The sequence below is a fragment of the Arthrobacter sp. LAPM80 genome (genome assembly GCF_046736435.1).
Taxonomy (GTDB): Bacteria; Actinomycetota; Actinomycetes; order Actinomycetales; family Micrococcaceae; genus Specibacter.
In genome coordinates, this window is sequence record NZ_JBCHVD010000003.1 from 225249 (window position 1) to 282919 (window position 57671).

The following is a 57671-nucleotide window of genomic DNA, read 5'->3' on the forward strand; positions in this document are numbered from 1 at the left end:
CGTCCGGGCGGGCCGCCGCTGGGCGCTGAGCACGGGCTTTGCCTTGGGTGCCGTGGGTGCAGCGCTGGTGCTGCTGGCTGCGATGCTTGGCCAATTCTGGCTCATGGCCGCCGGCATGCTGTTCTTCGGTTCAGCAACGGCGGCGGGCCTGCAGGCACGCTATGCAGCCGTCGACGGCGCCCCGCCGGAGAAGGCCGGGCGGGCCATGGCGATTGTCATTTGGGCCACCACCGTGGGCTCGGTGGCTGGCCCCAATCTGTCGGCACCCGGGCGCCTGATCGGCATCAGGCTCGGCCTGGTGCCGCTGTCGGGGCCGTTCGTGTTCTCGCTGATCGCCTTCGTCACGGCAGCGCTCGTCATCGCGGTGTTCTTCCTGACTCCGCCGCGGGCGCCCGCCGCACCGGCCAAGCTCACCAAGCAGCACGGCGCGTGGCGTGCGCTGCGCCTTGCCAGCCACAACCCGCGGGCCTTGTTCGCCCTGGCCGCCGTGACTGGCGGGCACGCCATCATGGTCGGCGTCATGGTCATGACGCCGGTGGCGATGAACGCGCACGGGCACGCCCTTGAGATCATTGGCATTGTCATCAGCCTGCACATCCTTGGCATGTACGCGGCAAGCCCGGTGTTCGGCTGGCTCGTGGACAAGCTGGGCGCCATGCCGGTCGTGTTCATCGGTTGCGGCGTTTTCCTGGCTGCCATCACCCTCGGCGCCGTGACATCGGACAGCAGCAACCCGGTGATGATGTCCCTGGCCCTGACCATGTTGGGCCTTGGGTGGTCGGCCTGCCTGATCGGCGGCTCATCACTGCTGAACCAGTCGGCACCGGAGGAATTGCGCGTGCCGCTGCAGGGCGCCAACGACATGATGATGAACTTCGGCGCCGCCGCCATGGCAGCACTTGCCGGTCCGGTCCTGACCTTGGGCGGCTTCTTCTGGGTCAACATGATGGCCCTAGCCGTGCTGGTTCCCATGGTGCTCCTTGGCCTGCGGGCCCTGCGCACGGCGCCGAAACCTGCCGGTGAACTCCGCTCCCTCGTTGAGGTTGGAGATAATGACGCCTCGGACGGAGTCTGAGGCGTCATTATCTCCAACCTCAACGAGCGCGTGTGACTGCTGCGCAGGCTACCGGCCCAGGATGTGGCGCAGCGCCGACCCCAGGTCCGCGTTCCTAAAATCGTACCCCGAGCCCTGCACCTTCGCGGCGGAAACCCGCTGGCTCGCCAACGCCAATTCTGCCGCTCCTTGTTCGCCCAGCAGCAGTCGCGGGCCGGCGTCAGGCACCTTCAACCCTGAGGGGCGGTGCAGCACGGCACCCAGGGTGTGGGCGAACTCCGCGGCTGTCACTGGTTCCGGGGCCACGCCGTTGAGCGGGCCGGCAACTCCCGGTGTCAGCGCCGCATGGACAAAAATTCCTGCAATGTCCTCGATGCCAACCCAGCTCTGCCACTGCCCGCTCCCCACCGGACCCCCTGCACCTGCCAAATAGAGGGGAAGCAGCCGCTGCAAGACCCCGCCGGCGGCCGACAAAACAAGGCCCGTCCGAACATTGACCACCCGGACGCCTGCCTCAGCCGCGGGTGCGCAGGAGGCCTCCCACTCCCTGCAGACACTGGCCAGGAAATCTGTGCCTGCCGGATCCGTCTCAACCAACGCTCGTGGATCACCCCCGGCACCACTCGCCGCGGCCCCGTAGTAGCCCACGGCGGAGCCTGAAACCAGGGTGCGCGCCACGCCGTCGTGCGTCAATTCCGCCAAGGTCCGGGCCAGCAGCCCGGTGCCGCGAACCCGGCTTTGGTAAATCGCGTCCTTGACTGAGTCCGTGAACCGGCCGCCAATGGGGTGGCCGGCCAGGTGGATGACAACTGTGCACTGCGCCAGTGCTGCCGAATCGAGGACTCCGGCGTCGGGGTCCCAAAAGATCTCCCCAGCATTTCGCGGCGCACGACGGACAAGCTTCAGCACAGTGTGCCCGCCCCCTGCCAGCAGTGCGCAGACCTGCCGGCCCACCAACCCCGACGCCCCTGTCACGGCAATCACTAGCGGCGGTCCGGAATGGGCCGCATGGAACGCCAAATCAGCCAGCAGCTGCCGTTCCCTGAAGGCAAACATGCGCACCAGTTCGGCCTCGAAACGCCTGCGCGCCCACTCGCCGCGGGCCAGCGCCGGCAGCTCGTAGTGCACCTCGTCGACCATCACCGTTGTGCCCGGTTCCGCGCCGTCGCTGAATGAATGCCTGTGTGTCCATGACGCCAGCGGCCCCTTGTCCATGACGTCGGTGAAACTCACGCCGGGCACCAGTTCTGTGTGCAGCGCGTCCCACCGCAGCTCCGGCCGGGTCCATTTGCTGCCGGCGATGGAGGCTGGCAGCAGGCCGCGCACACTGCCTGCCGCCGTCCCCAGCCACATCCCCATCCCGCCCGGGGCACCCACGCCCATGGCCGCCGTCGACCCCGGGTTGATGCCGTCGCTTGGCTCGGCCAGGACCGTGCCAAAGAACGACGGCGTGAGCCGCACCAGGGCGCCTGGCCGGGTAAACCACGTGAACACCCGCCCGCGCGGATGGTCGATGGTTGTGACGTGGCGGAACGTTGGCATGTTTACTCCCGGGGATCTGGCTCGCATGAATCTCAGGCTTCCTCCCATCATGCCCCCATCCCCGCCCTTTGCCTCGATGACGGGGCCAACCCGCCAGAACGACGTATCTCGACGGGTGTCTGGCGGGTTGGGCCAGTTCAGGCGAAATGGCGCACCGGCTCCGCGGCGCCGGCAGGTCCAGGCCAGCCCGCCGGGAAAGCCATTGTCGGTGCCACTTGCTAGATTCAAGGTGCTGGACCCATCCCGCACGGAAGGCACTGACATGTTTTTGCTTGACTCCCCCGAAGGAGAGGCACGGCTGATTTTTTCGGCATCCGACCTCGTGACGGCCAGCGAGTGCCAGTACAAAACGCTGCGGATCCTGGATGAGAAGCTGGGCCGGACCGGCAAGCCGGGCTTTGGCAGGGACGCCATGCTGGAGCGGGCGGCAGGGTTGGGCGACGCCTTCGAGCACAAAATCCTGCACGAATACACAGCCGAATTTGGCGAGTGGGACAGGTCCACCGGCAAGGGCGTCAAGCACGTTGAGCGCGGGCAGCTGACGTGGGCGGGCCTTGAGGCCAAGCGCGAGGAAACCCTTCAGGCGCTGCGGATCGGGGCCGACGTCGTTTTTCAGGCGACCTTCTTCGACGGGTCCCTGGTGGGTTTCGCCGACTTCCTCGTGCGCCAGGAAGATGGTTCCTACGCCGTCCACGACACCAAGCTGGCCCGCCACGCAAAGGTCAGCGCACTGCTGCAACTTGCGGCTTACGGGGACCAGCTGCACAAATACAATATTCCCGTGGCACCCACAACCACACTGAAGTTAGGTGATCGCAAGGAAAGCGAGCACCCCATGGCGGACCTGCTGCCCGTGTTCGCCGAACGCCGGGACAACTTCCTTGCGCTGACGGGCGCGCACAGGGCGCAGCCGCTGCCCGTCACGTGGCTGCAGGAAGGCGTCGGCTACTGCGGGCGCTGTGACTACTGTGCAGGGCAGGTCCAAGAACATCGGGACCTGCTGCTGGTGAACGGCATGACGAGTTCGCAGCGGCGAAAGCTCATGGCCGACGGCGTCGCCACCATTGACGGTCTGGCGAACCTGCCGGCAGGGCGGGCCAAGGGTCCGTTGGAGCGCCTGCGGGACCAGGCCCGGATGCAGCTGGGCCTGGAGACTGCCGACGGCACGGCCGTCGTGGGCGAGGGTGCCGACGCGCACCAGGTCAGCTACAAGGTCCTTGGCACGGTCAGCACACTGCCGTCGCCAAGTCCCGGTGACATCTTCTTTGACTTTGAGGGCGACCCCCTCTGGCAGGACCCCGACGATGACACTAAGTGGGGTCTCGAGTACCTGTTCGGCTCAATCGAGGCTCCCGTGCCGGGGGGGCCCGCGGATGCAGCTGAGGTGTTCGTGCCGTTTTGGGCCCATTCCCGGGCCGGGGAACGCCACGCGTTCCTTGGCTTCCTCGCCTACGTTCAGGCCCGGCGCGCCGAACACCCCGACATGCATGTCTACCACTACGCCCCCTATGAGAAGTCGGCCCTGCGCAACCTGGCCATCCTGCACGGCGACAAGGCTGCCGAGGAAACCGTTGACGACTGGCTGCGCAGCGGCCTGCTCGTTGACCTGCTGGACACGGTGCGCCAGTCAGTGCGCATATCCGAGGCGTCGTACTCCATCAAGAAGCTTGAGCCGTTCTACATGCCCTCCGCCCGGGTGGGTGATGTGACGAATGCAGGCGCCTCCGTGATTGCCTATGCGGACTACTGCGCCGCGCGCGACGCCGGACTGGCCGGGGACACTGCCAAGGCCGCCACGGCGGAGGAAATCCTGGCGTCCATCTCCGCCTACAACGAATACGACTGCCTCTCCACCCTGCGCCTGCGCGACTGGCTGCTGGAAATCAAGGCGGCAAGGGTGGTCAATGGATGGACTGAAGGCAGCGGGAAGCTACTCACAACAGAGGACGCCAAGCAGAGGGCAAGCAGCTATGAACCCACCCCCGGAGAGGCGAAACTGGATGCGTTCATAGGCGGCCTGTACGCCGACAGGGACCACCGGATCACCCCCGATGAGAACGCCATCGCCATGGTGTCTGCCGCGGCCAGCTACCACCGCCGCGAGGACAAGCAGTTCTGGTGGGGCCACTTTGACAGGCTGGAGAAGGGACCGCAGTCATGGGCCGAGGAGCGGAACATGCTCGTCATCCACCATTCGGAAGTGCTCGAGGACTGGGCGAAGGCGACACCCCGGGCCAGGACCGAAACCCGGACCCTGAAAATCACGGGGACAGCCACCGAGGGCTCGGATTTCCGCCCCGGCACGTCGTGGTTTGGCATGTTTGACGGCCCGCTGCCCGAGGGCATGGACGAAGGCGCCGACGGTTCAGGGACCCCCGCACAGCGCGGTGGCCTGTTCAACATCACAGTCGCCGAGGACATCTCGGACCCAACTACCCCGGAGCTGACGACGCTGGTGGTGACCGAGAAGTCCACCACGAAGGTCCCTGCCTACAGCCAGCACCCCATGGCCCTGACTCCCGACAAGCCAATCGCCACAAAGAGCATCCGCGAGGCGCTTGCCGCCCTGGCCGACACCGTGGGCGGCAATCTGGAGCACCTTCCGCGGCACCCCGGCATCGACATCCTGCGCAAAGCCAACCCGCGATTGGCAAGCGGCGGATCCCTGCCGTCCGCCGTCGTGCACAGCGACGGGCACAGCACCCAGGAGCACGACTACATTGGCGCCATCACGGCCGCCGTGCAGGACTTGGACCAGTCCTACCTCGCCGTCCAGGGCCCGCCCGGCACAGGCAAGACCCATGTGGGCTCCCACGTCATTGCGAACCTGGTGGACCTGGGCTGGAAAATTGGCGTGGTGGGACAGTCGCACGCTGTGGTGGAGAACATGCTGCGCGCCGCCGTTGAAAAGGCCGGCGTGGATCCGCAGCGGGTGGGCAAGAAGCTCGCCGCGCCGCACGATGTCCCGTGGGAAATCACCGACGACAAGCAATTCGGCAAGCTCCTCGGCGGGGAGGGGGGCGCGCTGATCGGCGGCACCGCGTGGACCATGACGGGCGCCAATGTGCCTGCCGGATCCCTTGACGTGCTGGTCATTGACGAGGCCGGGCAGTATTCGCTGGCCAACACCCTGGCCGTGGCACAGTCAGCCAAGCGCCTGCTGCTGCTGGGCGATCCGCAGCAGTTGCCCCAGGTGACGCAGGGCTCCCACCCGGTGCCTGTCGATGGATCCGCGCTGGGCTGGCTGTCCGCCGGGCATGCAACCCTGCCGAAGGACATGGGCTACTTTCTTGCCGATTCATGGCGCATGCATCCTAAGTTGTGTGCTGCCGTTTCAAGCTTGAGCTACGACGGCGAGCTGCAGTCGGCACCGGCCGCGGCCCAACGCCACCTTGCGGGCAGGGCGCCGGGTGTGGAGGCCGTCCTCGTGGCCCAGGAACCGGGCAGCGGGAAGGACAACAAGCAGTCCTCTCCCGAGGAAGCAGCCGAGGTCATCAGCCAGGCTCGGGCGCACCTCGGGCTGCTCTGGACGCCGGGGGAAGGCAAGGCTCCGCGCCCCTTGGAACAGGACGATATTTTGGTGGTTGCCGCCTACAACGCCCAGGTGCACCTGGTGCGGACGGCCCTTGAAGCCGCCGGTCTGTCAGGGGTCAGGGTGGGCACCGTGGATAAGTTCCAGGGCCAGGAAGCCCCCGTCGTCCTGGTGACAATGGCCTGCGCCGACCCCACGGGGGCGCCCCGCGGCATGGAGTTCTTGCTGAACAGGAACCGCATCAACGTCGCCGTTTCCCGCGGGCAGTGGCGGGCGGTCATCATCCGCTCCCCGAGGCTGACTGACTTCATGCCCGGCCGGCCGGAAGGCATGGCAGAGCTGGGCGCCTTCATCGGGCTGTGCAACCCATACCGGGACGTGACCGCTGGCGCGGCTGCCGCCAGTGAAGGCGCCGGCGTGGCATGATCGCAACATGATGAACACCGTGGGATCTACCCGGATGCAGCACAGGCGATTGCGCATGATTGGAATGGTTTTGTACGGCGCCATTGCGGCCGTGCTGACCGGGCTGCTGGGCGCGTGGGTATATTCCCCGGCCGTGGGCTGGACAGTCGCGGCGCTACTGTACAACGCCTCAGTGTGGTTCCAGATCGCCCCCATGGACGCCGACCGCACGGCCACCCACGCGGTGGAGGAGGATCCCGGCCGGAGAATTTCGGACCTGCTGATCCTGCTGGCCGCGCTGGGTTCCCTGGCCGCCGTCGTGCTCGTGATGGTGGGCAGCAAGGACGTCCACGGGCTGGCAAGGTTCCTGCTGGCACTGCTGGCCCTGACGTGTTCGGCCATGTCCTGGCTCCTGGTCCACACCCTGTACACGCTGCGGTACACGCAGACCTACTATGCGGGCGAGCCGGGCGGCATCTCCTTCAACCAAAAAGAGCCGCCCCAGTACACGGACATTGCCTACATGGCCTTCAGCGTCGGCATGACCTACCAAGTCTCCGACACGAGCATCACTACCCGAGCCATGCGGTCGGTGGCGCTGCGGCACAGCCTGCTCGCCTTTGTTTTCGGCACAGGAATCCTCGCCACAACCATCAACCTGGTGGTCAGCCTCGCGTCTTAACTGAAGCTCTTGATGGGCTCGGCGAAGAACGTCCGGGCAATGCGTGCAAGGTGAAACGGATCGGCAGTGCCGCACAGCTCCCTCGCCGAATGCATTGACAGCAGCGGCGTGCCCACGTCCAGGGTCCTGATGCCCAGCCGTGTTGCCGTCAGCGGGCCGATCGTGGACCCGCACGGGACGTTGTTATTGGAGACGAACTCCTGGTACGGCGAGCCGGCGGTGGCGCAGAGCCCTGCCCAGATGGCCGCACCCACACCGTCGGTGGCGTAGCGCTGATTGGCATTGATCTTCAGCAACGGGCCGCCGTTGAGCACGGGAAGGTTCGCCGGGTCATGCCGTTCGGAGTAGTTGGGGTGGACGGCGTGCCCGGCATCCGCCGAGATGCACAGGGACGCGGCGAACGCACGACGGCGTTCACTCTGCGTTGCGCCCAACCCGTCAGACACCCGGGTCAGGACGTCTTCCAGGATGGGCCCGCACGCACCCGAGCGTGAACCCGAGCCGATTTCCTCGTGGTCGAAGGCGGCCAGGACGGGAATCACGGCGCCGGATCCGGCCTCCAACGCTCCTTCGGCGGCCGCAATGAGCGCCACGACGCCAGCGTGGACCGAGGTCAGATTGTCCATACGGCCAGCGGCAAAGAACTCACCGTTGGCGCCGAAGACCTGGCCCGGCTGGGTGTCGGCAACCACGATGTCGTATCCGCCGATGGTCGCTGCGTCCACGCCGGCACGGTCCGCAAGCAGACCCAGCAGGTCCTCGTCGGAGGGATTACCCTGTCCCCAGATGGGGTTCATGTGCTGTTGCTTGTCCAGCTTGAGGCCGTCATTGCTTGACCGGTCAAGGTGGATGGCAAGTTGCGGGAAGCGCAGCAGCGCCCCTGTCGCCACGAGCGTCTCGGTGCCGTCCAGGTCCACCAGGCGGCCGGCGAACTGCAGTTCACGGTCCAGCCAGGAATTGATCAGGGGCCCGCCGTAAATCTCGACACCTGCCTGCAGCCAGCCAAACCGGCCGGTGGTGGGCTTCGGCTTGAGCTTGAACGACGGCGAATCGGTGTGCGCGCCAAGAATGTTGTAGCCCGTGGTGGCCGTCGCATTTTCGGGCACGATCCAGGCGATGATGGCGCCGTCGCGGATCACGAAGAACTTGCCGTGCGTGGGCCACTGCGCCTTTTCCCCAAGCTGGGTGAACCCTGCGGCCGCAAGCCGCTTCCCGGTTTCCCGGGCCGCATGAAAGCTCGACGGCGATGCCTCGATGAAGTCGCGAAGGTCAAGGATGTGCTCAACGAAAGTCATAACTAGATTCAACCACGAAGCGTTTAGTAGTCGGGATTGCTGGAGATGACCATGCCGGTTTCGTAGGCGTACACCACGTGCAGCTCGTCCTCGCCCTCAAGGATCAGCCGGAAGCCCATGCGCAGCAGCGGCTGGCCGTCCACGAGCAAAACATTGATTCGCGACGCCTCCACCAATGCCTCTTCCACAGCTTCCTCTTTTGCCGAGGGGCCTTCATCCGGATGCAGGACCGCCTTGGACCACCGGGCCGCCGTGGGGGCGTCGGCAACCAGGAATTGGGACGGAAATTGGCAAATGAACAGCGTGTACACGCTCAGCGGGAGGGCGGCAATCACGGCAAGTGAGAAACCCAGCAGGGGCCGGTATGCGGCCGCCACTGCACAGAGGGCGAACCAAATGCGGATGCCGATGTTTCCCGTGTCGGGCACCCGGGCAGCATTGAGCAGTTCAAGAACCGACAGGATCGCCAGCACTGCCAGGGGCTTCTCGCGACGGAACATTAGCACCACCGCGGCGGGCCGAGAACTCTTCGGCCTGCCGCTCCGCGGGTGGGGGTCGGCGGGGTCCCCGGATGAATTTCAGGGACCGGGGAAGTCTTAGACGTCACGGGTCTTGAGGGCAACGATGGCGGGAACCATCAGCACAATAATCCAGCCCAGGAAGATCATGCCGCCAGCAAACGGTGTGATGAAGGCTGCCTTCTCGCCAATTTCCAGCATGCGGCCGCCGGCAACGCTCGGGGTGTACTGGCCCACGTACTTCCAGAAGTCTCCCGGGACCAGGCCAAGGAGCTGCGTGGCGATTTGCAGCAGGAAGAACAGCGCCACCAGGACGATGATGCCGCCGGCCGAGCTGCGGATAAGCGTGCCCAGGGAAAGCCCGGCCAGGGAGACACCTGCAACATAGACGCCGCCCATGAAGATGCTGTACAGAACGCCGTCCATGCCAAGGGACATGTTGATCCCGTAGGAGTGCATGATGGGCATCGAGATCAGGAACGTGACAAATGCCGCCACGAGCGTCACAACGTAGGAAACAACCACAAGGACAATGGCCTTGGCGAAGAACATCGGCAGCCGCTTGGGCACCGCCGTCAACGTGGAGCGGATCATGCCTGTGCCGTATTCCGAGGAGATCAGCAGCACGGCCATGGCGCCAAGCACCAGGATGCCCAGCTGGAGCCCGGCGATGGGGGTCCCGTAAATGTTCAGGTCCTGGGCATTTGCTGCCGCAACTGCCTGGTCAACCGTCATCTTCGGGGCGCCCGGAACCTGTCCCCGCGAGGTGGGGCCAGTGGTGCCGAAGTCCATGATCTGCTGGACGATGATGCTGCGCAGCCAGGAGGCGAGGACACCAACGCCCACCACGGCCACGAAGGTAAAGCCGAGCAGCAACTGGGTGGAGCGCAGGGAGCGGAACTTGATCCATTCGCTGCGCAGCACGCCTGCGAAGGACAGGCCGGTGCCGCCCGAAGCGGAAGGGGAGGAAATCGTCGTCGTACTCATCTTTAGAGTCCCTTCACAGCGGCCGGTGCAGGCTCGTTGCCGTCAAATTCTTGCGAGTGGTACTCCACTGCGTCCTTGGTGAGGTTGAAGTATGCCTCCTCCAAGGAGGTTGTCAGCGGGGTCAGCTCGTACACGAGCACGCGGCCTTCCATGGCTGCGGTTGCAATCTGGCGGGCATTGAGGCCCGTCACCTCAAGGGTCTCGCTCTCGGGGCTTTCAACCGTGACACCCTGGCCGGCCAGCAGCAGGCTCAGCCTGGTGACCTCGGAGGTGCGCACCCGGACCTTGGCCTGCTGCGTGCCGGCAAGGATTTCGGCGATGGGCGCGTCGGCAAGGATCCGGCCGCGGCCGATGACAATCAGGTGATCGGCTGTAAGTGCCATCTCGCTCATGAGGTGCGATGACAGGAAAACCGTCTTGCCCTGGCCGGCGAGGTGCTTGGCCAGGTTGCGCACCCACAACACGCCTTCGGGATCCAGGCCGTTGACGGGCTCATCCAGGATCAGTGTCTGGGGGTCCCCCAGCAGTGCAGAGGCGATGCCGAGCCGCTGCCCCATGCCGAGGGAGAAACCGCCGGCCTTCTTCTTGGCGACGGCAGCCAGCCCCGTCATGTCGATGACCTCATTGACACGGCTGGTGGGGATGCTGTGCGTGGCGGCCATGGACAGCAGGTGGTTGTAGGCGCTGCGCGAGGTGTGCACGGCCTTGGCATCGAGCAGGGCGCCCACCTGGTGCAGCGGGTCGTGGTGTTTGACGTACGGCTTGCCGTTGACGCTCACGGTTCCGGCGCTTGGCTTGTCCAGGCCCACAATCATGCGCATGGTGGTGGATTTGCCGGCACCGTTCGGGCCGAGGAATCCGGTCACCATTCCGGGTTTGACGGTGAATGTGACACCGCCGACCGCGGTCTTGGCACCGTAGTGCTTGGCCAAGTTTACTGCCTCGATCATGTGGACACCCCTTTGGACTTTTGCCGGGCGAATACGGCCCAGCTTGCGAATCTATCACCACCGTACTTAACGATCGCGGCAAAAACGTCTCCCTCATGGATGATTCAGGGTTTCCCCAGGGTAGTCCTAAGGGATGATGGCGCAACGGCGCCCGCCCGCCCGGCACGCAATAGACTGGTCTGATGCCTTCTCGTACCCCAATTCCTCGCACAGCCGCTGCCGCCCTGCGCCCGTTGGACTGGTCCCGCGCAGCCCTGGTGTGGGCCTCCGTGCCTGCCCTTGCCCTGCTCGTGGCCGGCGCCCTCATGGTTTTCCTGTCGGACAACAACCCGTTGTTCCAAAAGTACGACGACGGCTGGAACCAACTCATGCTCGGCTCACGGACGCCGTGGCTCACCGATGTCAACCGTGTGCTGGACTTTGCCGGCAACGACGGCATGATCATCTACAGCGTGGCGCTGTTCCTGGTGCTGCTGCGCAGGCACCGGCGGCTGGCATTCTTTACCGCGGGGGCAAACGTTGGCGTACTCGTGCTGACCCAGTTGATCAAGATTTTGGTGGCACGGCCCAGGCCAGAAAACCGGCTGGTGCACGTGGATTCGGGTGCATACCCGTCAGGGCATGTTAGTGCCACCGTCGCGGCGGCCGTGGTGACCGCCGTCGTGATTGGCAGGCTGTGGATGTGGATCAGCGCCGTCATCCTCGGCATAGCCATGATGTACAGCCGCATGTACCTGGGCGCGCATTGGCTCTCCGACACGATTGCGGGGGCACTGCTTGGCGCCGGATTCACGCTCCTGTTGTGGGCTGCAGTGAAAAATAAGTGCCTTAACAAGAATATGCCAACAGATTAGCTGGCGGCTTGTTCAAACTCCGCCGCGGGCAGGGGCCTGGCAGCCGGTGCAGTGAGAATCGAGGCCACGATGGCAACGCCGATCGCGAGCAGCGCCCACCGGATGGTGACGTGGTCACCGAGGAAGCCAAGCAGCGGCGGGCCGGCAAGAAACGCCACGTAGCCGATCGTTGAGACGACAGAAACACGGGCCGCAGCCCGGACCGGATCGTCGGCGGCTGCCGACATTCCCATCGGGAAGCCCATGGCGGCCCCGGCGCCCCAGAATACAGCACCCACGCCGGCCAGCAGCATGGTCGGTGCCAGGACGAACACGACCAGGCCCACGAGGGCCGACGCCAGGCTGCCGTACAGCACGGGCACGCGGCCGAAATTGTCGACGAAGCTCCCGCCAAAGAACCTGAACAAGGTCATGGAGGCCACGAAGACGGCAAACATGATGGCGCCGCCCGATTCAGTGGCGCCCAGCCCGTCGACGCTTGCCTTGGCGATCCAGTCGTTGGCGGCACCCTCGGTCAAGGCGGCGCCGAGGACCACAAGACCCACCAGCAGGGTGCGGCTTTCGGTCCAGGCACTGCGGCCCGTGGCGGCCCTGGCTTCCCGCGGCGCCCTGCTTCCGCTGGTTGGTGTTTCAGGCAGGAAGAAGCGCGGCACTAACACCATGGCTGCGCAGACGGCCACCACGATGGCTGCAAGGTGCAGCGACATGCTGACGTCAATGGCCGACAGGCCTGCGCCGATCAAGGCGCCAACGAGCGCCCCGCCGCTGAAACCGGCGTGGAACTGGGGCATGACCGTCCTGCCCAAATGCCGTTCAACGTCCGCGCCCTCAATGTTCTGCGACACGTCCCACAGGCCAATGCCCACACCGAAGAAGAACAGGCCCATTGCGGTTAGTGGGACTGCGTGCTGCGCCAACGCGATGGATATGACCAGGCCGCCCAAGGCCGCGGTGAAACCGCCAACGCGAAGGGTATTAGCCGTGCCGATCCGGGCCACGACCGATCCTGCAAGGGGCAGTGCAATGACCGATCCGGCGGCGATGGTCAGCAACAGCAGTCCCATCTCACCTGACGTCAGGTCCAGAATGCGGGTCACTGCGGGGATTCGCGCCGCCCAGCTGGCAAAGATGAAGCCGTTGATGGCGAAGACCGAAAAGGTGGCAATGGCCGCACGGCGGACCGTTTGCTGGTTCATGGTGGGTTTTCTCTTTACGAAAGGGGGCCGGGGCAGGCGCTGCAATACGAGGATGCTGCATCAACTCTAGCTCCGCCCCAACGCCCCACCCCAGCAGGTCAAGGATTTGGTGGGCGACACCGTCGTCAAAGCCGGTGGTAAGCGCCACCTGGAGGCTGGCGGCGGTCACGGGCGCCTGTTTCCTCAACGCATTCCTGCAGCGCCACATAGAGAATGCCGTGGTCATCGACAGTTGTTCCGGCCATGTCAAGGACGGCACGTTCAATCATGGTGCATTCCTTAATTCCGAATTTATGTGTTGGGTAGATAGACGGAAAACCGTGCGAAAACATGTCTCCACACGGACGTCCTGATCGTTGGCGCCTCGATCCGCAACTTCGGACACTGCTGCGTCAGCGCGCAATTGAGGTGAACCGCTGCGCTTTGCAGATGGCCCTTGTCCCTCCGCCGGCTTCGATGGTGATCAACCGGGCCGTCCTGGCGCGAACCTCATGCTGACGCAGCGGCCCGACGGGACCTTGCTCGTGGGAGACGGCGAAACTCCTGGGGACCGAGAATTTTCGTGTCCGTCCGCCGGCATAGGCATGACGACCTCCTTTGGCCTTGCCCAAAAGACGTTCGCCCAGTTCCAGCCCCGAAGAAACAACTACCGGGCGCGCTCGACCCGCTTTTCATCCCAGACGGGCTCTTCGGACTCGTACACCTTGCCGTCGGAACCGAAAACAAGGAAGCGATCGAAGGAACGGGCAAACCAACGGTCGTGGGTCACGGCCAAAACGGTTCCCTCGAAGGCATCGATGGCCTTCTCCAACGCCTCGGCGGAGTGCAGGTCGAGGTTGTCGGTGGGCTCGTCGAGCAGCAGCAACGTGGCGCCTGAGAGCTCGAGCAGCAGAATCTGGAAACGTGCCTGCTGGCCACCGGAAAGGGAGTCGTACTTCTGCTCGGAGCTTGCGGCCAGGCCGTAGCGGTCCAGGGCGCCGGCGGCGGCCTCACGACCCAGCCCTGAGCGGTGTTCGTCGCCGCGGTGCAAAATATCCAGCAGGGTGCGCGTTAGCAGGTCAGGGCGGGCGTGGGTTTGGGCGAAGAAGCCGGGCCGGATGCGGGCACCCAACTTCACGGATCCCTCGTGCGGCACATGGGCAATGTCGACGTCGGACACTGGCTCGTGTTCCTTGTCCGGATCCGAGCCACCGGCAGCCAAAAGCCGCAGGAAGTGCGACTTTCCTGAGCCGTTGGAGCCCAGCACGCCCACACGGTCGCCGAACCAGATCTCGGTGCTGAACGGCTTCATCAAGCCAGTGAGTTCCAGCTTGGTCGCCACAATGGCGCGCTTGGCCGTCCGCCCGCCCTTGAGCCGCATCTTCACGTTCTGCTCAATGGGCAGGGCCTCTGGCGGACCCTTTTCAAGGAACTGCGCCAGCCGGCTCTGGGCCGCCTGGTACCTGTTGGCCATGTCGGATCGGAACGCGGCCTTGGTCTTGTACATATTGACGAGTTCCTTGAGCTTGATGTGCTCCTCGTCCCAGCGCTTGCGCAGTTCCTCAAAGCGGGCGTTGCGGTCCTCGCGGGCCTTGACGTACGACTCGAAGCCGCCGCCGTGGGTCCAGCTCGAGGCGCCGTTGATGCCGGGTTCAAGCGTGACGATCCTGTCGGCGGCGTTGGCCAGCAGCTCGCGGTCGTGGCTGACGAACAGCACTGACTTGTCTGAGGCAGCCATCTTCGCTTCGAGCCAGCGCTTGCCGGGCACATCCAGGTAGTTGTCGGGCTCATCGAGCAGCAGGAGCTCATCGGGTCCGGAGAACAGGGCTTCCAGGACCAGGCGCTTTTGCTCACCTCCGCTGAGGGTCGAGGCCTTGCGGTACTGGGCAGTGTAGAAGTCCATGCCCATCGCGGCCATGGTGACCTCATCCCAGGTGGTTTCCATCTCGTAGCCGCCAACGTCGCCCCAGTCGGCGATGGCCTGCGCGTACGCCATTTGACTTGGCTCGTCGTCGCGCTCCAACATGGCCACTTCGGCTTCGTCGACTGCCTTTCCGGCGGCGGCGATGTTCTCCGCTGCGACGGAGAGCAGCAGGTCACGGACTGTGCTGTTGTCGCGGACCTGGCCCACGAACTGGCGCATGACACCCATGCTGCCCGAGCGTGAGACCACGCCTTCGTCGGGCTTGATGTCCTGACAGATGATGCGCAGCAAGGTGGTTTTTCCCGTGCCGTTGGGGCCGATCAATGCGGTCTTGGTGCCGTCGGAGACGCGGAAGTTCACCCCGTTCAGCAGCTGCCGGCCGTCGGAGAGAAAGTAGTCAATGTTTGCAACGTCAATATGTCCCACGCCCTAATTCTCCCATCTAGTTCCCGCACCCGGCACCGCGGGCATGGCGGGACAGGCGGAGCAGGTCCCCCGGGCGCCTTTTGGTACTCGTTGCCGGACTCGCCGGGCGGGTCCAGGGTGAAACACGGGGAGAATGACATGTTCCGGAGGGTATTGTTTGTTCCTAATAGTCCGCACCGTGGTTGTAGCCGGCGTGGTTGCGGAAATCGAGCACTTCGTGCCCCTGGTCGGTGGTTCGCCGACTCACTGTCCACCCGGATTTGCCGGACCGGCTGATCCTTGACCCTCTCGAAATAGGCCGGGACGTCGGCACCGTATGGGCCTAGAGGACACAGGGCGCCGGTCCACGGGGCAGTAATCCTGCTCCGGTAAACCGGCACCCTGTACGGCGAGTGTTTACCTCTTCTTATGTTCGACGGCGGCGGGTGATGATGACCGCGCCGGCACCTCCGAGCACAAGCAGCAGGGCAATACCAGCAGGCAGCATCACCTTGGCACCGGTGCTGGCCAAACCGTCACCGGAGTTGCTGTTGCTGCCGGCGTTGTTGGTGCTGCCGGCCGGGGTTGTCGGCTTAGGTGACGCAGTGTTCCCCGGGTTGGGTGTTTCCGTCACCGGAGGCTCAACCGTTGCCGCGGTGACCATGATCGCGGTGCGTGCGGCAACCGCGCCATCGGTCTCAAGTGTCAGATCGTGGGCACCTGCCGCAAATCCTGCAGGAATCGTTGCAGTGACCGAGAACGAACCGTCGTCGCCAGCCTTCACCGTTGCAATCTTTGCCGGCGCCGATCGGATCCACAGTTCGTAGGACGTGCCTGCGACCAGGTTCTTGCCCGTCACGGTGACCTTCGCGCCGGCGGCTGCCGAGGCAGGTGCCGAGATGGACGCAGCCGCCGGTTCCGGGGATTTAACCGGGGCCACCACAGCGTCAACCGTTGAGCTGGCAACCAGACCAGCCTTGTCCGTGGCACGGTACGCCACCGACACGCCACCGTCCCCTGCCTTGATGGGGTCGGTGTAGGCCTTCCACGTGGACCCTCCATCAGTGGAGAACTCCACCGAAGCAACACCGGAACCAGCATCAGCAGCCTTCACCGTGATGGTGCGGGCATCAGCGTCAACCGTGGCAGAAACAACAGGCACCTGCGTATCAACCTTGACAGTCGCCGTTTTGGCTTGCTCGCGATTGCCTGTGGCATCGGTGGAGCGGAAGCCCACGGTGTTTTCACCTTCGGGCAGTGCCACCGGGGCCGCGTAAGGCGCCCATTGGCCGCCGTTGAGGCGGTACTCGCTCGAGGCCACCTTGTCATTGTCGCTTGCCTTCAGCGTCAACGATGTGGCGCTGGTGTACCAGCCGGAGGCCGACGGCGTGCCAGAGAACGTTGCCGTGGTCACCGGAAGTTCGGTGTCTGCCTCGGCACAGACTATCTGCGCGTTACCCCAGTCACCGTGGGCGCCGTTGATGTTGCCACCGGCTGGCGGATCAACGTGCAGTTCCAGGGTCTTCACCCCGGACACGTCAAGGCTGGTGGTTTGGGGCGCCGTGCCTGCACCCGACGGGGTGGACGTCCAGCGCTTGACACCGTCGGTCCATACGGAGAAAACCACCGTTCCGGTGAAGGGATCCTGCATGAAAACATCGGAGCTGAAGGCACTGCAGTTTCCGGCTAGATTGTAGCTCAGGACAGATGAAGCGTGCACACCCAGCCCCTTGGCATACACCGGCTTCTTGTTCGTGGCTGGATTGGTGTAGTTCGCGGTTAGCGGCACATCTGCGTCGGACGCGGAATCCTTCACACCGGAGTCAATGCCAATGAAGCCATAACCCACCGAGGCACTGGTCCAGGCAAGGTCCGAGAGCCAGTTGGTTCCCGACGGCGGCACGGCAGGCAGCGGGTCCACTGTACTGGTGGGTGCACCGGGAACAGAGAAGATCTGGTGCAGTGGATTGTCCCCGCAGGTGTCTACTGTTGCCGTGGTTCCACCCGGGGTGCCCACACACAGCGCCGCCGAATCGCTGATCAGCTGGCCGTTCTTCTTGTAGCCGATGCTTTGGCTCTCGGCTCCCGTGCAATCCGTCAGAACGAGCTTGGATCCGCGGATCCCGCCCCCGTCAACGGTGGCGCACCGGCCCAACACCTGCAGGCTGCGGTTGGCACCGCGCACGAAGCGTTGCGCCTCGCTGCCGTTGCAGTTTTGCAGTGTCACGGCAGCACCGGGTGTGGCCGCTGCCGTAGACGCGTCAAGGCAGCGGGTCTCGTTTGGGGCCATGATCTGCCCGGAGGGGGCAGCAAAGGTGGCCCCGGACACCGGTTTCACGCGCAATAGTTCGGTGGCGTGGGCGCCCAGGGAGGCGCTGAAAGCACCCGTCGTGGTGCTCTTTTCACCGGTCCACACATTTGTCACTTCATAGCTGCCGCCGGATGCAAAACCCAGCTTGGCCGCCGTCGTGCTGACAGTGGCGGTGGCCCCCGAGCGGTTGAACAGGCTCACAGCAAAGGTGCCGTCGGCCAGGGGGCGGTACATGACCTCGGCCTTGCCGTCGCTACTGACCAGGGTGCCCTGAATACCGGCAGGGTCCTGGTCAATGGCAATCATGCCCGGATGTTTGAGGTCAGCCAAGTAGCTGTCCGGAATGGCGGTGATGTCAGTGCTCAGGATCAGTGGGGAGGCCATCATCGCCCACAGGGACAGCTGTGTCCGGCCTTCGACGGGGCTCACGCCGGCGTTGCCGCCAATGATGTAGTCGGGGTCGTTCCAATGCCCTACCGAGGCGAAGCGCTGGATCGGCTTGTTGTAGTCGTAGTTGCGCATGATGCCCGGCCAGCGGCTGGTGCTGGGGTTGGCGGGGTTGTAGACGTCGATGTCCCAGGATTCACGCCATAGCTGGCTCATGTCACCGGACCAGTCCATGACGGAATACCAGGCTGGCAATTTCGCGGGGATGGAGAAGTAGGCCGGAGCGGAGTTGGAGAGCATCATGGGACGGCCGCTGTCTTTGATGGCCTTTGCTTCCTCGAAGTAGATCCTTTTAAAGGTCTCCTCCTGGGTTTCCCCTGCCACCGAAGGAACATTGCAGCCATCCATCTTGACGTAGTCCACGCCGAAACTGGCAAACAATTTCATGTCCGCACCAAAGTGCCCGTAGCTGCCGGCGTAGTCACCGCCGGAGCACGTCACCACTCCGGAGTCCTGATACAGGCCGAATTTGAGACCCTTGGAGTGGATATAGTCCCCCAGCGCCTTCATTCCGGAGGGGAAGGTGGCTGCCCGGGTTTGTAGGTTACCGTTGGCGTCCCGGTCCTTTTGCATCCAGCAGTCATCCACCGTGACGGTGTCATAGCCGGCCTTGTCCAGACCCTTGGCCACAATGGCGTCGGCCTGGTCCCTGAAGAGCTTCTCGTTAATGTTGCACATGTAGTGCGCCCAGTTGTTGTATCCCATGGGCGGGGTGAGCGCCTTGGCCCAGTCTGCATTGGAGCCGGCTTCGGGAACTGCCACGGCGTTACTTGTTTCGGGGGCTGCCGTTGCCGGTCCCGCCATCAGGCCCAACGGCAGTGCCGCGGCCCCCAGAAGTGCTGTCACTGCGATCGCAGCCGCACGGTACTTTGGCTTCCATGTCATAGAATCAAGCCTTTCAATTTTTATGGTCGTGTGGGCAGAAACTAGGTGCCGGTCCATGCAGCGTAAACTGATTGCTCTGCACTAACCGGCACCTTTGTCCTGCGTTCGATCTACTGTTTCTTATGTTCGACGGCGGCGGGTGATGATGACCGCGCCGGCACCTCCGAGCACAAGCAGCAGGGCAATACCAGCAGGCAGCATCACCTTGGCACCGGTGCTGGCCAAGCCGTCACCGGAGTTGCTGTTGCTGCCGGCGTTGTTGGTGTTGCCGGCCGGGGTTGTCGGCTTAGGTGACGCAGTGTTCCCCGGGCTGGGTGTTTCCGTCACCGGAGGCTCAACCGTTGCCGCCGTGACCATGATCGCGGTGCGTGCGGCAACCGCGCCATCGGTCTCAAGTGTCAGCTCGTGGGCACCTGCCGCAAATCCTGCAGGAATCGTTGCAGTGACCGAGAACGAACCGTCGTCGCCAGCCTTCACCGTTGCAATCTTTGCCGGCGCCGAGCGGATCCACAGTTCGTAGGACGTGCCTGCGACCAGGTTCTTGCCCGTCACGGTGACCTTCGCGCCGGCGGCTGCCGAGGCAGGTGCCGAGATGGACGCAGCCGCCGGTTCCGGGGATTTAACCGGGGCCACCACAGCGTCAACCGTTGAGCTGGCAACCAGACCAGCCTTGTCCGTGGCACGGTACGCCACCGACACGCCACCGTCCCCTGCCTTGATGGGGTCGGTGTAGGCCTTCCACGTGGACCCTCCATCAGTGGAGAACTCCACCGAAGCAACACCGGAACCAGCATCAGCAGCCTTCACCGTGATGGTGCGGGCATCAGCGTCAACCGTGGCAGAAACAACAGGCACCTGCGTATCAACCTTGAATTCTGCCGTGGCCTTCTCCACTTCAACGTTGCCTGCGGCGTCGCTGGAGCGGTATTTGAAGGTGTTGACGCCCTCGGGAAGCGTGACAGCCTTGGTGTAGGCGGTCCAGGGGCCGGCGCCAATCTGGTATTCGGTCTTGGCAACGCCGACGTTATCGGTGGCGCTCAACGTGACGTTCGGCGCCGTGGTGAACCAGCCGGTGGCTGCCGGGGTGGCCGGAGCTACGGTTGCCGTGGTGACAGGGGCAACCGTGTCAGCCGGTGCGGCATTCGAGCAGGAGATCTTCGCATCGCCCCACACGCCGTGGGCGCCGCCGATGGCACCTGCGGAGATCGGGTCAACGTGAAGTTCAAGGTAGGAAACACCCTTCAGGTCAATGTTCAGTTTCTCCGGCGCAAAACCCTTGACGAGGGTGCGGCTTTGGTAGAGGACCTTTCCGTCACCGACCACGCTGAAGATGACGGTGCCCGCGAAGTCGCCCTCGAGGCCAATTTCGCTGGTGAAGCGGCTGCACTGCCCACCCACGTAGTAGCTCACGTTGGACGGCGCGTGCACGCCAAGACCCTTGTTGTACGTGGTGGTCTTCGGGTTGGCCGGATCGGTGCGGTCAACAATGGTCAGCGGAACATCGGGTGAGTTGGCGGCATCCTTGTTGACAACGTCCTTGCCGATGACGCCGTAGCCGTTGCTGGCCGATATCCATGGCAGGTCCGAGACAAACGCGTCAGCGCTGGGAGCCTCGGGCAAGGGGAAGTTCGCAACCTGCCAGTCGAACACCTTCACGGAGTCCGTCTTGGGCATGGTCACCGAGGCCAGTGTCTTGGCCGGCAACAGGCGCAACGTGCCGGAATAGATCTGGTAGCCGTAGTCCTTGTACTCCGGGTTTGCCGCGTTGGACTGGCTGTTGCGCCCCAACGACTTGATAGCAACCTTTGCACCTTGGGTGTTGCCCTGCGGCAACCAGTTCGGGAAGTAGGTGGATTGCTTCTGGACGGTGCCATCCGTGTAGGTGATGGTGAATTCCGGCGAGGCGCCCGAACCGCTGTTGGAGGACCCCAAAATCGCCAGGTCGGTGCCCTTGCCGGAGAGGGCAATGGTCTGCCCGTTCAGGACGACGGCGTTGTTTTTATCTGCTCCAACGGCAGGCCACGTGTAGTTGACCTCGGTGGGCAGGCCGGCATCCACGGTGACGGTGGAACCGGGGGTGACGCCGCCGGCGGGGATCGGGGCCGTCTTCAGCTGTTCAATGCTGAAGGATGCGTTGCCGCCATCGAAGTTGCCCAGCTTCTGGCCAAATGAGCCGTTGGCAGTGGTGACCGAAATATTGTTGAACGCCCCGGCGAGTGAGCCGTAAGCGACGTACATTTGGTTCGCGCCGGAAACTTCCCGGCTGGCGCCCTTGGCGTCCTTGTAGCTCGCCTTGGCGCCGACAGTTTGCTGACCGGCGGCGGAGTTCGCCCCGGGCAACAGATCAAACGTTGCCTGAACGGTGGCGCCCGGTGCAACCGAGGCCACAGTGGCACCCTTGGAGTTACTAATGGTCCAGCCCTGGGGAACAACGGGGCTGATGACAACATCGGTCTTGGCACTGCTGCCGGTGTTCGTGAACATCGCTGAAGCTGACGTCGTGTGGCCTTGGAAGACCTTATCTTCTAAGGTGACGGCAACTTGTGCAGCCAACGCATCGGAGTCAGTGCCGCCGACGGCCGATGATGCCTTCAGCGTTACCGTTGCGGAAGCCGCAGAGGCAACGTTGCCGGCCTTGACGTGGACTGTGCCACCGGCGTCAGCAGCGTCGTAATACCAGCCTGTGAGGGCAGCCTTGAACGCGGCAGCGTCGGCCACCTTGGTCAGCGCGGTGGCGCCTACCGTCACGGCCGAGGGCTGTGAGCCGCTGTGGACTTCCAACGTGTACGGGCGGCTTGCAGCCTTGCCGGTGTAGTCGCCGTCGCGCTTGCCGATCGTTACTGCGACGTCGCCGCCATTCTTGGCCGGGGCGGTGACCTTGAACTCCTGCTTGCTGGACTTGCCCATCTTGTATTCGCGGGTGACCTTATCGTCCTCATTCAAGGTGAAGGAGGAGTCGCCTGTGGGGTAAACATCAACCGTGAGGGCGGAGTTTTCCGGCACGAGCGAAGCGTTGCGCGCAATGAGGCCCTTGGGCACCACGGCACCGGCACGGACGAACATGGGAAGCGTTTCCAACGGTGCCTTGTAGCCGTTCAGAACCTGGCCACCCTGGTAGAGGGTGCCGGTCCAGTAATCCACCCACTGGCTGCCGGAGGGTAGAACAATTCCGCTCCGCACATCGCTGGCGGTGGAAACGGGTGCCACCAGGTAGCTCCCGCCCACCATGAACTGGGTTTCGGCTTCCTTGGTGTAGGACAGCGGATCGTTGGGGAATTCCAACGGCATGCTGCGCATCATACCAACGCCGGTGGTGTGGGCATCAACGGACAAGGAATAGATGTACGGCATCAGTTCCTGGCGCATCTGCAGGTACTTGCGGTTGATTTCCGTGGCGGCATCGCCATAGAGCCACGGGCGCTTGTCCACGGCGGCCCAGCCGCTCATTGAATACAGTTCCGGCGCAAAAGCCTTCCACTGCAGGTCCCGGACGTAGCTTTCAGTGCTGCCGCCGAAGATCCCATCAACGTCGGAAGTGGTGAAAGCCTGGCCCGAGTTCGTCGCGCCGGCCAGTGCGGAGGCTCCCCAGCGTGCCTGGTCCAGGTTGCCTGAGTGGTCTCCTGTCCACTGCACACCACAACGCTGCGCACCGGCCCAGCCCTCAACCATCAAGGTATTGGCACGGCCGCTGGAGTATTCCTCGATGCCGCCCTTGGCACTCTCACAGCCCGTCAACGCCAGGCGGTAGCCCTCGCCGACCCAGGCCACGTCAAGCTTGCGCATGGCAATGCCATCGGTGCCGACTTCGGCTTCCTGCTTGGTCAGCGAACGTTGGGTCCACAAACCGGTTTTGAGGTCGGCTTCGGCCTTGATGGCCTTGACAGTGTTACCCAGGCCCTTGTCGGTGCTGTTCGCGTCGTAGGGTGCGTTCTTGTCGAAACCAGCCGCGTCCGGGGTGTACTCACAGCCATAGCCGTCATTGACGATCATCCAGCCCGCGGGCATGTCGTTGGCCTTGAATTGCTTTGCGGTTTTCACCGCGTCAAAGGTGACCTGTTTTGGTGCAGTCGGGTTGTTGAAGCCCGAGGAAGAGTACGTGGGGTTGGAGCGGTTGTAGCAATCGGCGTCGCCGTACTCCAGTCCGTACACGGGAGGAAGGTTGGGGCGGCCGGTCAGCTTGGTGTAACCGTCCAGGCTCTGCTTATAGTCCCCGACGAAGTAATACGCGTCAAAACGCTTTTCCCTGTGCGTGGTGGTTTCATCGTTGGTAAACGTGTACGAGCCAGGCGCGTAAGTGTTCCGCATGACGCCGTAGCCGGCACTGGTCATGTAATAGGGAACGGCGTTGGGGTGGCCTCCGTCATCCCAAACGTAGTTGTTGGAGATGTTGATGGTGGAGCCTGTGTGGACCACACGGCCGTTCTGCATGCCACCACCGAGGAACTGCTCTCCTGCCAGTGGTTTCAGGTGCTGAGTTGTCGTGTCGGTGCCGAAGCTGAGGGCGGAGGATTCCTGCCACACGACTGAACCGTCCGCACGCTTGAGTGTGAAAGCGCCCGTGGTCTTGTTGGCCTCAAGCTTGACCTTGGCGGTGGCCATGGTGATGACTCCCCCAGCATCACTGACGGTCACGGTGCCGGACTTGAAATCGCCCTGGCCCACCACGATGTTCGCAGAGCGCTGCGCATCCGCCGGTGACGCCGGGGTGTTGGCCGGATCGGCAAAGGTACCTGTCGGGGTGGCTTCCAGACGGAAGTTGCCGTCATCGAGGAAGGTCACACGAATTGCGCCGGTTGCGGGGGTCAAGGTCACCACGTTGCCAACCGTTGTGGCCTTAGTGATGGCGCCCAGGGTGGCGCCATTGCGGTCCACAGGCACTTCCGGGGTGATGTTCGACGCCGAAATGGGCGTGCCGGGGGCAGCCAGGGCTGCCTGTGACAGGGCCAGAGCAGGCAGTGTTCCTACCGCAAGCAGTCCAGCCAGCGCCGCGGCTGTCGCTCGCTTACCCAGCACCCGCCGCCCCGGTGACTTTGCCGGCATCTTTGCCGGATTCTTCTCGTGGAGCAATGACATTCGAGCTCGCTTTCAAGCTAGGGCGATGATTGATGATGCAAAACTCAGCCAAACACGCATTAGCATGCACTTGGGAATGTGACGCAGGTCAAGCATAAACTATTTGTGATGCATAACACCGGCATATGTGACTCGATTGGGACTTATTTGAAGCAGTCCAAAACATGCCATGAGCGGCATGTATGGAAAGGAAAACGCACGGTCAGGCCCACAAAAAAGGCCCGTCCTCCGTCACAAGTGATCGGGGGCAGGGCCTATTTTGTTCGGGTGGCTACGGAGTGGGCACTCCACTCCCGGGGACCTGGGTTTCGCCCGGCGGTGAGCTGAACGTGGCAGCCATGGAACTTGACGGCAGTCCTGTCGTTGCAGCAGGCTGCGTGGTTCCAGGGTCGGTCGATGCAGCAGACTGCGTGGTTCCGGGGTTGGTCGTTGCAGCAGGCTGCGGGGTTTCCGGAGAGGTTGTGACAGGCTGCGTGGTCGCCGGAGACGTTGCGGGCGGTGTCTCGGGAAGGGGTGCGTGAGGGGTTAGGCTAGGCGTGGTAGCCGGAGGCGGGGTCCCGGGCCCCGTTGTGCCGGGCTTGGTGCCGGGAGGCGTAGTGCCGGGAGGGGTAGTGCCGGGCTTCTGGCTCGTGCTCGGCCTTGCCGGCGGGCTCGTGGCGGCCTTCGTGCTTTCGGTCGACTTGGTGGCGTCCTTTTCTTCCTGCGTCTTCTTTGCTGCGTCCGATTTGGCCCTGTCATCGGCTGCAGCAAATGCCGGCATTGTGAAGTAGGTCGATGAGCTGCTTGTGGCTGCAGGGGTATGCAAAATGGTGCCCACCGAGGGGTTCAGTGCACTGATCATCTTGCCGCCGCCAATATAGATTCCGATGTGCGACCAGTGGTTCGGGCCGTCGGGATTCTGCACCACGATGTCCCCCGGCTGGGGATTGTTGGTTTCCACCATGGGCAGCCACTGCTCGGTGCGGGGCAGGCCAACTCCCGCCTGGCCATAGGTCCACTGGACAAATCCGGAGCAGTCCCAGCCGTTTTCAAAGCTGGTGCCACCCCAGACGTAACTGTGGCCAAGTCCCTGATAGGCGGCGGTCAGGATATCCTTGCGGACCTGGGAGATCAGCTCCGCGGAAATTTCCGGGATATCCCCGCGCATGGAGTTGACGGTTCCACCCAGGTGCGGCGTGTTGCCGTTGGGGTCGGTCAGGTCGAAGACCTTATTTGCGGCAGGCTTCTTGGCGAGGATCAGGGTGTTCGCGAAGGAAACCTTCATTCCCAGGCCCTGGTCTGCAAAGGCATGAAAGCCGATGGGTTCGGCTTCCTCCACACTGCTAGCAGTGCGCAGTGCGGTCCGGGAGGGGAGACCGGCGGCGGCATCGGCCGAGGCATTGCCTACGTACCCGGCCCCAACAAATCCACCAGAGGCCAGAAGCGTGCAGACAACTGCCATGCTTAGCTGGAAATGCCGTGACTTGCCTTGCGAAATTGCCACTCGGGGATCCTCCTGCTTCCTTGCACGCGACAAGCACGAGCCTACGCCGCTTTGCCAATTTTGGGCGGCGTTTCCAAAAAAGAACACACCATTTCAGATTCGAAAGGCGCTACACTCCACCCGCCGAAAATGTTATCGATATCACAGTGTAGGGGATGAAGCTCGGGAGTGCACCAACATGACGTGTGGATTTTTGGCGGCAGGGCGCACACAGTGTGCGGCGAAATTACCCCGCACTGCGGATGATCCTGCGGGCGACGGCAACAGATATGGCCGCCGTCCTGTTGTCAACGCCCAACTTGTCATAAATGTGCACCAGGTGGGTTTTCACCGTGGCCTCGGAGATGAACAGCTGCTTGGCAATCGCCTTGTTGGCCATGCCTGTGGACAACAGCTCCAGCAGTTCCACTTCGCGCGCGGACAACACCGGCGCGGGATTGCGAATCCGGCCCATGAGCCTGGCGGCAACCTCGGGGGCGAGCGCCGTCTGCCCCGCCGCGGCCGACTGCACGGCACCGCGAATCTGCTCCGGCGGCGCATCCTTGAGCATGTAGCCGCTGGCCCCCGCCTCGACTGCGGCCAAAATGTCGGCGTCCGTGTCATAGGTTGTCAGGATCAGCACGGGCGGCGCGTCGGGCAGCGCCTTGATGGCCTTGGTGGCGCTCACGCCGTCCATACCGTCGCCCATTTGCAGGTCCATCAGCACCACGTCGACGGGTTCGCCCAGCGTTTGCAGGCGCTGCACCTCCTTGATGGCCGCCCCACCCTCCGGCGCCTCGGCCACCACCGTGAATCCCTCAAACTCGGTGAGCATGGCCCGCAATCCGGCACGCACCACGGGGTGGTCATCCACTAGCAAAATTCGGATCTCACTCATTCTCATCACCCTGAACAGCACTCGAAACCGCATCCAGCGGCAGCCGGACGGCCACCACCGTTCCCTCCCCCGGAGCCGACTCAATCGTGAGCGTACCGCCCTGAGCCACCACCCGCTCCCGCATTGACCGCAGCCCGAAGCCGCTTCCGTCCGCCCGGCCGCCCACGGTGTCGGCGAGGTTGTCGGGCTCAAAGCCGCGCCCGTCGTCGTACACATCAAGGGTCACCTCGCTGCCAAGGAACGCCAGACTGACGACGGCGGCACCGGCCTGCGCGTGCAGCCAGACATTGGCGAGGCTCGCCTGGGCGGCGCGCAGCAGGGTCACCTTGTACGGCTGAGGTAGGTCTATCGGCTCGCCGTCGAGCCTGAAGCTGCACTTCAGCGAGCTCCCCCGTGCTGTGGCCTCGCGCTGGGTCTTGCTGCACAGCCGGGACAGGATCTCCACGAGGGAGGTCTCGGCCAGGGCCGGGGAGGAAAGCCCGCGCACAAAGTTCCGGGCCTCGGCAAGGTTTTCGGCTGCAGTGGCCTGAACCATTGAAAGGCTCTCCCCCGTTGACTCCACGTCCCCGGATTCGAGGCTGCGCAGTGCCGCACGCGACACCAGGATGATGGATGAAAAGCCCTGGGCCAGGGTGTCGTGGATTTCGCGGGCCAGGCGTGCACGCTCGGCCAGGACACCGGCCTCGTGCTGCGTGGCGGCAAGTTCGGCACGGGTTCGGCGGAGTTCTTCGGCAGCCTGGCGCTGGTATTCGCCCTCCTGGTACAGCAGCAGGTAGGCCTTGGACGTGGCAACGGCAAAGGCCGCACCAAAGACCGGACCAATGATGACGGGCAGCTGCGGAAAAGTCGTACCGGATGAATTCCACTGCGCCAGCACCACGGCAACGGTCATGAGCGCGGTGGTCGTCAGTCCGGCCCAGCGCGGCAAAAGGTGCAGGTGCAGGAAGAACAAGGGGAAGACGAGCCAGGAGAATTCCACCGAGCCACACATCAGGACAGCCCACATGAGTGTGATGATGCTCAGCCAGAGAATGGCGAAGCGTCGCGGGTTGCGCTGCAGGACGCCCGCCGAGAAGCGCTTCTCAGCCACCGTGCCCACTAGATAGGTCACCGCGAGCAGAAGGGAAAGCGCCAGGAACCAGTACCGCCCGGCATATTCGGCCGGGCCCGTGATGAGGCGGATGATGCCCACGGCCAGCAGCACGGCAAAGCCGACATGCAAGGAGACGCGCAGAAAGCGCAGGATCGTGCCACTTGTGACAGGTGGGGCTTCCACGGCAGACATTCCACAAGCTTAGGCGCTGGAGCGGCCCGGGCGTATCAACCAATTGGTTGACCGGCAGGTCAACCCCCTGCCTCGGCGGGATCAACCAACCCCACGATTGCACAGCGGCCCCTGCGAGGGAGAGTGGAAGTAAGAAAAGAAACCTCCCGGAAGTCCTTCCGGCCCACGAAAGAAGCCGCACATGTTCCTCGCGATCCGAGACATCCGCTTTGCCAAAGGACGGTTCGCCCTCATGGGTTCCGTAGTGGCGCTCATCAGCCTGCTGCTTGTCATGTTGTCGGGCCTGACTGCGGGCCTGGGCAACCAAAACACCTCGGCCCTGCAAAAGCTTGGTGGCGACACCCCCGTGAGCCAGATCGTTTTCGGCGCGCCAGGCAAGAACGACGCCAAGGTCTCCTTCACCGAAAGTGAAGTCACACAGGCGCAGACCGACGCATGGGCCACCACGCCCGGCGTGGCCTCAGCGGTTCCCCTGGGCATCAACCAGACCCGCTTCCAGGCCAAGGGCGCCAGCCAGGGCACCACGAACGTTGCCGTGTTTGGCGTCGGCGGGAAGGGCGCCGATGCCGGGATCGCGCCGTCGTCCGTCACCGACGAGACAGTTGTCATCGGTCAGGACGTGGCGAAGGACCTTTCACTGGAAGTGGGCAGCACCGTCACCCTTGGCGGCCTTGACCTGAAGGTCAGCGCCGTCGTCCCCGAGCAGTGGTACTCGCACTCATCGGTCGTGTGGACCACGCTGCCGGTGTGGACAAAAATTGCGCACCTGAGCGATCCAGGGCAGCTGGCCACGGTTGTGGCAGTGACGTACGACGCTGGCGCAACCCTTGACACCGCGGCCGCCAACGCCGCAGCGGGCACAGTCAGCACCACACGCACAGGGTCCTTTGCCGGCCTGGGCGGCTACAAGAGCGAAAACGGCTCACTGATGATGATGCAGGCATTCCTGTACGGCATCTCGGCCCTGGTGATCGTGGCGTTCCTGACAGTCTGGACAGTCCAGCGCACCCGTGACATCGCCGTCCTGAAGGCCATGGGCGCATCGGGCAACTATCTCCTGAAGGACGCCCTGACCCAGGCGGCGATCGTGCTGCTGGCAGGAGCCGGGCTCGGCGGGATCATCGGCATCGTCGGTGGAATCTTCGCAGCACAGGCAGCCCCCTTCCTGCTCACGGCCGCCACAACCATCCTGCCCATAGTCGGCATCGTGGTTCTCGGCCTGGCGGGATCGGCGGTGGCGGTCCGCAAGGTCACCCGCGTCGACGCCATGATCGCCCTCGGCGGCAACTGACCCCCGTCTCCTCCCCACTGCTATCCTCTTCCATATTGTTAAGGAACCTGCCATGACTGCTTTGAACCTGATCAACGTGACACTGCAATACCCCGACGGCGAAGGCGTCATGACAGCCTTGGATGCCGTGAACCTCGCAGTCCAGCCCGGCCAGTTTGTTTCCCTCATTGGCCCGTCAGGGTCGGGAAAGTCGAGCCTGCTTGCCGTGGCCGCCACCTTGATCAAGCCCACCTCCGGTGTCGTGATGATCGACGGCGTTGATGCCACGGCACTGACTGAAAAGGAACTGGCGGGGCTGCGCCGGGAGAAGGTGGGCATCATCTTCCAGCAGCCAAACCTCCTTGCCTCGTTGACGGCGGCCGAGCAGCTTGTCATCACAGACCATCTGCGAGGCAAAAACCTGAAGGCTGCCGGTGTGCGGGCCAACGAACTCCTTGAACTCGTCGGACTTGCCGACTGCGCCAAGAAGCGTCCTCACCAGCTGTCGGGCGGGCAGCGCCAGCGGGTCAACATCGCCCGCGCCCTCATGGCACAGCCAAAGGTCCTCCTTGTCGATGAGCCAACGGCCGCCCTGGACCACGAGCGCAGCGACTCCATCGTCAGGCTGTTGCGCGAGGTCACCGACGAATTCAACGTGGGGACCGTCATGGTCACGCACGACACCGAGTTTGTCCCGCTCACCGATGCTGTTGCCACCATGCGCGACGGCGTCCTGACCGCTCCCATCCCGGCGTCGGCCGGCGTCGCCTCGCGCTGAGCAGCTGCGCACAAAGGCAGGGAATCTCCGGCCATGCAATACCATAAGGGAAACGCACGTCTAGACCAGCGCGATCGGAGCCATCCCCATCATGAAACGAATTGCAGCCATTGCCGGCGGCCTTCTTCTTGCCTTGACCCTCTCTTCCTGCGGTGCCACAACCGGTCCCGCAGGAACCTGGGGCGACGGATATAACACCGATAAGAAGCCGTACCTGCAGATGGCCCTGGCCGCCGACAACGATCCCGGCTTCCAGGAAGCCGGATTCGTCACAGGCAGCGACGGGTGCAACCGCCTCTCAGGGCAGTGGTACCTGATTAAGGGCGAGCTGACCTTCCAGCAGCTCAGCGGCACGAAGATGCACTGCGAAGGTGTCGACACTTGGGTGTCCAAGGCTGCCAGCGGCGTCATCGACGGCGACGTCATGACCGTCAAGGATGCCACCGGGGCGACGATCGGGACACTGGAACGCCGCAACTAGTTCCACGCCCTCCCAAGCCTCATCCTTCGGCGTGGGGTCCTCGTGCGCGTGGGCCCACCACCCGCTCGCTTTTTAAATTGAGCCGCAGCAAACGGCGAAAATGCACGAATTTTACGTGTTTTCGCCGCTTACTGCGGCTCAGTTGTTTAAGGCCGGTCGCGAGTCAGGCCGAGGTCCGGGGCGGGCAGGCCGAACGTGTTCCGTAGCGCCGACCGTGCGGCATACCAGCCGCCCATTCCGTGCACCGCGGGTCCCGGCGGAGTTGATGCAGAGCCAAGGTACAGCCCAGGCGCCGGCGTCCGCCATGGGTCCTTGGAAATCACGGGACGCTTGAGCAGCTGCATCAAGGTCACGGCCCCGGAGCTGATGTCGCCACCAATGTAATTGGCGTTGTAGTCACCAACTTCCTGTGCCGTCTGCGTCCTGCTGGCCAGGATCAGGTCCCTGAAGCCCGGCGCGTGTCTTTCGACGGCGGCAATGATGCTTTCGGAGCAATCACGGGTCGACCCTGCAGGAACGTGGGTGTAGGCCCACAAGGTGTGCTGCCCTTTGGGTGCCCTGCTTGAATCGACAACTCCGGCCTGGACGGCAAGCACATAGGGGTTTTCGGGATGCCGCCCCGAAAGGACCTGCCCTTCCGCGAAGGCGATGGCCTCGCGAGACCCTCCCAGGTGAAGGGTCGGGGCACTGCGCAGCTCCTGGGCCGTCCACGGCACAGGTCCCGACAGGGCAAAGTCAACCTTGCACACCCCGGCACCGTATCTAAAGGATTCCAACCTGCGTATATACCGCTGTGGTAATTCATTGTGCGCCATGGCGGCCAGTGCCCTCGGGGTGGTGTCGCATATGACGGCCTTCGCCCCCGTAGCGGCCTTGAGTTCGGCAACACTGTCGATGCGTTGGGACAGTTCAATCCGCCCACCATGGGCCATGAGATCATCAGCCAGACTCTGGGCAATGGCCTGCGTTCCACCCCTTGGAACGGGCCAGCCCTGGGCGTGGGCAAGGACTCCAAGCAGCAGCCCGGCCCCCGACGTTGAAAGGGACGGCAGGCGGCCGATTGCATGCGCACTGACACCCGTGAGCATGGCGGGTGCGACGTCATTCCTGAAACCCAGGTTCCAGGCGGGCGTTCCCTGCAGCACTGTGCGCACGCCGTATGCAACGGCCGCGAACGGGTCCCGGGGCAGGCGGAGCAGATTTCCCTGCGTGAAGTCGACGACGCCATCCAGCCGGCGCAGCAGCGGCTCCATGAGCCTGCGCCATGCAGGCCCGTCGGCGCCCAGACCGTCCACCGTCCGGTCAAGGCTGTTGTAGGCAATGCCTGCCCGTCCGCCGTCGAGCGGATGGCCGTAGGAAATTTCCGGCACCAGCAGCTCAATCCTGCGGTCTAGTTCAAAGGCAGTGAAAAACGGGGAGGCGAGGGCCATGGGATGCACGGCGGCGCACACGTCGTGGCGGAAGCCCGGCAGGGTCAGTTCCTTGGTCCGGGTGCCTCCGCCAATGGAATCGGCGGCCTCGAAGAGCTGCACCGACAGGCCAGCCCGGGCCAGGGTGACGGCGGCGGCCAGCCCGTTGGGACCGGATCCGACCACGGCAACATCGGTCATGCTAGCCGTCCACCGGGTCCTTCGCAGGGGCGTCATCGATCAGGGCCGCGACGGGATCAACGGGGCCGCCAAGCAGCACCCCGCCCTGCGGATCGACCACGCCACCGCGGCCCACCACGTCATACTCGGGTTCGTATATGTCTCGGACAACAAGCCCGATCAACGCGCACGTCGCGAGGCCGGCCAGCAGTGAGGCCATCACGAAGTAGGGCGTGTCGATGGCGTGCTGGTTGTTGATGTCGCCGAGCACCTTGCTGCGGAACAACATCAATGCGATGAAGTGCGTGATGATTGCGCCCTGCCATAGCAGGATGGGTCGCCAGCGCGGCATGGCTAGTGCCAGCAGCGGCAGCAGCCACACGGCATGCCACGGTTCCGTGGCCTTGTTCACCACCATGAAACCCGCGACGGCGATGAACATGAGCTGGGCGGTCCTGGGGCGGCCCTGTGAGTACAGTGCGAGCCAGGCCAAGCCGAGGACCAGTACTCCAAGGAACAGGGCGGCAACGGTGTTGGACATGCCCACGTCCATGGTTGGCCAGCCCATGCGGCCGGCAATGTGGTTGTAGCCGCCGTAGATGGAAGATTCCGACGGCTGCGCGTTGATCAGGCCCTTGAGGTAATCGGGGAACGCCGGCGGATTCTTCGCCATCACGGGCGCCACAACGAGCAACCAGGCTACTGCGGCGGCGGCGATCATTTCAAGCATGCTGGTGACGCGACGGGTCCGGACGCCAAGGAGCAGCAAGGCACACAGGATCATGATCGGGTAGGGGGCGGCCAGTGCTGCAACGCCAAAGACCACCCCCGCCCACGGCGACCGACGGCGGGCAAAGAGGTAGATTGCAAGGCTCACCAGGGCCACGGCCCAGAAATCCCAGCTGACGTACGCGGTCAGCATCAGGACGGGGCTCGTGGCCACGATGGCCGCATCCCAGGATCGGCGCCCGGCCGTGCGGGCCACCACGATGACGGTAAAGATCCAGACCGCAGCAATCAGGGCTGCGTTCAGGTCAAAGAACGCGAGGTGGCGAAGCGCGCCGTCGCCCGCCGAAGTTGTCAGCCATGCAGTGACTCCGGCAACCCACCCGGCGATCAGGGGCTGGTCAAACGGGGATCCAGTGCTGAAGAACGGGAACAGGGCGCCAAGCTTGTCCTCAACAAAGGAGTTGGGGAACTCCGACCAGCACACTGTCGAATACTGGTCCGGTGTACTCCAGCCGGCCGTGCGGCAATGGGACTTGGAGATGACGGCGATGAAGGCGGCCGCAGCTGCCATCAGGACCAGGACCCGTTCAACCGTGAAGAATCCGGGGCTGGTGCTTCCCGGTGCCGTCCGTTGTCCCAGCGGGCCGCCCACGGGCTCGGTCATGGACCGCAGCAAAGGGTCGCTGCGGGATGGCACAACTAGGGGGTGCCGGGGTGAAGTCCCCGAAGCCTGTGATTCCTGCATGGTCTCGAGCCTACCGGTTCACCGCCTTCATCCCACCGACGTCACAGCCGCGTTACAAGCCCCATTGCTCGACGGCGGGCGTCTTCTTGTCCCAGCCCAGTGTGCACACCTTCGCCGTGCCCAATATGAAGTGGCGGCCCTGCCCCGCATCCAGCCCGAGCCAGCGCGCGGTCAGGATCCGCAGGAAATGCCCGTGCGCCACCACCAGAACGTTGGCCTGCGCACCGTCAGCACGTTCGACGGCGCGTGCCCGCTTCACGATCTGGTCCGCACGGTCAGCAATGTGCTCCAGCATTTCGCCGTTGGGCACGCCGCTGTCCCAAATCAGGTACCCCGGATTTTCCGCCCGCACCACGGCGCTGTCGATGCCTTCGTAGTCGCCGTAGTCCCATTCGACGGCGTTCGGTTCCACCTCGGCGTCGGGAAAGCCCGCCAGGGTTGCCGTCCTCTGTGCGCGCTGCAGCGGTGAGGTGAGGACAAGGTCAAAGTCGACGCCGGCCAGCGTGGTGCGCGCGGAGCGGGCCTGCTCCTCACCCAGCTCCGTCAACGGCAGATCCGTCAGTCCCGTGTACTGCCCGCTGCGGGACCATTCGGTTTCACCGTGGCGCAGCAGCCACAGCTTGGGGCCGCCCGGTACGGGCGCGGCTGATGTCTGAATATTCTCGGTCTGGCTGTGGCTCATGTTCTTATATTCCAATCAGCGGATGTTTCGACGAAAATCTTTTATCCTTCGGGGCTTTCAGCGGGTTCCGGCTGCGCCTCGGGCTGTTCGGCCCACCACTTGCGTAGTTCGGCTTCGGCCTTCTTTGGTCCCAGTGGCCCGTGTTCCATGCGCAGTTCAAGCAGGAAATTGTAGGCGCGTCCCACCACCTTGCCCGGTTTGATCCCCAGCAGGGACATGATGGCGCCGCCGTCCAGGTCGGGGCGGATGGAGTCAAGTTCTTCCTGCTCGGCCAGGACGGCAATTCGCTGTTCGAGGTCGTCGTAGGCGAACGACAGCCGGTCGGCCTTGCGCTGGTTGCGCGTCGTGACGTCCGATCGGGTCAGCCTGTGCAGGCGTTCAAGCAACGGTCCGGCATCCGTCACGTAACGGCGCACGGCAGAGTCCGTCCAGCCCGCCTCGCCGTATCCGTAAAAGCGCATGTGCAGCTCCACAAGACGGGAGACGGCCTTGATCGAGTCGTTGTCGAAGCGCAGGGCCTTCATGCGCTTCGCCGTCAGCTTCGCTCCGGCGAGGTCGTGGTGTCGGAAGCTTACGCCGCCGCCGGGTTCAAAACGGCGGGTCTTGGGCTTGCCGACGTCGTGCATCAGGGCAGCGAATCGCAACACAAAGTCGGGGCCGGGAACGGGTCCGTCGGGCCCCGTCTCCATTGAGGCCGCCTGTTCGAGCACCTGCAGGGAGTGCTGGTAGACATCCTTGTGGCGGTGGTGCTCGTCGGTTTCGAGCTTCAGGGCGGGAACTTCAGGAAGCACCAGCTCGGCAAGACCGGTTTCCACCAGGATGTCGATGCCGGCCCGGGGGTGCGCGCCGCAGATCAATTTCACGAGCTCTTCACGGACTCGCTCGGCGGAAATGATGCTGATGCGTTCGGCCATCCCCGTCATGGCGGCCAGGACCTCAGGGTGCAGCAAGAAGCCCAGCTGCGATGCGAAACGGGCCGCCCGCATCATGCGCAGGGGGTCATCGGAGAAGGAATCCTCGGCCGCTCCCGGCGTGCGCAGAAGCCCTGCCGCCAGGTCCTCCGCCCCACCAAAGGGGTCCACGAGTTCCATTTCCGGCAGCCGCAGGGCCATGGAGTTGACGCTGAAGTCACGGCGCTGCAGGTCGTCAACGAGCGACCGCCCAAACGCCACCACAGGCTTGCGCGAATCGGGGTCGTACGCCTCGGCCCGGTAGGTGGTGACCTCAATGAGGAGCACCTCCTTGTTGCGGTTGCGCTTGCGGAAGCCGATGGTGCCAAATTCGCGGCCCATTTCCCAGTGCGAATCCGCCCACTTGCCGGCGACAGCAAGGATCTCATCCGGGGTGGCGTTGGTGGTGAAATCCAGGTCGGGGGAAATCCGCCCCAAAAACAGGTCGCGGACTGGTCCGCCGACGAGGGAAAGTTCGAATCCGGCGTCGGCAAAGAGCCGTCCCAGCTCAAGGACAACCGGGTCAAATTTTGAAGTATCGGGCACTAATTCCATGGTTCCTTAAGGATGCCAGACTTTTGCCCCCGCGTACTTTCACGTGTCCGGGCCAACTGCCCGCGACGGCGAGAAAACCACGCCTGTGCCCTGTCATCATCCGTGCACAAAGATAGCTAGAGTGGACTGCATGGTTCACCCCGTGCCGCGCGCGCCCAAGAGGAACCCGTTGCCCTCGGCAATGGGTTCCCAGGTTGCGCCCACGGCACCTAGTGCCCCCAGCCAGCTGCCAACGGTTGAAGAGGTCTCCGCCGGCGGTGTCGTGATTGAGATGTCCGACGGCGTTCCCCGGGTTGCAATCATTGCCCGCATCAACCGCGGTGGCCGGCTTGAGTGGTGCCTTCCCAAGGGCCACCCCGAAGGCGATGAGAACCACGCCGAGGCGGCAGTGCGTGAGATTGAAGAGGAAACCGGGATCGCCGGTGAAGTCCTTGCCACCCTGGGCAGCATCGATTACTGGTTCACCGTCAGCGGGCACCGCGTGCACAAAACAGTCCACCACTTCCTGCTGCGCGCCACAGGAGGCTTTTTGACCATTGAGAACGACCCCGACCACGAAGCAGTTGAGGTGGCATGGGTTCCCCTGGACGAATTGGCAAGAAAGCTCTCCTTCCCCAATGAACGCCGCATCACCGACCTCGCCCGCGAATTGCTGCCGGAGTATTTCTAACCCGGCGCAACAGCCGTGGGGCCGGCCGTGCGGAACCCTGCGCCCAGCGCACTTTGAGCCTGCAGTGAGATGATGGGATCAATGTCTAACGATGAACGGGTCCACATCCCCCCGAAACCCACAGCAGCACCGCATTCGGCCTTCCTGCAGCCAAGCCTCGACACCTCGATGCTCGCAGCCGTGCAGGCTTCCCCGCTGGGTGCCCTGCAGACCACCCCTCCCACGGGTGCGATGCCCATGATCGCAGGGGAAGGCCGGTCGCCGTCGTCGGTTGGCCGCCTGGGTGGCAGGAAGGACACGGCCGGGCCTGGCGCAACCGCCGCGGCCAAGACAGCCGCACCCAGCGCCGCCCGCTCAAGTGCCACCATGGCCATCGGCACCCTGGCCTCGCGCATCCTTGGCTTCGTCAAGGGGATTGTGCTTGGCATCGCGATTGCAGACACGGCCATCGCCAACATTTTTGAGGGCTCCAACAACCTGCCCAACCTGATTTTCCTGATGCTCGCCGGCGGTGTGTTCAATGCCGTGCTGATCCCGCAGATCGCCAAGGCCAGCAGGCAGGCCGACCACGGCACAGACTTCATCTCCCGGCTGTTGACGCTGGGTGTCATGGGACTGCTGGCGCTCACGGCCATTGTCCTGTTGCTCGTGTCCCCCATCATGGGCCTGTCCACATCTTTCGAGGGTGAGAACCTCCTACTGGCCATCACCTTTGGCCTGTTCCTGTTGCCGCAAATCTTCTTCTACGGCCTGTTCTCGCTGCTGGGGCAGGTCCTGAACGCCCACAATTCGTTCAAGGCCTACGCGTGGGCGCCGGTCATCAACAATGTCGTGGCCATCGCCGGCCTCCTGGTGTTCATTTTCGTGGCCGGCAGTTCCAAAAGCACCCCGCATACCGTTGAGAACTGGACCATGGCCCAGACGTGGATGCTGGCGGGAACCGCCACGTTGGGCATTGTGATGCAGTCGGCCGTGCTCGTGATCCCCGTGCACCGCCTGGGTCTGAACCTGCGACCCAAGTTTGGCTGGCGCGGTACCGGGCTAGGCAGTACCGCCAAGGTTGCCGTGTGGACCATGGGCACCATGATCATTGGCAACCTGAGCTTCATCGTCATCCTGCGTGTGGCAACGATTCCCGGCGGTGACGATGCCCCCGGGGCGGCATCCACCATTCCCGGCATCTTTGCGCTCAACCGCGCCACCGAGCTGTACATCATGCCGCACTCCATCATTGCCCTCTCGATTGCCACGGTGATGTTCACGGCCATGGCCAGGGCCGCCGCAAGCAAGGACCTCTCGGCACTGCGCAGCTCACTTGGCGGAGCACTGAGGACCACTGGCATGGCCACCGTCTTTGCCGCCATTGCGCTCCTTGTTCTTTCGGGGCCGTTCGGCATGCTCTTCAGCGGAGGTCACGAAAATGTTGGCCGCCAAATCGCCATCACACTCTCAATTCTTGCCATTGGGGCCCCGTTCTACAGCATCAACTTCATCCTCAACAGGGCGTTTTATGCCCAGGAGAACGCCCGGGCGCCCTTCGTCATCCAGTGCATCATGGTGAGCATCGGAATGGCGTCGGCGTTGTCTGCCTCCCTCCTGCCACAGGAATTCATCATCTATGGCCTCGCAGCGAGCTACACCCTGACAAACGTCCTGGGCCCCGTGGTCAGTCATTTCTTCCTCAAGACGAAACTCGGCGACTACGGCGGCGGCACGATCATGCGCGCGCACATGCGCTTTCTGGCGGCGGCCCTCCTGGCAGGCATTGCCGGGGAGCTTCTGCTGCGGCTGTTTGGCAGTTCCTCCGGTGCAGGCTTCATGTGGTCGTCAATATCGGCGTCAGCGGTCGTCCTTGCCATTGTCGGAACCGCCATGGCTGTGATCTACGTCGTGACCCTCAAGCAGCTGCGTGTTGCTGAAGTGGATGCGCTGCTCAATCCCGTGCTGGCGAAAGTGCGCGGCCGCCTGCCTTTTAAATAAGCGCAATTCAATAAAATGAAGTGCTCCGACATGGGCGCAACCATGGAACTTGCAGTGTTGTCCGATAGAATCAGTCAAAATATGGCTGCGCGTGCATAACTCACGCCAGCCACCGTGCATGTATGAGGAGGATTTGGTGCCACAACCCATTGATGTGGGCTCCATCCTTGGCGGCCGCTACAAGGTGACCGGACGTATCTTGGCCTCCGCCGAGAATGACGTCATTCTGGATGGCTTGGACCAAGTCCTGAACCGACCGGTCAGCATACTTGTTTCAGCCGTCTCGAATTCCGCGAACCTGACACAGAGCGCCCGCGAGGTCGCCATCGGCTCCAGGATCTCCAATGTTTCCATCTTGGATCTCGGTGTGCAGGACGACGCCACCTACCTGATTGCGGCACGGACCTCCCCCACGGACCTTTTGGACCTGGTGATTCCCACCGATCCCGCCGAAGAGGTATACCAGGAGCCGTTCTTTACCGACACGCTCGGCACGGAAATCTTCGGGAAGGCCCGCGACGCCGCGCCTGCCGGGGGCGCCTATGTCTATGAAGACAACTCGCCCATGACGCCAGCAACACCGCTGCCCAAGGTGACCCGCGCTGCCGTGCCGCTGCCCCCCCAGCCGAACACGCCGCCCCACACCGCGCCGCCAACGGCGGCGGTGACGCCGGCACCCAGCCCCGCCGCCGTCGTCGTGCCTCCCGTTGCCACTCCGGCCCCCGCTGAGGAGAAGGTGACGCTATGGGATGACGGGGACTACGGTTTCATCAATGAAGACCACGACTCGTGGCAGGACAACGCCGCGGCTGCCCCCGCCGGCACTTTCCCGGCCCACTTGCGCGGGGAGGATACGGAACACGCCCAGGACGACCTTCTCGAAGAGGACGACGACGGCAACGCCCCCCGCTCCAGCGGACGTTGGCTGACGGGTGCGATCGTGGCCGTCCTGCTCATTGGCGGGCTCATTTTCGCCGTCCAGCACATCGGCGGCCTGTCCAACGGATCAACCAATCAGGCTGGCACCACCACCACCTCCGCACCAACGCCGCAACCCAGCCAGGCGCCGTCGTCAGGTGCCCCTGCCGAACCGAAGCCCGTGCTTCCGGTGATCAAGAACCTCACAGATATCACTACCTACGCCCCCGTTGTCCAGAACTTCAGTGAGGCGTACTACCCGCGTCTCAAGGACGCCATCGACGGTAACAAAGCCACGTATTGGCCAACGGTTGAGTTTTCCAACGCAGACTTTGCCAACCTCACAGAAGGCATCGACCTGGTTGTTGAACTGGCGGATGAATCCACCATCAGCTCCGTTACGATCAACCAGCTGGGCGGTTCCGGCGGACAGTTCAACATCCTGACAAACAGCAAACCAGAGCTCCAGGACGCCACAAAGATCGGCAGCGGCTCCTTCAGCGCTCCTGATTTCACGTTGACGGCTGCTCCCGGTGTCAAGGCCAAGTACGTCATCATTAACTTCACCCAGCTGCCCAAACTCCAGCCGTTCGTCACCTACCCCTATGGCTTGAAAATCAGCGAAATCAGCGTCAAGTAACCCACATCTGTTCCGCCGCGCCATCGCTGCGGAATAACCGTACCCCCGGACGGGTTGTGGATAGCGAAGGTCCCATGGGGCCGCCACTGCGCGGCTCGATCAAAGAAGGAAGAGGAACACCCACCCGTGAGCACGCAAGCCACCCCCGCAAGCGATGTCCGTGATGTCATCATCGTAGGTTCAGGTCCCGCCGGATACACGGCCGCGATCTACACTGCCCGCGCAGATCTCAAGCCGCTCATGATCGCCGGCTCAGTCACCGCCGGCGGTGAGCTGATGAACACCACCGAGGTGGAGAACTTCCCCGGCTTCCCTGAAGGAATCATGGGCCCGGACCTCATGGACAACCTGGGCCAGCAGGCCGAGAAGTTCGGCACCGAGGTCATGTACGACGACGTCACTTCAGTCGAGCTCGAAGGTGCCATTAAGACCGTGACCCTGGCCGACGGCCAGGAGTTCAAGGCACGCACAGTCATTATCTCGACAGGTTCCGCCTACCGCGAGCTGGGTGTCGAGGGTGAGAAGCGCCTTGTGGGCCACGGCGTGAGCTCGTGCGCCACGTGCGACGGCTTCTTCTTCAAGGGCCACGACATCGCCGTGATTGGTGGCGGAGACTCCGCCATGGAAGAGGCAATCTTCCTGACCAAGTTCGCAGAGTCCGTCACCGTGGTGCACCGCCGTGACACACTGCGAGCCTCCAAGATCATGGCCGAGCGCGCGCTGAACCACCCGAAGATCAAGTTCGTGTGGAACTCTGAGGTTGTTGGCATTGACGGCGACGCCAAGGTCAGCGGCATCCGCCTGAACAACCTCGTCACGGGCGAGCCGAGCGAACTTGCTGTCACCGGAGTTTTCGTTGCCATCGGCAACGATCCCCGTGTTGACCTCGTCAAGGGCGCCCTTGAGCTGACCGCTGCAGGAACCATCGCCGTCGAAGGTCGCTCCTCAAAGACGAACCTGCCAGGCGTCTTCGCCGCGGGCGACGTCGTCGACCCCACCTACCGCCAAGCCATCACAGCTGCCGGTTCGGGATGTGTTGCCGCACTGGATGTGGAGCACTTCCTGGCCGATCAGCATTCCTAAGAGAAAGTAGTTCGCCATGAGCAATGCAACAAGCGCAACAGATGCAACGTTTGCCGACACGGTCCTTAATTCAGAAAAGCCCGTCATCGTGGACTTCTGGGCCGAATGGTGTGGCCCCTGCCGGAAGCTGGGACCGATCCTGGACGAGATGTCCGTGGAGTACTCGGACAAGGTCACCGTGGTGAAGGTGGACGTGGACGCAAACCCGGCCATCTCAGCCAAATACGGCATCACCTCGATTCCTGCCGTATATCTGTTTGAGGGCGGCGAAGTTACGGGAACAGTAATCGGCGCACGCCCGAAGCAGTACTTTGAAAAAGAATTTGCCAGTGTTCTGAAGTAGGACCCGCAAAGACATAATTCGGTGCGAAAGCACCTAATGGGTATGGGCCGGACATAGTTCGGTCCATACCCATTTAAGTGCCATTTTTGACTTCTCCCAGATCGATCCTAAGCGTCCCAAAAAGATTTCCGGAATTCTCGAGATCGGGCTCTTGGGGTCGTACTTTCGACGCTTCAGCGTTTTCGGGCGCTCCCAAGTAGGTTTCACGTGAAACCTTGTCCGCCTATCGCGTGGAGCGGTGGGTGCGGCCTTTATGCATATCTTGAACATACCGACTAGTAACCAGTTAGTTCTATTGATTCTCTAGTATCAGGCGACTATACTAGTGGTATGGGCAGTTCAGTGAATTTCCCGACGGGTCGGGATCCTTCCCCCGCCACCTCCGGTGTGGCGGCACTGGTGGCCGGTCTTGTTCTTCCCTCCATTGAACCCCTTGCCACTGACATTGCGTGCCTGGCGGATTTGCCGCGCCTGCCCGATCCCGCCGCCAGGTTCCAGACCCGCCCCACCGGCCCATCCGGTTCCGACCCTGATGCTGATGCTGTTTTTGTGCCTGAGTGTCAGTTGGATGGTGCCCGGCTTTTGATGGATCAGTGCGCTGCGGACATTGCGGCCTTGAACCGGTTGCAGAATCGGTGTGCCGGGGTTGCTGCGCGCTTGTTGGAACGTTTTGAATCCGCTGCCGCCTTCGAAGGGACGGTGTTGGGGTTGGATGTGTGGGCGCGGGAGGCCCACCTGGACGGGTCTAGGGCCGAGATCGCCTCCCTGCTGCACCTGCCCGAGGGCGTGAACTACCAGTTGATGGCCCACGCGAAGACCCTGGTCCGGGACCTGCCAGCCACCATGGCCGTCCTGGAGGCGGGCGGGCTGGGGTGGGAGCATGCGGTGATCATCGCGCAAGAAACCGCCCTGCTGCGCCAGGGCGGCATCGCCGGGGACACGATTGAGAGGTTCGAGGCGGCCTTGTTGGGCAAGGCTGAAGGGTCCAGCCTGCCCAGCTTCAAGGAAAAAGCCCGCCGCCTGCGTGAACGCTCGTACCCGGAAACGATCCCAGCCAAAACCCGCCAAGCCTATACGCACCGGAACTTACGGATCAGCCGCGCCGTGGATGGCATGTCACTGCTGAGCCTGTGGGCCCCGGCCCCCAGTATCGAGGGAATCTGGGACCAATGCACCCGCACCGCCCAAGCAGCCCAAGGCCCCCACGAAACCCGCACCCTGACCCAACTCCGCGCCGACGTCGCCACCGCCTTGCTGCTGAATCAAACCATGGACGAAAACCACATCCACACCCCACCACCCACACCCACACCGGTCCAGGCACCGGCACGGGCTTCGGCTCCGGCACAGGCTCCGGCACAGGCGCAGGCTCCGGTCCAGGCTCCGGCTGGAGGGCAGGACGGTGGGCCGTGGTTTGCTCCGGTGGAGCCGGAGGGGTGTGCCGGTGGCGGGTTCCCGGACCCGTTCCACGGCGGCTACAACCCGCCAGCCTCAGGGGTTCCACACTTTGATGACCCAGACTACGAAGACCCCGGATTCACGGACCCCGACGTCCTCGACTGGAACACGTGGCGGCCCCTGGCCACACAACCCACCCTCACCCCAGCCCCACCCAGAACCCCAGCCCCAGCACCAGCACCGGCCAGGGCAGGGACACCACCTGACCAGCCAGCCAACCACGACCACCCCGATGGGCCCGAGGGGGACCACCCCGATGGGCCCGAGGGGACTGCTGCGCCACCCTTCACCTCGGCTGGATCCCCCATAGCTTCAGCTACAGCAGCCTCAGGTGCCTCACCTGAGCCGGTGGTGTGGCCGCCGATGCCGAAGGTCCTGCCGATCATCCTTATCCCGGCCCTGTCGTTGTTGGGGTGCACGAATGAGCCGGCGTGGATGGAGGGCGTGGGGCCCTTGAGCATGGACGTCGCCGAACACCTCCTCGCGCAATCCTCCAGTTTCTACCGGGTGTTGGTGGATCCCATCAGCAACGAGCCCCTGGACAGTGCCCCGCAACGCTACCGGGTCACCACCGCGATGCGGACCATGCTGGCGATCAGGGATGAATACTGCCAGTTCCCGGGCTGCCTGGCCAAGGCCGCCACCTGCGACATCGACCACCTTTACGCCTACGAACACGGCGGCACCACCACCTATAAGAATCTCGAGCACCTGTGCCACCGCCACCATGCCCGGTTCAAGCACTTCAAGGACGATAGGACCCGCACCGGTGCGTACCGCACCGACCAGTCCCCGGACCGGGCCGCCATCACACTGCGCGGCTGGACCCCGACCATGACAGAAACAGGGGTCGCCTGGACCTCACCAGCAGGCTACTACTACCCGCCAGATTCCGGGGACGGGCAACCACCGCTCTACCCCGCATTCCTGAAAAACCTCATCAACACCACCCTCGAAGACCTCCAAACCAGCGGCAACTGGCATGATGACGCCTACTACACCCAAGCCGCAGCCACCATCGATCAGGAACAAGACTGGGACCCCGAAAACCTCCCCCAAGAACCCGCCTGGGCCATCCCCAACGCCGAAGACAACACCATCCTGACCCAACAAGCCATCGCAGACTTCCACACCAACCACCCCGACGCAACCTGACACCACCAACACCACGATGGCATTCAAGGCACCCGTGCCTTACACGCATAAAGCCCTCGAACTAGGCAACTGGTATCCCCCGTCGCTGTTTCACGTGGAACATCCGATGGCCATTTGACTTACGTTTCACGTGAAACTAACAATTGCAATGAACTAAAAGTTGAGCCGCAGTCCGGAAGGGACCGGTCCCATGGAATCGACCATCTGGGTCTCACCTCAAGTACTGACCCGCTGGCCTTACTGGGTTCTGGGTGAAGTCCGATCCTCATAGCGCCTTGGCGACGGCGGATCACTGTCTACTACGATGCCTTCATCGTTGTCCATTCCCAAAGCCTGAGACCTAATTGGTCGGCTGGCATGGGCGATTGCGTCAGAGCTTCGCAGAGGACAAACTAGATTAGGCCCTGTCGTGAAGCTTCGATATCTTTACAGCAATTAAGTGCCTGATCCGGCAGCACGGCCTTCTTGGCTCCTCAAGCAAGTTCTAGTCGAATTGTGGTAGGTGGGAGCAGATCCTGTGGACGATGATTCTCCCGCCAAGGACTTTGACCCGTAGGTTGAGAAATTCGGTCCCCTCGTCTCGAGGGATTCCACCTATCGAGGTGACCACTAGGTGACAGTTTCTGTCGTGCCATCCAGTGGCGAGGAAGAACTGTGAATTCATCGGGCAGCGGCACACAGATCGCGTACGTGCCAACGACGCGGTCTCTGCAGTACGCCAAGATATCGATGGTGAAGAGCCCTGGTTGTCGGCCAATGACAGGTACCGAATTTGAACTCAGATGAATCGCAATGCAGTCCTTCCTCACGTATTTGCTCATCACCCGTATGCCAAGATGCGTCGCCGACCTTACTGGCCTCCAGATGGTTCATCACGGCTTCAATCATTGCTGCCGTCTGGCCTGCTCGGCCGGAGCGTCGTACCCCCGTTTTCCGCAGGACAATCCAGTGGCAGTCGAACCACCACGTTGTCCACGTTTACCCACGAAGCCTCAACCGCATGATTCCCGCACCGAGGATCTGCAGAGACGACATCTGCCCCTGGAGTTGGGGCGTGCGTGACGTTTGTGCTGTGCCAGCCGAGCGCGCCACCAAGCCGTTTCTGATCTCGCACTAAACACTCTTTGACTCCGGTTCGCGAACCGCCGAGTACCTATTTCGTAATTCCATACACGCGGACATGCTCATTGTTCGACTTCTCCTCTGGTCCCCACGCGCACGCACGGGTATGCGTCGGCAGTTTCTGGAACCCTCTGCCCATTGGACACGCGCCCCGGTGTGCATCAGTCCGGCCGATGACCAATATGGTGTCGAGGCCAACTGAAAATAGAGCCATCGTCGCCACGCGATAACGAGGCCACTTGACATCATTGAAGGTGATCAATGTGGATGATTGGGTAACTATCCCCCACCGCTATGTGAACGAGAAGATCTCCAAGCGGCAGTTGGCGAAATTGCCGGGCGGCTACCGTGGGAGCGCTGATCGGGCGTTGGCCGCGGAGACTGTGCCCAGGTACGAGCGCATGCCGGCGACGGTGTTGGCTGAGCGGGTGGTCTGGTCCGGAACGGCGTCGTTGTTGCGGGTTATGGTCGCTGCGGTCAGGCCCGAGTATGCGCCGTCGGATCCTGCGGACCGGCTCGTGCATGACCAGGGCAAAGCCGTGCGGTGCGGTCTATGGTTCCCGCACCAGCCGCTGCCTTTGGGGTACGGGCAGGAAGGTAAGCCGCCGCTGCTGGTGATTACCCGAGCGTATTCCGGGTTCGTGCAGGCCCGCATGATTCCCTCCAGCACCACTGAGGACCTGCTCGGTGGGATGTTGAAGCCGATCCAGGATGCCGGGGCGGTCCCGGCCGGGCTGGTTGCGACATCCGAGGCTGGCATCGGCCGCGGGAAACTGACAGACGCTGCCAGCGCGTTCGCCGGGGTGTTGGGCACCGAGATCAAACTCCTGCCGCCACGGGATGCTTAATCCAAGGGCATGTTGGAACGCATGAACGGGTTCTTCCGGCCCGGGTTCATGCCGGAATAGGACTTAATCGACCCGCATAACTTTAACGATCAGCGCGACGCGTGGCTGCCGCGCGCCAATGCCCGTTACACACGTTCTCGCCACGGCGCTCCGGTAGATCTGGTCGCCGCGGACCGGGCTGGCAGGGGCCAAGCAATGAACCCCACCACGAAACCTGCCGTCAATACAGGAAAAGACATCGAGTACTACGCCCGCGCCCTGCGTGCCCCGCGGATCGGTGATCGGTACCGCATCCGTCCGATAACACCCGCAACGCCGGGTTGAGGCACGAGGAATACCTCTCCATCATGCTCCCCCGGGAGGTCACTGAACGTGAAGCATCCGGCGCTGGGTGGCGGATCAAGGCCGCGAAGATACCAGGCCGTAAAGGCCTGGAGGAGTTCACCTTCGACCACCAACCCGCCGCTGACCGATCCCTGATCAGCCACCAGGGCACAGGGGTGTTCCTGGAAGAAGCAAAAACATGGTCCTGCTCGGCCCGCACCGCACCGCCAAAACCCACCTCTCCGTCGGCATCTCCATCCCGGCTGGCCACGCCGCGCACCGGGTCCTTTTCGCCTCCGCGACCGGAGGGGGTGCCCTCTGTTACGCGTCGCGTTGTTTGGGGCGCATTGGTCGTTGTGGGTGACGATGTAGCTGCTGTGGTTTGTGCATCGTTGGCAGCGGACCAGATCCGCTATTCCCGCCGACGTCCGAAATCTCTGAGCAACCAAATTGGCGGCACGGTTTTGCTCGGTCCGCCCGTGGTGGAGTGATTCCTTCGTTCCGGGGCTTCGCTGTTCTCCACGAAGTGGCCCCTTCCCCGCCGGAGCGTGGCAGGCAAGAGCCATTGACATGAGCTTTTGGTGTAGGAAGAGGAGCGGGCGCGATGATGGTCGTGGGCAGCCCCCAGCAAGCCGAGACGGCCTTGCTGACGGGCGACATACCCTGCCCTCATAGCTCGACGCCGCTGCGAGCCCGGTGTGCCGACTGAGGACGCACACAAGTCCTGTTGCCGGCCCCGTTGGCCCTACGCCGGGCCGACACTGTGGAGGTTATTGGGACCGCGCTGGCGGCCAAGGCTGCCGGCAGCGGCCGAGCCTTCTCGGGTGGAGCCTGAATATCTTGGCAGGCGCCGCTCTGGCTTACAACCACCGGGCAAGTGTCGAGCTGCCACCTTGGACCATGATCCGGTATTTCACACGAGGTAACCGACTCAGCCCACCCCTGCGCACCTAAAAAAAGACGAGACTGTGCTTTGGCATGCCCTGAAACACCCGTCACCATGACGAGCAGACCATCGATCCCATCCTCATTCAAGGCGACGCCGCCGTCGTCAAACAACACGCTCGAAAGCACCCGCCTGGCCGAAACCCACAACCGTGGGCAACTCGGGGCCGAACCCGCCAAACTTCGCCGTTACAAGCTCCGTGTCATTGACCTATGCGGATGTCCGCATAGATTGATGAAGTCGGTTACACACCATACGACCAAGACTCCGCGAACCTGTTCTTCCAGCTCGTCGCCTCCCGCTATGAACGCGCCTCACTGATCCTGACTAGCAACCTCGCGGCCAGCCACTGGGCCGACGTCTTCGGCGACGCCCACGATCTATCGAATCTTCCACCACGCCGAGGTCATCAACCTCTCACGCAACATCTACCGCCTCCGAGGCCGGATCAAACCACACACCGTGGTCCAATTTTAAGGAAGTAGCAAGACAGCCTGGTGATTCGATGGGGCCGTCGAGCAGGGCTGTCTGGCGAGGACGCTCCGCAATATACGGGGAGGACCTAGAATTCATCCTTAACTTGCTTTTGGCAGGACCTGCGGCATCTACTGGAGGGAAGCCCACGAGGCCGGAGACTGTGTTGGCCGATCCGGTTAGTCTAGGTTGCCTGATTGCCTCGGCCGCCTTGAGTCGGTTGAAGATTGTGCCGGTGGGCGGACTGCCATACGAACCACTGGGGCTGTGCAGTGCGGTTTGTGGTTCCGACAACGAGCCGTGCCGCTGCGGCGCGCAAGCAGGCCCGAGCTGTTGGGGAGAGCTCCGCTGCACTTCTGGTGCGTGCAGGCAGGAATGTTCCCTCCCCACCCGGTGAACCTCCCAGACCGATATGGGCATTGATCCCCTAGTCTGCGGCTGATTGGTCTCAGTCAGGTTGCCCAGACGGCTTCTGGCACAATGGCACCGGTCTTGGCTGCAAGTAGTCACGGGAGGCGCCGGCCGTGTCTCCTGGATTCGGGTATCGGGTTCGGTGGCTGATACCCCAGGATCCTGGATCGAGTTCCTAGCGGGTAGACGAATCTACTCGTGCATCCTGTTGACAAATGCTGTGCTCTACTTCGACCCGCCCGACGGTAATGTACAGACCTATGATCTGCCTGGCGGGTGTAAGCTCCCTCTTTGCATACTCCTGCCCCACCGTCCCACCGTATTGGGTTCGTGCAGTTCGGACTGCGAAACGTCTGCTCGGCCCGGAGTGAGTGCGCGGATCTGAAGGGTGTCCATGATGGTCCCCCGGCTGCCAAAACGGAGGGGCACCGGATATCCTCTGGCTCCCCCTCTCTTGCAGCCCACGCCTCTCCGAGCCCACGAACGTCTCGGACATCATCGTCTCGAATGGATGTTGACAGGAGCGCCGGGCTGGTGGACAGACTGGTGCCGATCCGCCGTCTACGACTTTCTCATATTCGAACCTGCCAGGGCAGTGAACTGATGCTGTCAGAACTGTCCCCTTAGGCTGCCATTTCTCTGGCGACTCCGATGGTTTGAGACGAGCACATCCGGCCCACCAGAAGTTGGTATGGACCTTCACACCCTATAGAACTGCATCGGCGCAACACAGTCCCGAGTCAGCGCTGGGAACGGCCCGATCTGCCGGGCAGTCCTGCATGACCGTCGTGGGCGACAGAGACACCCATGTCATTGATCCAGATACACACGCCAAAACCCACACATGCGCCCTGCGAGTTTCGACGGATGGAAAGCTCGCCAGCTGCGCAAATTTTCGGCCGGCCAGAGGAGCAATGCGCGGACCGGCGTATGGCTGGGCCTGGGGCACGCCGAGGCGCCGGATTGTGAGTTTGCGATGTGCGGCCAGACGCAAGGAGTCCCGGCTGTCCGGCGAGAGTCCGATGCCATAGATAAGTTGTGCACGTCTCGGAGTCGCCTCGATACCGGGGTAGCGTCCATGTTCCACCCTGGCGCCAACGTCGTTGTCCGGAAGGCTCTGGCGATCCCGTAGTACGCCCAAACATTCAGGTATGAGAACAGTCGTCTGAACGCCTGACTTGATGGATTTGGCAGGACTGGAACCGCTGGCTTTACCAGAAGCGATTGCCGTCTCCTCCCACCATGGGAGGATTTGCCCTGTCTGAGTCATCACCGACGTCAACGGTACCAATCGTCCTCGGGCAACACTGGCTTCAACTGCTGCGGCGAGGGATACGTACCGATGCACTGCCACGGACCCTTAGACATCAATACATCCATTGCCCGACAGCAAGTCAGGTGTACACGCCCAAGCGACCAGGGTCGCTTGAGAGACCACCTGGCGTTCGACCCATGCCTAGTATTCGGTCGCGTTTCGGAACACGGACGGGTAGTCGATGACGGAGATTCCCAGTATCGGCCCCGTTGATAGCTTGGTTAATGCGGCGGCGACGTTCAAGCAAACCTTGGAAGAAGGACCTATTCCGCTGCTTGGGTATCTTCAGATCAAAACTTGCCTCACCAGGTGTCAACGCCACGCGCCAGCCCCGATGAACGCGATGCCCTCAGCTTCGCTGAGTCGTTGTCACGCGGTTTCAACGAGCGTTGAAATGGTTTTGCTCGCTATTTACCTTTCATGACGACCCGGGTCTTCTCGCAAAAGTGCTGCACTCAGCCGGGCCTATTGTTCCCATGGCTCCTGCGCACCACAGCAGGTCACGCTTTATGCTTTCCCACCTGATCTTTCCAGCTGTCTACCGAGACCGCTTCGAACGTGGCTGAGCCCCACAAGTTGCTCAACCAAACAATATCGACCCGTTTCGGTCCAAGCGCAGACGTCGAACCAACGCATCAGCAGCACGATCTGAGGCTTCGATGCTCACTGTGGAACGGTGAATGTCGCAATATCTTTGGCCCCGCCACAGGCAATTCTCCCGATGCCATAATGTTGGCAACGGGCCAAGGCTGAACTGCCTTCGTTCGTGGTTACCCGCGACCTGACCCAAGTCAAGCACCCAGCGATGCTCGGCCGCATTCTCAGAACAGGCAGGCCTTCAAAATTCACGCGTCGGTCGCTTGTCTGGTCTAAGCTTCGCTTGCAAGCTCTCACGGCATGGCGAGAGAGAAAATAATCTGTTGGTGGCCAGTTCAAGTTGGCCGTGCCTGATCAACTGCGAGGATGAACCCGTTCGCAATGTGTCGGCACGAGCACCGTCAGGCTTGCCGTCGTCGGCATTCATGAACGTCGCAGGAGTAGAAGGGCGCTGGAACTCAAGAGGCCCACAACTGCGTTCGCGCCGTCTGCCGTCATCGCCTTCTTGCTGCCGCTGACTGATCTGGATAGGGATTTTTGGCCACGTGCGCAGTACTTAGGAGGGGCCAGGGTTCTGGCTGGTCATCGTCCCAACCGGCAAGTCCGGGGCACCGCTCCGCTAACGCGCGAGCTCGACGGCACAGTAGACTTCCTTGCCCGCGCTAGGGATCGAGACAGTGTCAGGGTGACCGTTCCATAGTTCGCGCATACCCTGATGGTCACCACTCGACTGCAATGGTCAACCCATTGAAGGCGTCGGTGTACTTGGCTGAGTGATCGAAAAGCATACGAATCTGGGAGTGGAGGAGGACTTTACCCGGTCGAATTCGCCCTTCGGGTGCACCGATTCCTCTTTTCGCCTGTAGGCGCGATATGTGGCCATACGCGATATCCTTGTCAGGACACTCTGGGCCGCGAATGGCTGTTGCAACTGACGCCCGGCATGGTCTTAAGTACGTATTGACCTGAGTGTCCCTCCCCTCATCAACCGCGCAACGTCGACGCCGTCCATGACAGCTCACCACCGCGTTGATATTATGAACGTTGTCCGTGACCCAGCGCCTTGGCCTGCCTCTTCGGCGAAGTTCCGTGCAGCCAACTAGGAAGCACGGAACGACTGCCATTTTGATGAGTTCCAGCAATACCACGGAATCTTCGCCGCCACCTCTGGGACAAGAATCGTTTGGGCTGCCTCGTACGACAGCTTCAATTGTCGGCATTTTCACCGCTACACTGCTGCAATTTCATGCAGATATGCCCCTGGTGATACCACCCGGCCAGTGGCGACTCAAAAGTTGTTCCTGTTCCACGTGAAACATCTGCGCCTTCGGGGTGGGGTCACCGACCGCAAGTACCGCTCCTGAAGGTCATGATGGCGATAGGTGAATCATCTAACTCCGGGAAGGAGGGTTCACGGCCGCAGGCCGTTCCCCTTGCTAGCGGGTATCTTGGCTTCACTCCGTACTTGGCATTGTCTCCCATTGTGCAGGTTCCAAGTAGTCGATTCCGTCGCGATGTGAGCAGATGTTTCTGTGCATGCTCCCTTGGAAAGCGGTTCCGTTTCACGTGAAACGCTTTCAAACTAGCAAGGTAGACGGACAGATCTGCCAGAACGCTTTCGCCTCAGACTCTCAGGCATGACTCAATTCGGGGAAGTAGGATTTGTCCTGTTCTCTCCCCGCAGAAGCTCTCTACCATCCCCACGTGGCGACCATCTTCTGGTGTCTCCACTCGCAGCCACCCCTCGCTTCCCGTCGATTAGCGGAACTCTAAAGGGTGTGCCGTCGCATCAAACGCTTCGCCTGCGCATCTACTTGCGTCCCTCGTTGACAGTGGTCGTCGCCAGGTTCTCGTAGTATCCGATACACGGCCCAGGGGTGGCCAGGCTCGGCATTTACGTCTCATGAGGCAGGCTCAGGCAGGCTCAGAAGGGCTCAGTTGGGCTCAGATGGGCTCAGATGGGCTCAGCTGCAGACTACAGGCCGGGTCCGCGGTATATCGGAAGCTGGTCAGCACAGTGGGCCCTCGTTCGTGACCGCGGAATGCCACGTACAGAGCCCTCGGCGAGTACCGGTCAGGTGAAGACCAAGCTTCACCTGGACTGCCCAGCCAGACCGGACAGGCCGGACGCACCGGATAAATCTTGAGATCTGACAATATGCGCGAACTGCGTCAACTACCTAGTAAGGAGGTGTTTCACGTGAAACGTCTCGTCACTTAGATGACGCCAAGAACAGCCCGCCCATGAAGTGATGACACAGAAACCGTGGAGAATGACATCCGAACCCAATCCCCCTACCACGCCCGTTGGGCCACTCCTGGTCGATTCTGACTGCAGGTGGTAGTGAACCTGCGGTTGACTCACGCGTGCGGACTGCACCCGCGGCAGCTGATGCGTCAACGGGTGCCTCCACCAATTAAGTTGAACTAAAATGCAGATCGATGGAGGTCCCGTACTGTGTCACCAAGTAGTATCCGCCTAGAGGCAGGCTGAACCCGAACAGTCAGGAAACTCGTCCACACCAAAAAGCCACGCGTTGATCATGACATCACCGGACCGACCCCGCAAAGCCGTGCATGGGGAAATAATCTGGTCACCACCGCTCAAGGATCACCGGACAAAAGATCATCCAGTTTGAGGCGGCTCCGCCTGAAATCGAAGATTCACTCCCGTAGGCATGATTTGAGGGTGCGTTGACTGCGGATCATGAATAATACCAATTCTCATTTTGTCGCTTAGGATCATTCCAGGAGAACTTACTTTAAGCCACAAGTGGCGGTGTTTCACGTGAAACACCGCCACTGTATTGTTGACTCAGCTATTTGCCGTCGGGGCTCAACACTTCCATGATCCGGTTAAGGTCTTCAACCGATGCGAATTCGATGCTGACCTTGCCTTTGCGGGCGCCCAAGGAAATCTTAACGTTGGTGTCTAAACGATCAGCCAATGAGCTGGCCAGAAAGTCCAAGCGCTCATGACGCGGGCTTGGCGTCTTGGCCGCAGGCTTCTGCCCACTCAGGGGTGCGTGATAGAGCTGGACAGCTTCCTCGGTCGCCCTGACTGACATTCCTTCAGCAACAATCTTCTGGGCCAGTTGCTCCATGGATGCTGCATCCGGCAATGCCAACAGCGCACGCGCATGGCCGGCCGACAAGACACCGGCAGCCACACGTCGTTGCACGACGGCAGGCAGCTTCAGGAGTCGCAAGGTATTGGACACCTGGGGACGTGAACGACCGATACGGTCGGCCAGCTGTTCGTGCGTGGTGCCAAAGTCTTCTAGGAGCTGCTGGTATGCGGCTGCCTCTTCCAGGGGATTCAGCTGGCTGCGGTGCAGATTCTCAAGAAGCGCGTCACGGAGAAGGTTGTCGTCAGTCGTTTCACGGACAATGACGGGGATGGTTTCCAAACCAGCAGCCTGGCTGGCCCGCCAACGCCGTTCACCCATGACCAATTCATAGGGCTGATCGCCCTTTTCGGTGGACTTTCGTACAACGATGGGCTGAAGAACACCGATTTCGCGAACCGAGTGAACCAATTCGGCCATATCGTCTTCGTCAAAGACGCTACGCGGCTGTTTCCGGTTCGGGTGGATCGTTCCGACAGGCAATTCCATGAAGGTGGCGCCGGGAACCTCAACAAGCTCAACGACAGGCACCTTCTTGGCTGTCCTGGCCGGTGCAGCCTCTGGATTGCGTCCCTTGGGCTCTGGGAAGAAGAGGTCCACTGGCCGCGTCGGCAGCGAAGAACCCGTCTCATCGCCCGAAGAGTTGGGAATCAAGGCGCCCAAACCACGACCAAGACCCCTGCGCTTGTCAGTCATTGAGACATCCTCCGTCGAATGAACCCCAACACTGGGGTCTGATGAACTTCATTGAAAAATATAAAGTGCGCGCGGCACTGACTACTAGAATACAGACCGCTCAGCAAGCTCAGCAGCAGCCTCCAGGTATGACAACGCACCCGTCGAGGACGGGTCATAGGTCATAACCGTTTGTTGGTAGCTGGGCGCCTCCGAGATCCTCACGGACCTCGGAATCAAGGCCTGAAGCACCTGCTGCGGGAAATGTTCACGAACATCAGCAGCCACATGCGCGGCCAAGTTGGTGCGTCCGTCGTACATGGTCAACAGGATGGTTGACACAACGAGGTCGGAATTAAGGTGCTTTTGAATCATCTCGATGTTCTTCAACAGCTGGCTCAAACCTTCGAGTGCATAATACTCGCACTGGATGGGGATCATCACTTCGTTGGCTGCGCAGAAGGCGTTGACCGTCAGGAGGCCGAGGCTGGGCGGGCAGTCAATGAAGATGAAGTCGAGGCGCGGCAAGCCGTTCTTTTCGCGGTACCGCACATATTCGTCGATGGCTCGGCGGAGTCTTTGCTCACGCGCAACCAGCGAAACTAGTTCAATTTCTGCTCCAGCAAGGTGGATCGTCGCCGGTGCGCAGTACAAATTATCAATGTCAGGGCACTTGGCCACGACGTCCGCCATGGCGAAATCATTGATAAGAACGTCATAAATGCTATCGATTTCCGCGTGGTGGGGAACGCCCAATGCCGTCGACGCGTTGCCCTGGGGGTCGATGTCGATAACCATCACCTGCAGGCCGGCCGATGCGAGCGCCGCGGCGACATTCACTGTCGTCGTGGTTTTTCCCACGCCGCCCTTTTGGTTCGCAACGGTCAATATGCGCGTGCGTGTGGGTCGCGGAAGGCTGCGTCCCAGGAGGCGTGCGCGCCGTTTGGTCTCGCTGACAAGCTGGCTGGCAATGGGGCTACTGTCGTCGAAGTCATTGTCCAATGGGCTCACTGCACTCGATTCCGTTTCACGTGAAACATTCAAGTCAGTTCCTGTATTGGAATAACCAACCAATTTCGGTTGATTTGAGGCATTCGAACGTGCCGATCCCAGGGTCATGAACGGAGGGATCCGTTGCGAAGCTGCTTCGCTACTGGTCACGCTGACACTCTCTCTTTCCTGTGGCGATGGTTGCCAACCTCTAGCCTATCGGTACGAACCCACAGCAATGGGATCAGCGCCGCTTCACCTTTACGCGAACGACAGTTGTGGGCTCCTCCAAGACCTCCTGACCGGCCACCAGCACCTCGGTGAGGTAGCCACCAAGATTCCTGATGGTCTTGCCAGCGGTGGCGATTTCCTCTTCGGCACTGCGTCCCTTGATTGCCAGAAGCTCGCCCTCGCCGCCCAGAAGCGGGATCGTCAGCGGGGCCAAAGTCTTTAGGGCAGAGACCGCACGGGCGGTCACAACCGAGCACTCAACCTTGCCAATGGCCGCTTCGGCGCGTGACCGGATGATCTCCACATTGGAAAGGCCTAGGTCCATGACCACTTCTTCAAGCCACGTGACGCGGCGCTCCAGCGGCTCAATGAGGGTCAGGTAAAGGTCGGGACGCGCAATGGCCAGGCAGAGCCCCGGAAGGCCGGCGCCGCTGCCCACGTCGGCAACCTTGGCGCCGTCGTCAATCAATTCTGCAACAACGGCACAGTTCAACACGTGCCGGCTCCACAGCCGGGGAACTTCCCGGGGACCGATCAGTCCGCGTTCAATTCCCGAGGTCGCCAGGTGTTCCACGTAGCGTTTGGCCAGATCAAGCCGATCACCAAAGATACGCTCCGCCGCGACGGCTTCTTGAGCTGTAAGTTCAACCACTTGTTTTGTGTCCTCTAACCCGACGTCCCGGCCACTCCCCTCAGGCAGTGGCCGGGACAAATTGGAAACTTTCCCTGCAGCGTGCGCTATTGCGCAGCTGTCACCACGATGTGGCGTTTGGCGCCTTCACCCTCGGATTCGGATTCGAATCCGAGCTCGGCGATCGCGTCGTGCACAATCTTGCGTTCGTAGGCGCCCATGGGATCGAGCGCAACTGACTCGCTGCCTAATGTGATCTGCTCGGCTGCGTCTTTGGCGATCTTGGCCAATTCGACGTTCCTGCGATCGCGGTAGCCCGAAATATCTAGGACCAGGCGTGAACGGCTCTCGGTTGCCGAGAGCACACTCAAGCGCGTCAGTTCCTGCAGCGCATCCAAGACTTCGCCGTCTTGGCCGACCAGGTTCTGGAGTGAATCTGTTTCCTCGTCGGTGACAATGGAAATGTAGGTGCGTCCATTGCGGACCTCAATGTCAATATCTCCATCGATATCGGCAATGTCCAGCAGTTCCTCGAGGTAGTCGGCTGCGATGTCGCCTTCCTCTTCCAGACGGCTGGCACCGGTGGCCACGGGGGCTGTTGCTTCCTCAGGGACAAGCTGCATTTCTTCAGGCATTATTTCTTCTTCCTGTTCTTGCGTTGTGGCTGGTTCCGCTGGCCCTTGAGCTCAGGAATTTCTTCGACAACTTCCTCGAACTTCTTCTTTGAAGCGCCGAGCAGCGGCAGGCCCTTGGCCTCGCGGCGTTTCTGGTACTCCCTGTAAGCGGGCGAGCCGGGGGTGGGCATGCGGCGGATCACGAAGAACTGCTGGCCCATGGTCCACAGGTTGGTGGTGGTCCAGTAGATCAGGACACCGATGGGGAAGTTCACGCCACCAATACCGAAGACCAGCGGCAGCACGTACAGCATCATCTTCTGCTGCTTCATGAACGGGCCCTGCATGGCTTCTTCAGACATGTTCTTGGACATGATCTGCTTCTGCGTGATGAACTGCGAGGCGATCATGGCAATAATCATGACGATTGAGAGCGCCGCAATGGCGAAGGTCAGGTTTCCGGCTTGGAAGGACGGCAGGAGAGCATCGGAAAGCTGGGCGCCAAAGATCGTGGCGTTGTCGAACTGCATGACCTGGGCAGAGTTCATGGCCCCAATGGTGGTGCCGGTGCTGGCAGCCTTGGAAACCCCTGAAAGTACCTGGAACAGGGAGAAGAAGAACGGCATCTGGATCAGCATGGGCAGGCATGCGGAGAACGGGTTGGTGCCGTGCTCCTTGTACAGAGCCATCTGTTCCTGGCCCATGGCCTGACGGGACAGCTGGTCGGTCTTGCCCTTGTACTTGGCCTGGAGCTTCTTCATATCCGGCTGCAATGCCTGCATGCCTCGCTGTGCCTTGATCTGCTTGACAAACACAGGAATCAAGGCAGCACGGATGACCAGTACCAGGCCGATGATGGACAGTGTCCATGTGATGCCTGAGGCAGCATCCATCCCCAGGAAGGTCAGAACATCATGGAAGGCAACCATGATCCATGAGACAACCCATTTGAAGGGGAACAGAATTGTGTTGAAGAAGCCCATATTTCTTTATCTATCTCCTCAAACCGCTTTGCGGCTTTGTGATGCCTGTTGCTTGGCCAGAAATACATCCGGGTGGTTCAGCTGGACAATGAGGGGCACCGTGGAAGGGTCATCCCAATTAACATTGGCCGGTGAAGGTACCGGATCCAGCCCGCCTGCACTCCAGGGATGGCAGCGCACGACCCTGCGTGCAGCAAACCAACTGCCCTTGACGGCGCCGTGAACGGTCACAGCTTCCAGTGCATAGGCCGAACATGACGGAAAAAACCGGCACACCTGCCCATATGTGGGTGAGATGACGCGCCGGTACATTTTCAAAACGATAATAAGAATATTGCGGGGAAAATGCCACAAGAAACGCACGACGACGGCATGCCAGCCGTGTGCGCGGCGTTGCGTTTGTGATGGGATCACAAAGCATCTTCTCCTTTTGACACGTGAACCTTGTCTACTGCAGGTGCTGGTGCCACCGGCGAAGGGTTTTCCACCTTCCCGTGAAGACGGGAAGAAGCCGTGGAAAATGCCTTGCGATAGTCCGTGACAAGCTCACTGTAGGAAGCGTCGGAGGAAACGGGCAGGGCCCGCACCACCACGTTGATTCCATGAGGTCGCTGTCTGATCGTTTCGACAACTATTTCCCGCAGTCTCCTCTTAACGAGATTGCGGGTCACA

At 62.3% G+C, this 57671-nt stretch carries 39 protein-coding genes and 1 pseudogene (2 of these 40 cut by a window edge); 16 read left to right on the plus strand and 24 right to left on the minus strand.

Translation table 11 applies throughout. From position 1 onward, the window contains the following. Window positions 1–1075: the 3' portion of an MFS transporter gene (locus AAGW05_RS05230; protein ID WP_411803419.1), read on the plus strand. 203 nt of this gene lie to the left of the window's left edge; 1075 of the gene's 1278 nt are visible here — the last part of the coding sequence; its start codon lies off the left edge, out of view; it ends in the stop codon at window positions 1073–1075. A gap of 48 nt (window positions 1076–1123) precedes the next feature. On the opposite strand, the gene AAGW05_RS05235 is transcribed toward AAGW05_RS05230, so the two are convergent. Then, a complete protein-coding gene (locus AAGW05_RS05235; protein WP_411803420.1) occupies window positions 1124–2596 on the minus strand; it encodes a TIGR01777 family oxidoreductase in 1473 nt (490 codons plus the stop codon). 262 nt (window positions 2597–2858) lie between these two features. On the opposite strand from AAGW05_RS05235, the gene AAGW05_RS05240 reads away from it, so the two are divergent. Next, window positions 2859–6554, plus strand: a complete 3696-nt coding sequence (locus tag AAGW05_RS05240) for a TM0106 family RecB-like putative nuclease (protein WP_411803421.1) — start codon at window positions 2859–2861, stop codon at window positions 6552–6554. A 55-nt stretch (window positions 6555–6609) separates the two neighbouring features. After that, window positions 6610–7215 (plus strand): DUF1345 domain-containing protein, encoded by a 606-nt coding sequence (locus AAGW05_RS05245; protein ID WP_411803422.1) that lies wholly within the window; start codon window positions 6610–6612, stop codon window positions 7213–7215. Here the strand turns inward: AAGW05_RS05245 and AAGW05_RS05250 are convergent. From AAGW05_RS05250 to AAGW05_RS05265, 4 genes and pseudogenes are all read right to left on the minus strand, one after another. Further along, window positions 7212–8510, minus strand: a complete 1299-nt coding sequence (locus tag AAGW05_RS05250) for a M18 family aminopeptidase (RefSeq protein ID WP_411803423.1) — start codon at window positions 8508–8510, stop codon at window positions 7212–7214. The two genes, AAGW05_RS05245 and AAGW05_RS05250, sit on opposite strands and share 4 nt — an antisense overlap. A gap of 71 nt (window positions 8511–8581) precedes the next feature. Further along, a pseudogene (locus AAGW05_RS05255) lies at window positions 8582–8683 on the minus strand (DNA-binding response regulator); the annotation flags it as partial. Between the two features lie 423 nt (window positions 8684–9106). Further along, window positions 9107–10015, minus strand: coding sequence for an ABC transporter permease (locus AAGW05_RS05260; protein WP_411803424.1), 909 nt, complete (start codon window positions 10013–10015; stop codon window positions 9107–9109). Window positions 10016–10017: 2 nt separating this feature from the next. Next, entirely contained in the window at window positions 10018–10965 is a 948-nt protein-coding gene (locus tag AAGW05_RS05265) for an ABC transporter ATP-binding protein (protein ID WP_411803425.1), read from the minus strand. Window positions 10966–11147: 182 nt separating this feature from the next. On the opposite strand from AAGW05_RS05265, the gene AAGW05_RS05270 reads away from it, so the two are divergent. Next, the gene (locus tag AAGW05_RS05270; protein ID WP_411803426.1) at window positions 11148–11819 is read left to right on the plus strand and encodes a phosphatase PAP2 family protein; all 672 of its coding nucleotides are present in this window, start codon (window positions 11148–11150) and stop codon (window positions 11817–11819) included. Here AAGW05_RS05270 and AAGW05_RS05275 read toward each other — a convergent pair. The 8 genes from AAGW05_RS05275 to AAGW05_RS05310 form a co-directional block, all read right to left on the minus strand. Further along, entirely contained in the window at window positions 11816–13015 is a 1200-nt protein-coding gene (locus AAGW05_RS05275; protein WP_411803427.1) for an MFS transporter, read from the minus strand. The genes AAGW05_RS05270 and AAGW05_RS05275 overlap by 4 nt on opposite strands. Before the next feature lie 125 nt (window positions 13016–13140). Further along, window positions 13141–13284, minus strand: a complete 144-nt coding sequence (locus AAGW05_RS05280; RefSeq protein ID WP_411803428.1) for a hypothetical protein — start codon at window positions 13282–13284, stop codon at window positions 13141–13143. Between the two features lie 377 nt (window positions 13285–13661). Further along, window positions 13662–15344 (minus strand): ABC-F family ATP-binding cassette domain-containing protein, encoded by a 1683-nt coding sequence (locus AAGW05_RS05285; RefSeq protein ID WP_411803429.1) that lies wholly within the window; start codon window positions 15342–15344, stop codon window positions 13662–13664. 406 nt (window positions 15345–15750) lie between these two features. Continuing rightward, window positions 15751–18966: an NPCBM/NEW2 domain-containing protein gene (locus tag AAGW05_RS05290; protein ID WP_411803430.1), complete on the minus strand. Its 3216-nt coding sequence runs from the start codon at window positions 18964–18966 to the stop codon at window positions 15751–15753. A 120-nt stretch (window positions 18967–19086) separates the two neighbouring features. Next, window positions 19087–24039, minus strand: a complete 4953-nt coding sequence (locus AAGW05_RS05295; RefSeq protein ID WP_411803431.1) for an NPCBM/NEW2 domain-containing protein — start codon at window positions 24037–24039, stop codon at window positions 19087–19089. 271 nt (window positions 24040–24310) lie between these two features. Next, entirely contained in the window at window positions 24311–25522 is a 1212-nt protein-coding gene (locus AAGW05_RS05300) for an NlpC/P60 family protein (protein WP_411803432.1), read from the minus strand. Window positions 25523–25748: 226 nt separating this feature from the next. Then, the gene (locus AAGW05_RS05305; RefSeq protein ID WP_411803433.1) at window positions 25749–26399 is read right to left on the minus strand and encodes a response regulator; all 651 of its coding nucleotides are present in this window, start codon (window positions 26397–26399) and stop codon (window positions 25749–25751) included. Further along, window positions 26392–27684, minus strand: a complete 1293-nt coding sequence (locus AAGW05_RS05310) for a sensor histidine kinase (RefSeq protein WP_411803434.1) — start codon at window positions 27682–27684, stop codon at window positions 26392–26394. The genes AAGW05_RS05305 and AAGW05_RS05310 overlap by 8 nt, the downstream gene beginning before the upstream one ends. Before the next feature lie 181 nt (window positions 27685–27865). Between AAGW05_RS05310 and AAGW05_RS05315 the strand changes: the two genes are divergently transcribed. From AAGW05_RS05315 to AAGW05_RS05325, 3 genes are all read left to right on the plus strand, one after another. Continuing rightward, window positions 27866–28975 (plus strand): ABC transporter permease, encoded by a 1110-nt coding sequence (locus AAGW05_RS05315; RefSeq protein ID WP_411803435.1) that lies wholly within the window; start codon window positions 27866–27868, stop codon window positions 28973–28975. A 52-nt stretch (window positions 28976–29027) separates the two neighbouring features. Next, entirely contained in the window at window positions 29028–29732 is a 705-nt protein-coding gene (locus AAGW05_RS05320) for an ABC transporter ATP-binding protein (protein WP_411803436.1), read from the plus strand. Window positions 29733–29823: 91 nt separating this feature from the next. Beyond that, entirely contained in the window at window positions 29824–30213 is a 390-nt protein-coding gene (locus AAGW05_RS05325; protein WP_411803437.1) for an META domain-containing protein, read from the plus strand. Window positions 30214–30359: 146 nt separating this feature from the next. Here the strand turns inward: AAGW05_RS05325 and AAGW05_RS05330 are convergent, their stop codons facing one another. From AAGW05_RS05330 to AAGW05_RS05345, 4 genes are all read right to left on the minus strand, one after another. After that, on the minus strand, window positions 30360–31823 hold the full coding sequence (locus AAGW05_RS05330) for a phytoene desaturase family protein (protein WP_411803438.1): 1464 nt from the start codon (window positions 31821–31823) through the stop codon (window positions 30360–30362). 1 nt (window position 31824) lies between these two features. Beyond that, window positions 31825–33195, minus strand: coding sequence for a glycosyltransferase 87 family protein (locus tag AAGW05_RS05335; RefSeq protein WP_411803439.1), 1371 nt, complete (start codon window positions 33193–33195; stop codon window positions 31825–31827). Window positions 33196–33328: 133 nt separating this feature from the next. Then, a complete protein-coding gene (locus AAGW05_RS05340; protein WP_411803440.1) occupies window positions 33329–33958 on the minus strand; it encodes a histidine phosphatase family protein in 630 nt (209 codons plus the stop codon). Window positions 33959–33999: 41 nt separating this feature from the next. After that, a complete protein-coding gene (locus AAGW05_RS05345; protein WP_411803441.1) occupies window positions 34000–35463 on the minus strand; it encodes a CCA tRNA nucleotidyltransferase in 1464 nt (487 codons plus the stop codon). 130 nt (window positions 35464–35593) lie between these two features. Between AAGW05_RS05345 and AAGW05_RS05350 the strand changes: the two genes are divergently transcribed. The 9 genes from AAGW05_RS05350 (at window position 35594) to AAGW05_RS05390 (ending at window position 47435) form a co-directional block, all read left to right on the plus strand. Then, a complete protein-coding gene (locus tag AAGW05_RS05350; protein ID WP_411803442.1) occupies window positions 35594–36133 on the plus strand; it encodes an NUDIX hydrolase in 540 nt (179 codons plus the stop codon). Window positions 36134–36214: 81 nt separating this feature from the next. Then, entirely contained in the window at window positions 36215–38113 is a 1899-nt protein-coding gene (murJ, locus tag AAGW05_RS05355; RefSeq protein ID WP_411803443.1) for a murein biosynthesis integral membrane protein MurJ, read from the plus strand. Between the two features lie 136 nt (window positions 38114–38249). Next, a complete protein-coding gene (locus AAGW05_RS05360; RefSeq protein WP_411803445.1) occupies window positions 38250–39671 on the plus strand; it encodes an ABC transporter substrate-binding protein in 1422 nt (473 codons plus the stop codon). 126 nt (window positions 39672–39797) lie between these two features. Further along, window positions 39798–40754, plus strand: a complete 957-nt coding sequence (gene trxB / locus AAGW05_RS05365; RefSeq protein ID WP_411803446.1) for a thioredoxin-disulfide reductase — start codon at window positions 39798–39800, stop codon at window positions 40752–40754. 16 nt (window positions 40755–40770) lie between these two features. Beyond that, window positions 40771–41097 carry a thioredoxin gene (gene trxA / locus AAGW05_RS05370; RefSeq protein ID WP_411803447.1) on the plus strand — a complete coding sequence of 109 codons (327 nt, stop codon included), beginning with the start codon at window positions 40771–40773 and terminating at the stop codon, window positions 41095–41097. Window positions 41098–41427: 330 nt separating this feature from the next. Beyond that, window positions 41428–43710: a DUF222 domain-containing protein gene (locus tag AAGW05_RS05375; protein ID WP_411803448.1), complete on the plus strand. Its 2283-nt coding sequence runs from the start codon at window positions 41428–41430 to the stop codon at window positions 43708–43710. A 1361-nt stretch (window positions 43711–45071) separates the two neighbouring features. Next, window positions 45072–45680 carry a hypothetical protein gene (locus AAGW05_RS05380; RefSeq protein ID WP_411803449.1) on the plus strand — a complete coding sequence of 203 codons (609 nt, stop codon included), beginning with the start codon at window positions 45072–45074 and terminating at the stop codon, window positions 45678–45680. 195 nt (window positions 45681–45875) lie between these two features. Then, window positions 45876–46004: a hypothetical protein gene (locus tag AAGW05_RS05385; protein ID WP_411803450.1), complete on the plus strand. Its 129-nt coding sequence runs from the start codon at window positions 45876–45878 to the stop codon at window positions 46002–46004. A 1221-nt stretch (window positions 46005–47225) separates the two neighbouring features. After that, window positions 47226–47435: an ATP-binding protein gene (locus tag AAGW05_RS05390; protein ID WP_411803495.1), complete on the plus strand. Its 210-nt coding sequence runs from the start codon at window positions 47226–47228 to the stop codon at window positions 47433–47435. Between the two features lie 5131 nt (window positions 47436–52566). Here AAGW05_RS05390 and AAGW05_RS05395 read toward each other — a convergent pair. The 7 genes from AAGW05_RS05395 to rnpA form a co-directional block, all read right to left on the minus strand. Continuing rightward, on the minus strand, window positions 52567–53571 hold the full coding sequence (locus AAGW05_RS05395) for a ParB/RepB/Spo0J family partition protein (protein ID WP_411803451.1): 1005 nt from the start codon (window positions 53569–53571) through the stop codon (window positions 52567–52569). Between the two features lie 84 nt (window positions 53572–53655). Continuing rightward, window positions 53656–54669, minus strand: coding sequence for a ParA family protein (locus tag AAGW05_RS05400; protein WP_411803496.1), 1014 nt, complete (start codon window positions 54667–54669; stop codon window positions 53656–53658). 115 nt (window positions 54670–54784) lie between these two features. Next, entirely contained in the window at window positions 54785–55423 is a 639-nt protein-coding gene (rsmG, locus tag AAGW05_RS05405; RefSeq protein ID WP_411803452.1) for a 16S rRNA (guanine(527)-N(7))-methyltransferase RsmG, read from the minus strand. 86 nt (window positions 55424–55509) lie between these two features. Next, complete coding sequence (locus AAGW05_RS05410) at window positions 55510–56037, minus strand: protein jag (RefSeq protein ID WP_411803453.1); 528 nt, start codon at window positions 56035–56037, stop codon at window positions 55510–55512. After that, window positions 56037–56999 carry a membrane protein insertase YidC gene (gene yidC / locus AAGW05_RS05415; RefSeq protein WP_411803454.1) on the minus strand — a complete coding sequence of 321 codons (963 nt, stop codon included), beginning with the start codon at window positions 56997–56999 and terminating at the stop codon, window positions 56037–56039. The genes AAGW05_RS05410 and yidC overlap by 1 nt, the downstream gene beginning before the upstream one ends. An 18-nt stretch (window positions 57000–57017) precedes the next feature. Further along, complete coding sequence (gene yidD / locus AAGW05_RS05420; protein ID WP_411803497.1) at window positions 57018–57410, minus strand: membrane protein insertion efficiency factor YidD; 393 nt, start codon at window positions 57408–57410, stop codon at window positions 57018–57020. Beyond that, on the minus strand, window positions 57410–57671 hold the 3' portion of the coding sequence (rnpA, locus tag AAGW05_RS05425; protein WP_411803455.1) for a ribonuclease P protein component. The gene runs 164 nt beyond the window's last position; only the last 262 of its 426 coding nucleotides appear in the window; its start codon lies off the right edge, out of view; it ends in the stop codon at window positions 57410–57412. The genes yidD and rnpA overlap by 1 nt, the downstream gene beginning before the upstream one ends.

What these genes read in the sequence shown, in the direction of transcription:
- AAGW05_RS05265 (WP_411803425.1), bottom strand. Translation starts at nt 10,965, where the DNA reads ATGATCGAGGCAGTAAACTTGGCCAAGCACTACGGTGCCAAGACCGCG.
- AAGW05_RS05290 (WP_411803430.1), bottom strand. Translation starts at nt 18,966, where the DNA reads ATGACATGGAAGCCAAAGTACCGTGCGGCTGCGATCGCAGTGACAGCA.
- AAGW05_RS05335 (WP_411803439.1), bottom strand. Translation starts at nt 33,195, where the DNA reads ATGACCGAGCCCGTGGGCGGCCCGCTGGGACAACGGACGGCACCGGGA.
- trxA (WP_411803447.1), top strand. Translation starts at nt 40,771, where the DNA reads ATGAGCAATGCAACAAGCGCAACAGATGCAACGTTTGCCGACACGGTC.
- AAGW05_RS05275 (WP_411803427.1), bottom strand. Translation starts at nt 13,015, where the DNA reads ATGAACCAGCAAACGGTCCGCCGTGCGGCCATTGCCACCTTTTCGGTC.
- AAGW05_RS05325 (WP_411803437.1), top strand. Translation starts at nt 29,824, where the DNA reads ATGAAACGAATTGCAGCCATTGCCGGCGGCCTTCTTCTTGCCTTGACC.
- AAGW05_RS05375 (WP_411803448.1), top strand. Translation starts at nt 41,428, where the DNA reads ATGGGCAGTTCAGTGAATTTCCCGACGGGTCGGGATCCTTCCCCCGCC.
- AAGW05_RS05395 (WP_411803451.1), bottom strand. Translation starts at nt 53,571, where the DNA reads ATGACTGACAAGCGCAGGGGTCTTGGTCGTGGTTTGGGCGCCTTGATT.
- AAGW05_RS05345 (WP_411803441.1), bottom strand. Translation starts at nt 35,463, where the DNA reads ATGGAATTAGTGCCCGATACTTCAAAATTTGACCCGGTTGTCCTTGAG.
- AAGW05_RS05330 (WP_411803438.1), bottom strand. Translation starts at nt 31,823, where the DNA reads ATGACCGATGTTGCCGTGGTCGGATCCGGTCCCAACGGGCTGGCCGCC.
- AAGW05_RS05240 (WP_411803421.1), top strand. Translation starts at nt 2,859, where the DNA reads ATGTTTTTGCTTGACTCCCCCGAAGGAGAGGCACGGCTGATTTTTTCG.
- AAGW05_RS05315 (WP_411803435.1), top strand. Translation starts at nt 27,866, where the DNA reads ATGTTCCTCGCGATCCGAGACATCCGCTTTGCCAAAGGACGGTTCGCC.
- AAGW05_RS05340 (WP_411803440.1), bottom strand. Translation starts at nt 33,958, where the DNA reads ATGAGCCACAGCCAGACCGAGAATATTCAGACATCAGCCGCGCCCGTA.
- AAGW05_RS05310 (WP_411803434.1), bottom strand. Translation starts at nt 27,684, where the DNA reads ATGTCTGCCGTGGAAGCCCCACCTGTCACAAGTGGCACGATCCTGCGC.
- AAGW05_RS05280 (WP_411803428.1), bottom strand. Translation starts at nt 13,284, where the DNA reads ATGATTGAACGTGCCGTCCTTGACATGGCCGGAACAACTGTCGATGAC.
- murJ (WP_411803443.1), top strand. Translation starts at nt 36,215, where the DNA reads ATGTCTAACGATGAACGGGTCCACATCCCCCCGAAACCCACAGCAGCA.
- AAGW05_RS05270 (WP_411803426.1), top strand. Translation starts at nt 11,148, where the DNA reads ATGCCTTCTCGTACCCCAATTCCTCGCACAGCCGCTGCCGCCCTGCGC.
- AAGW05_RS05245 (WP_411803422.1), top strand. Translation starts at nt 6,610, where the DNA reads ATGATTGGAATGGTTTTGTACGGCGCCATTGCGGCCGTGCTGACCGGG.
- AAGW05_RS05295 (WP_411803431.1), bottom strand. Translation starts at nt 24,039, where the DNA reads ATGTCATTGCTCCACGAGAAGAATCCGGCAAAGATGCCGGCAAAGTCA.
- AAGW05_RS05235 (WP_411803420.1), bottom strand. Translation starts at nt 2,596, where the DNA reads ATGCCAACGTTCCGCCACGTCACAACCATCGACCATCCGCGCGGGCGG.
- AAGW05_RS05250 (WP_411803423.1), bottom strand. Translation starts at nt 8,510, where the DNA reads ATGACTTTCGTTGAGCACATCCTTGACCTTCGCGACTTCATCGAGGCA.
- AAGW05_RS05260 (WP_411803424.1), bottom strand. Translation starts at nt 10,015, where the DNA reads ATGAGTACGACGACGATTTCCTCCCCTTCCGCTTCGGGCGGCACCGGC.
- AAGW05_RS05320 (WP_411803436.1), top strand. Translation starts at nt 29,028, where the DNA reads ATGACTGCTTTGAACCTGATCAACGTGACACTGCAATACCCCGACGGC.
- AAGW05_RS05350 (WP_411803442.1), top strand. Translation starts at nt 35,594, where the DNA reads ATGGTTCACCCCGTGCCGCGCGCGCCCAAGAGGAACCCGTTGCCCTCG.
- yidC (WP_411803454.1), bottom strand. Translation starts at nt 56,999, where the DNA reads ATGGGCTTCTTCAACACAATTCTGTTCCCCTTCAAATGGGTTGTCTCA.
- AAGW05_RS05385 (WP_411803450.1), top strand. Translation starts at nt 45,876, where the DNA reads ATGAACCCCACCACGAAACCTGCCGTCAATACAGGAAAAGACATCGAG.
- AAGW05_RS05305 (WP_411803433.1), bottom strand. Translation starts at nt 26,399, where the DNA reads ATGAGTGAGATCCGAATTTTGCTAGTGGATGACCACCCCGTGGTGCGT.
- AAGW05_RS05400 (WP_411803496.1), bottom strand. Translation starts at nt 54,669, where the DNA reads ATGACCCTGGGATCGGCACGTTCGAATGCCTCAAATCAACCGAAATTG.
- AAGW05_RS05410 (WP_411803453.1), bottom strand. Translation starts at nt 56,037, where the DNA reads ATGCCTGAAGAAATGCAGCTTGTCCCTGAGGAAGCAACAGCCCCCGTG.